A 56165-nucleotide genomic window follows, 5' to 3' on the forward strand; every position below is an offset into this window, starting at 1 on the left:
CGACCGCTGCGGCCAGGCCCGCCTGCAGCACCGCATGCGCGGTGCCGACGCTGGGGTGGCCCGCGAACGGTACTTCCTTCTGCGGGCTGAACATGCGCAATCGATAGCTGGCGCCCGGCACCTGCGGCGGGAACACGAAGGTGGTTTCGGGCAGGCGCGTCCAGCGCGCGATGGCCTGCATGCTGGCGTCGTCCAGGCCCTCGGCATCGAGTACCACGGCCAGCGGATTGCCAGCGCCGGCGCGCGGGGAGAACACGTCCAGCTGCAGGAAACGGCGGGTGGTCATAGGGGGCAAACTCCGTAAAACGAGAGGGGATACGGTAGCGCCGGGCCATGCCCGGCGACCGTGCGCGGCATTCGCCGTGCGTGGCCCGGTGCTACCAATGGATGCTGCCGTCGATCACGCACTGCACCTGGCCGCCGATCCACACCGTGCCCTGCGCATCAACCTCGACCTGTACGCGACCATCGCGGCCGACTTCGCGGCCCTGGCTGGCGACGTAGCGGCCCTCGCGGCCGGGCAGGGCATTGCGCTGGCGCAGCCAGGCACCGATCAGCGCATTGGCGCTGCCTGTCACTGGATCCTCGGGCACGGCGGCTGCATCAGCGGGGCAGAAGGCGCGCACCACCCGGGTGTGGTCGTCGCCGGCCTCGTCGGCGAACACGGCCACACCGGTCGCGTCGGTGGCGAGGCTCCAGTCGGCCAGCGTGGCCATGTCCGGCACCAGGTTGCGTACGGCGGCGGCGTCGCGCAGCGGCAACAGCCACCAGCGTGCGCCGTTGTCCCATAGTTCGGGCACGTGCCCGCTGTCGGCCAGCGCCAGCAGCGCTTCGGGCGCTCCGTCGGCCGCTGTGTCCAGTTGCCGCGCCGGTGGGCTGGCCAGCTGGATCTGCAGTGCCTCGGCCGGGCCGCTCACCCGTACCGGCAGCAACCCCGCCGCGCATTGCTGCAGCAGGGAACCGTCGTGCGGTTGCGCCAGGCCGCAGGTCACCGCCGCCCAGGCGGCGCCGACGCTGGGGTGGCCGGCGAAGGCCAGCTCGCGGGTCGGGGTGAAGATGCGGATGTGGTAGTCGGCGCCCGGCGTGCTGGGGCGCAGGAAGAACACCGTCTCGGACAGGTTCAGCCAGGCGGCCAGGGCCTGCATCTGGCTGCTGGAGAGCCCGTCGGCGTCCAGGATGACGCCCAACGGGTTGCCGGTGCCGGGGCGGGGGGCGAAGACATCGAGCTGCAGGTAACGGAGGACGGCCATCTACGGGAATATTGCGCTTAGAATCAAAGGTTCCGCCCCCGAGGGCGGCTTCCCCACATTCTACATAGCCAATCCATGTCAGCTTCCCCCCTTGTCGATCGTTGGATCGTACTGAAGTTCGGCGGCACCTCGGTGTCGCGTCGTCACCGCTGGGACACGATCGGGAAGCTGGCGAAAAAACGCGCGGAAGAGACCGGCTCGCGCGTGCTGGTGGTGGTGTCGGCGCTGTCCGGGGTCACCAACGAACTGACCGCGATCGCCGATGGCGCGCCCGACAGCCGGGACCGCGTGGCGGCGCTGGTCGAACGCCACGAGGCCTTCCTGGTTGAACTCGGCCTGGGCCGCGAGGTGCTGGCCGATCGCCTCGCCGCGCTGCAGGGCCTGCTCGACGACACGCGTGCAGCCACCCGTCCGCTCGACTGGCAGGCCGAAGTGCTGGGCCAGGGCGAGCTGCTGTCCTCCACCCTGGGTGCGGCCTACCTGCGCGCGTCGGGCCTGGACATGGGCTGGATGGATGCCCGCCAGTGGCTGGACGCGATGCCGCCGCAGCCGAACCAGAGCGACTGGTCGCAGCGCCTGTCGGTGAACTGCCAGTGGCGCGCCGACGCGGAATGGGTGCAGCGCTTCCGCGCGCAGCCGACCCGCCTGCTGATCACCCAGGGCTTCATCTCGCGGCACGCCGATGGCGGTACCGCCATCCTCGGCCGCGGTGGCTCGGATACCTCGGCGGCGTACTTCGGTGCGCTGCTCGGTGCCAGCCGCGTGGAGATCTGGACCGATGTGCCGGGCATGTTCAGTGCCAACCCGAAGGATGTGCCGGACGCGCGCCTGCTGACCCGCCTGGACTATTACGAGGCGCAGGAAATCGCCACCACCGGCGCCAAGGTGCTGCACCCGCGCTCGATCAAGCCGTGCCGCGATGCCGGCGTACCGATGGCCATCCTCGATACCGAGCGCCCGGAACTGCCGGGCACCAGCATCGACGGCAGCGCCGCGCCGGTACCAGGGGTGAAGGCGATCAGCCGCCGCAACGGCATCGTGCTGGTGTCCATGGAAGGCATCGGCATGTGGCAGCAGGTCGGCTTCCTGGCCGATGTGTTCAATCTGTTCAAGAAGCACGGCCTGTCGGTGGACCTGATCGGTTCGGCCGAAACCAACGTCACCGTGTCGCTGGACCCGTCCGAGAATCTGGTCAACACCGATGTGCTGGCCGCGCTGTCGGCCGACCTGTCGCAGATCTGCAAGGTGAAGGTGATCGTGCCGTGTGCGGCGATCACCCTGGTGGGCCGTGGCATGCGTTCGCTGCTGCACAAGCTGTCGGACGTGTGGGCCACCTTCGGCCGCGAGCGCGTGCACATGATCTCGCAGTCGTCCAATGACCTGAACCTGACCTTCGTCATCGACGAGGCCGATGCCGATGGCCTGCTGCCGGTGCTGCACGCCGAGCTGATCGACAGCGGCGCGATGCCGGTGGAAGAGACCGAAGTGTTCGGCCCGCGCTGGCGCGAGATCGCCGGCACCGTGCGCCCGCGTGGCACGCCGTGGTGGCGCGGCCAGCGTGCGCACCTGCTGCAGCTGGCCGATGCCGGTACGCCGCGCTACGTCTACCACCTGCCGACCGTGCGCGCCCGCGCCCGCGCGCTGGCCGCGATCAAGCCGATCGACCAGCGCTACTACGCGATCAAGGCCAACAGCCACCCGGCCATCCTGCAGCTGCTGGAAGCCGAAGGCTTCGGCCTGGAATGCGTGTCGCATGGCGAGCTGAAGCACGTGTTCCAGCACCTGCCGGAACTGTCGCCCAAGCGCGTGCTGTTCACTCCCAGCTTCTGCCCGCGCAGCGAGTACGAAGCCGCATTCGCGCTGGGCGTGACCGTGACGGTCGACAACGTCGAGGCACTGCAGCGCTGGCCGGACCTGTTCCGCAACCGCGAGCTGTGGCTGCGCGTCGACCTGGGCCGTGGCGAAGGCCACCACGCCAAGGTCCGTACCGGTGGCAAGGAGTCCAAGTTCGGCCTGCCGATCGCCCGTGTCGATGAGTTCGTGCGCGCGGCCACTGATCTGGGCAGCCGCGTGGTCGGTCTGCACGCGCACCTGGGCAGCGGTGTGGAGACCGCGCAGCACTGGCGCCTGATGTGCGATGAGCTGGCCGGTTTCGCCCGCCGCATCGGCAGCGTGCAGACCATCGACATCGGCGGCGGCCTGCCGATTCCGTATTCCGCCGAGGACGAGCCGTTCGACCTGGATGCCTGGGCCGAGGGCCTGGCCGAGGTCAAGGCGCTGCATCCGGCGTTCCGCCTGGCGATCGAGCCGGGCCGCTACCTGGTGGCCGAATCCGGCGTGCTGCTGACCCACGCCACCCAGGTGGTGGAAAAGGACGGCGTGCGCCGCGTCGGCCTGGATGCCGGCATGAATGCATTGATGCGCCCGGCCCTGTACGACGCCTGGCACGACATCGAGAACCTCAGCCGCCAGGGCGGCTACGCTGAGGCCGCATTCGATGTGGTCGGCCCGATCTGCGAGTCCAGCGACGTGTTCGGCAAGCGCCGCAAGCTGCCGGTGTCGACCGCGCCGGACGACGTGATGCTGATCGCCGATGCCGGCGCCTACGGCTATTCGATGGCCAACACCTACAACCAGCGGATGCTGCCGCGCGAAGACGTGATCGAATGATTGCCACGCGCGCCCCGCACCCGCCCACCGACACGCCCCGCGCCATCGCGCGGGCCCGTGCCTGACCGGATACACCATGACCGCTTTCGATAAACACCAGGTTTCCCGCTTCCGCTTCGTCCGCTGCGAATTCGCCGCGGAGACCGGCGTGGCCAGGCTGGTCTATGCCTTTGATGACGGCCCGGAGATGGTGGAAACCATCACCGTGCCGGGCGCCCCTTTCATGCTGGACGAGGCGCGTGCCGCCGCCGTGCAGCGTGCGCTGCAGCTGCTGCACCTGATCGCCGGTGTCAGCTACTACAAGGCGGGCGTGCCGGAGACGGTCAGCATCGACAGCTACAGCATCGATGCCGATACCGCCGCACTGGTGGAGACCATTTACCTCAACGGCCTGGGCGAATTCGCCTACCGCAATGGCCTGAACCTGCGCGGCCGCTTCCGGTTGCCGGTGCAGGGCGAGACCGTGCAGGCGCCGTCGCTGGGCCTGCAGCCGCACGCGCTGGTGGCCATCGGCGGCGGCAAGGATTCGCTGGTCAGCATCGAAGCGCTGCGCCGTGCCGGCGTGGACGAGACCGTGACCTGGATCGGTGGCTCGCAGCTGATCCGTGCGTGCGCCGAGCGCACCGGCCTGCCGACATTGAACCTGGGCCGCACGCTGGCACCTGAACTGTTCGAGTTGAATCGCCAGGGCGCATGGAACGGCCATATCCCGGTGACGGTGGTGAACTCGGCGATCATGGTGCTGGCAGCGTTGCTGCACGGCGTGGACCAGGTGGTGTTCTCCAACGAGCGCTCGGCCAGCTACGGCAGCCAGATTCCAGGCACCGGCGAAGTGAATCATCAGTGGTCCAAGGGCTGGGCCTGCGAGCAGGCGTTCGGCAGCCATGTGCAGAAGTACGTGGCGGCGGACCTGCAGTACTACTCGCTGCTGCGCCCGATGTCCGAGCTGGCGGTGGCCCGCCAGTTCGCCAAGAGTGACTTCTACGACGCGCATTTCTCCAGCTGCAACCGCAACTTCCACATCCTCGGCGAGCGCCCGGTGAACCGCTGGTGCGGCGTCTGCCCGAAGTGCCACTTCGTGTTCCTGGCGCTGGCCCCGTTCATGCCCAAGACGCGCCTGGTGCGCATCTTCGGCCGCAACCTGCTGGATGATGCCGAGCAGGCCGGTGGCTTCGATGCGCTGCTGGAATTCCAGGACCACAAGCCGTTCGAGTGCGTGGGCGAAGGCCGCGAATCGCGTGCGGCGATGGCGACCCTGGCGCAACGCCCGGAGTGGAAGGAAGACGTGCTGGTGAAGCGCTTCTGCAACGAGATCCAGCCGCAGCTGGATGCCGCCGAACTGGAACTGGCACCGCTGCTGCAGCTGCAGGGCGAGCACCGCGTTCCGGCTGCGCTGTGGGAACGGGTGCGTGAAGATTTCGAAGCTTGACGGAAAGCGCGTTGCGCTGTGGGGCTGGGGCCGTGAGGGCCGCGCCGCGTTTGCGGTACTGCGTGAGCGGCTGCCCACGCTGCCGCTGAGCCTGTTCTGCCCGGCGGCCGAAGTCGAGGCCGCACGTGCGGAAACGCAGGGCGCCCTGGACGTGCGTGGCGAGCCTTCCGCTGAAGCGCTGGCCGCGTTTGACGTGGTGATCAAGTCTCCCGGCATCAGCCCCTACCAGCCAATCGCGCTGGCGGCGGAAGGGCAGGGCACCCGCTTCATTGGTGGCACCGCGCTGTGGTTCGCCGAACACGCGGCCGACGATGGCATCGTGCACGACACCGTGTGCGTGACCGGTACCAAGGGCAAGAGCACCACCACCGCGCTGGTCGCGCACCTGCTGCGTGCCGCCGGCCACCGTACCGGCCTGGTCGGCAACATCGGCCTGCCGCTGCTGGAAGTGCTGGACCCGCAGCCCGCGCCCGAGTACTGGGCGGTGGAACTGTCCAGCTACCAGACCGGTGAGGTGGCACGCAGTGGCGCCCATCCGCAGGTGGCGGTGGTGCTGAACCTGTTCCCGGAACACCTGGACTGGCACGGCAGCGAACAGCGTTACATCGAGGACAAGCTGCGGCTGGTGACGGAAGCCGCACCGCGCATCGCCGTGCTCAATGCCGCCGATCCGCACCTGGCTGCGCTGTCGCTGCCCGAGAGTGAGGTGGTCTGGTTCAACCAGCCGCAGGGCTGGCACATGCGCGGCGACATCGTGCATCGCGGTGAGCAGGCCGTGTTTGATACCCGCAACACGCCGCTGCCGGGCCGCCACAACCGTGGCAACCTGTGCGCGGTGCTGGCCGCGCTGGAAGCGCTGGGGCTGGATGCCGCGGCGCTTGCGCCGGCGGTGCAGGACTTCCGTCCGCTGCCGAACCGTCTGCAGCGCATCGGCGTGGCCGATGGCCTGACCTACGTCAACGATTCGATCAGCACCACGCCGCATGCCAGCCTGGCCGCGCTGGAGTGCTTCGCCGGGCAGCGCATCGCGCTGCTGGTGGGCGGGCATGACCGTGGCCTGGACTGGACCGATTTCATGCAGCACATGGCGCACGACGTGCCGCCGGTGGAGATCGTGACCATGGGCAGCAACGGCCCGCGCATCCACGCCATGCTGCAGCCGCTGGCCGATGCCGGTCGCTTCGGTCTGCACGCTGCAGGTGATCTGCCCGAGGCGATGGCCTTGGCGCGCGCCGCGCTGGGGGTGCAGGGTGGGGTGGTGCTGCTGTCGCCGGGCGCGCCGAGCTTTGGTGCGTACCGCGATTACGTGGCGCGTGGCCGTCATTTCGCCGAGCTGGCCGGATTCGACCCGGACAACATCAGCGCGATTCCGGGGCTGGGCATCGCCTGAGGGGTCGGATCCCTTTCCGCAGGAAAGGGCTCTGACCCCAACGGGATTCTGGCCGGCAACCCTCCGGAGAAATTCATCCACGCATGGCGTGGATCTACTGCTCCTCGTCGATGAACGCGTAGCCGCCGTCGATCAATTGCTGCAGATACGCATCGAAGCTGGGGGCGATCACCGCATAGCTGTCCGGGTCGTGCAGGTAGCGCACCACCTGACCGACCGTGCCGCCCGGTGCGGGGTTGAAATCCAGGTAAAGCATCGACGTGCCGCCGTTGTTCATGCAGTGCGAGAAGCACAGGCGGCGGTTCATCGGCACATCGGCATCAATACCGTCGCCAAGAATCTCCGGCTCGTCATCCAGCCACTCTTCGTAGATGGAACGGATGCTGTCGTCCCATTGCTGCTGGTCCTCGAAGATCTGCGCGACCGAGCGCAGGTAGTACGGATAGCCGCCGTCTTCCACGTCCGACCCGAGCATCAGCACGCAGACCCCGCCGCCGGGGTACTCGCGGAAGTGGGTGCCATCGACGCGGGACAACAGTTCCACCAGGCTGTCAGGCACCTGCGGCCATTGCATGCGCAGGCGCTGCAGGTCTTCTGCGCTGGCGCCCTGGACGTGAGCCCATTGCGGGGCATCGTCGGCAGGCAGGCGTGGGATCAGGCCAGACAGAAAGCGATCAACAAGGTTCATGCGAAAAAGGGGACGGAGGGGATTAAGTCGTATCCAACCACACCTGCGTCACGTCGCCAATGCAGAATGCGACGCGGGAGGGGCGAATACGACTTAATCCCCTCCGTCCCCTTTTTCTTGCGGAGCAGGCGCATGAATCGTTGGCGATGCGGTGTGGCGGTGATGCTGGGGCTGGCGGCGATGCCGGCGTGGGCGGCGATGAAGACGCAGCCGGTGGAGTGGAAACACCAGGGCACGACCTTCAGTGGCGTGCTGGTCTATGACGATGGCGACAACGACAAGCGTCCGGGGCTGGTGATGGTGCCGAACTGGAAGGGTGTGAACGAGTCGGCCATCGAGAAGGCCAAGCAGCTGGCCGGCGATGATTACGTGGTGCTGGTGGCCGATGTGTACGGCAAGGGCGTGCGGCCGAAGACCGATGCCGAGGCCGGGCCGGTGGCCAGCAAGCTGCGCAACGACAGGCCACTGTTGCGCGCACGCGCGCTGGAAGCGGTGAACGTGCTCAAGGCGCAGGCCAGCAAGGTGCCGCTCGATGCCAGCCGGATCGGTGCGGTGGGCTTCTGCTTTGGCGGCACCACGGTGCTGGAGCTGGCCCGTGCAGGTGCGCCGTTGGCCGGTGTGGTCAGCCTGCACGGCGGGCTGGGTTCGCCGCTGCTGGCGCAGGCCGGTGGCAGTCACCCGTCGGTGCTGGTGCTCAATGGTGCCGACGACAGGAGCGTGACCGCCGAGGATATCGCCGGTTTCCAGAGGGAAATGAACGCCGCCAAGGTCGACTGGGAGTTCACCAACTACAGCGGGGCGGTGCACTGCTTTGCCGAGCGCGATGCCAACAGCCCGCCGGGGTGCCAGTACAACGAGCGGGCGGCCAAGCGCGCGTGGAAGGCGCTGGATGAGTTCTTCGAGGAGCGCTTCGAGAAACGTTGATCCGCGCAGCGGTAGTGCCGGCCGCTGGCCGGCAACCTCATGATGCTGCGGATGTCATCGGGAATGCCGGCCAGCGGCCGGCACTACCGGATGCGGTCAATGCGGGCGTTTCCGTGCCGACCAATGGTTGGCACCCTCCGGAACGCCGGTTTGGTGGATGCCGACCGTTGGTCGGCACACCTCAACCCATCAATGCGAACGCTGCACCGCGTAACGCGCCAGGCCACGCAGGGCCGCCACGGCATCGTTGTCGCCCAGGCCATCGAGCGCGCGCTCGGCGGCTTCGGCATATTCCTCGGCACGCGCGCGGCTGTACTCCAGGCCGCCGGTGGCGCGGATCGCGGCCAGCACTTCCGGCATCGCCGAGGCATCACCGTCCTGCACGATGGTGCGCAGGCGCTCGCGGGTGGCGTCGTCGGAGTGGGCCATCGCGTGGATCAGTGGCAGCGTGGCCTTGCCCTCGGCGAGGTCGTCGCCCAGGTTCTTGCCCAGTTCCTCGGCATTGGCCGAGTAGTCCAGCACGTCATCGGCGATCTGGAACGCGTAGCCCAGGTGCATGCCGTAGTCGAACAGGGCCTGCTGGGTGGCTTCGTCCACGCCGCTGGCCAGCGCGCCCAGGCGGGTCCCGGCGGCGAACAGCACCGCGGTTTTGCGCTCGATCACGCGCAGGTAGGCGGCTTCGTCGGTGTCCGGGTTGTGCACGTGCAGCAGCTGCAGCACTTCACCTTCGGCGATGCGGTTGGTGGCGTCGGCCAGGATCTGCATCACCGACATGCGCTCCAGCTCGACCATCAGCTGGAAGCTGCGCGAGTACAGGAAGTCGCCGACCAGCACGCTGGGCGCGTTGCCCCACAGTGCGTTGGCGGTGCTGCGGCCACGGCGCAGGCTGGATTCGTCCACCACGTCGTCGTGCAGCAGGGTGGAGGTGTGGATGAACTCGATGATCGCCGCCAGCTGGTGGTGATCCGGGCCGGCCTGGCCGACCGCATGGCCGGCCAGCATCACCAGCATCGGGCGCAGGCGCTTGCCGCCGGCGGAAATGATGTGATCGGCGATCTGGTTGATCAGCACGACGTCCGAGGACAGGCGGCGCCGGATCAGGGCGTCGACGGCGGCCATGTCGGCCGCGGCAAGCGACTGGATCTGGGGCAGGCCCAGGGCGGGACGGGTGTCTTCGGTGATGGTCATGCGATCAGGCTTTCAGGCTCATCGCTGATTATAGGCGCTGCCTGTGAATTCGGGCGCAAACCGGGTGGGCCGACGTCCGCGGCCCGGCCACGGCTGCCGCCTGCGTGAATACGTATGCAGGTTGCGCCATGCCCGCGAGGCCGCCGCTAAGCTTGCCGGAACAGGATTTCGGCCCGCTTCCGGCGGGTCCCGCATGCCCGGAGGGGGGCTGTCGATGTCGCACTATCCATGGTGGCGCGGAGCCGTCATCTACCAGATCTACCCGCGCAGCTACCTCGATGCCAACGGCGATGGCGTGGGCGACCTGCCGGGCATCATCCAGCGCCTGGACCACATCGCCGCGCTGGGCGTCGACGCGATCTGGATCTCGCCATTCTTCAAGTCGCCGATGGCCGACTTCGGCTATGACATTGCCGACTACCGCGATGTCGACCCGCTGTTTGGCAACCTGGATGACTTCGACCGCCTGCTGGCCAAGGCCCACGGGCTGGGCCTGAAGGTGATGATCGACCAGGTGCTCAGCCACACTTCGATCGAGCACGCCTGGTTCCGCGAGAGCCGCCAGGACCGCAGCAATCCGAAGGCCGACTGGTACGTCTGGGCCGACCCGCGCGAGGACGGCACCCCGCCCAACAACTGGCTGTCGCTGTTCGGCGGCGGCGCGTGGCAGTGGGAACCGCGCCGTGAGCAGTACTACCTGCACAACTTCCTGGTCGACCAGCCGGACCTGAACTTCCACAACCCGGACGTGCAGCGGGCCACCCTGGACAATGTGCGGTTCTGGCTGGACCGCGGCGTGGACGGCTTCCGCCTGGATGCGATCAACTTCTGCTTCCACGACGCGCAGCTGCGCGATAACCCGCCCAAGCCGGCGGACAAGCGGGTGGGCCGCGGCTTCAGTCCGGACAACCCGTACGCCTACCAGTACCACTTCTACAACAACACCCAACCGGAGAACCTGCCATTCCTGGAGCAGCTGCGCGCGCTGCTGGACGAGTATCCGGGCGCGGTGAGCCTGGGCGAGATCTCGTCGGAAGACTCGCTGGCCACCACCGCCGAGTACACCCAGGACGGCCGCCTGCACATGGGCTACAGCTTCGAGCTGCTGGTGGACGACTACAGCGCGGTGTACATCCGCGACACGGTCTCCCGGCTGGAAGCGGCGATGACCGAAGGCTGGCCGTGCTGGGCGGTTTCGAATCACGATGTGGAACGCGCGGTCAGCCGCTGGGGCGGCTATCCGGCCGATCCGCGTCTGGCGCGGATGCTGGTGGCGCTGCTGTGCTCGCTGCGCGGCTCGGTGTGCCTGTACCAGGGCGAGGAGCTGGGCCTGGCCGAGGCCGAGGTGCCGTTCGAGGCGCTGCAGGACCCGTACGGCATCACCTTCTGGCCGAACTTCAAGGGCCGCGATGGCTGCCGCACCCCGCTGCCGTGGACCGACGCTCCGCTGGCTGGCTTTACCTCAGGCACGCCCTGGCTGCCGATCCCGGCCGAGCACCGGGCGGCGGCGGTGGCCGTGCAGGAGCGCGACCCGCACTCGGTCCTGGCGGCGTTCCGCGCCTTCCTGGCCTGGCGGCGTAGCCAGCCGGCGCTCCTGCATGGCAGCATCCGGTTCATCGAAAGCGCCGAGCCAGTACTGCTGTTCGAGCGTATGCTTGCAGATGAAACCCTCCTGCTGGCCTTCAACCTGTCGGCCGAGGCGGTGAGCCATCCGCTGCCGCCGGGCAACTGGCAGCAGGTGGCGGTGCCGGGCCCGGATGCGGGCAGGGTGCAGGGCAATGAACTCCAGCTGCCGCCGCGCGCGGTGTATTGCGCCCGACGCAGCTGACCGTTTTCTCCGGTGGCGGTACTTGCGGGGATGGGGCCGAAGCGCCCCGTCCCTTTTTTGTGGGTGGGCCTGGCCGACCATCGGCCGGCATCCGCGCAAAAGAAAACCCGCTGCCTGCGCAGCGGGTTCCCGGTCCTGCTCCCTTTGGGTTGCCGGCTAGCGGCCGGCACTACGCGGCTGTGGTCAGAACTTGTAGTTCACGCCCAGCATGTAGGTGCGGCCCCACTCGATGTACTCCAGCGGGCGGTCCTTGCTGCCGGCGTAGGTGCGGTACGGCTCGTTGGTCAGGTTGCTGCCCTGCAGCAGCAGGGTCAGGCCTCGCAGGGCGCTGCTGTCGCTGAAGGTGTAGCTGAGCTGCGCATCGGTCACGTTCTCGCCCACCACGTAACGCAGTGTGCGGTTGCCGTTGAAGTTGCCGATCTCACCGATGAAGTCCGAGCGGCGACGCTGGCTCACGCGTGCTTCAAAGCCACTGCGCTCGTAGTAGGCGGTGAAGTTGTAGACACGCTTGGACAGGCCTGGAAGGCTGATCGGGTCACTGCCCACGCTGGAGGCGCTTTCCGGATCCAGGATGGTGATGTCGCTCTTGTTGAAGGTCGCGCTGGCCTGCACGCCGAAGCCGCGCAGGCTGTCGGTCAGCATCTCCAGCGGGAACGACCCGGTCAGCTCCAGCCCCTTCAACGTGCCGCCCTTGCCGTTCTGCGGCGTGGAGAAGGTGCCGGTGGTCAGCACCGGCGCGGTCATGCCCGGCGGCGGCACGTAGTTGCCCAGCAGGCCGCTGAAGTCGTAGTTGTCCACCGACTGCGTGTAGACGTAGCTCTTCAGGTCCTTGTAGAAGATGGCCGCAGCGACGTAGGCCTTCTCGCCGAAGTACTTCTCATAGGACAGGTCCAGCGCGGTTGCGCGCCACGGATCCAGCAGCGGATTGCCGCCGCTGCCACCGGGGCGGCCGTTGTTGGTATCCACACCGAATTCCAGGCCGGCACGCATCTGGTCCACGCGCGGGCGCGCGACCTGCTTGGCGGCGGCGAAGCGCAGCGTCTGCTGGTGCGGGAACATGAACACCAGGTTCAAGCTCGGCAGCCAATCCTTGTAGGTCTTGCCGGCAGAGAAGGGCTGGATGTTGCTGCCAGCCGGCTGCGAGCTGTCCCAGTAGCGTGAATCCGAGCTCTGGTCGGTGTGCTGCATCTGCACGCCGATGTTGCCGCGCACGCCGACCACGCCGATGTCGGTGTTGATGTTCAGGCGCGCCCACGCGGTGGTGATCTTTTCCTGCACCGTCCACGACTTGGGAATCAGGTAGTCCAGGTTGTCGACCGGGTTGAAGGTCATGTAGCGACCGACCGCGGCCGGCACGTTCCAGGCCGGGATGGTGCCGAGGCCGGCGAAGCTCAGGTCGACCGGGCGGTACTGCAGGTCCGAGGCGATGTTGGCATCGCCCTGTGCACCGAGCAGGATGTTGCCTTCGGACTGGGTCTTCACCTTGCGGCGGTCGGCATAGTTCACGCCGATGTCGAGATCTGGCGCCCACGAGGCAATGGCCTCGGGCAGCGCAATCGTCGCGGCCAGCTTGCCGCCCTTCAGGCGGTCTTCCACCTGCGGCACCTTGCCGTAGCCGGAACCGTAGATGGTGTTGGTCAGGAACAGCGCGTCGGGATTGGAGTAGTTCAGGCCCGGGCTGATCTGCGAGAAGCCGTTCTGGCGGATTGACACGCCGACCGTGTCCAGCTGCGGCATCGGGGTCAGCTGCAGGTTGTTTTCCAGGTTCAGCTCAGCGCGCGTGGCCTTGGAGTAGTTCAGGTCGGCGACCAGCTTGACGCCGCCGAAGTTGAACTCGTTGTTCCAGCCGAACGCATCGATCTTGTCCTTGCGCTTGTTGTACATGCCGCGCACCAGCGGATACACGCCGCTGGCGGTGCCGCCGGTGAACGAGCCGTTGGCGTTGATCTGCGGGTTGCTGACCAGCAGGCCCGGGGTGTAGTTGCCGTTGTAGTTGCTGAGGTTCAGCTCGAACTGGTTGGCGGTGTCGATCTGCTCGGCTTCGGTGTGGAACGCATCGAAGGTGCTGGTCCAGCTGTTGTTCGGCCGGAACTGGATCGTGGCCATCACGCCGTCGCGCTTGTTGTTGCCGGTGCGGCGCAGCGCCTTGATGCCATCGGAGAAGTAGGTGTCGGCGCCCACGCCCGGGCGCTCGCCCTTGTCGGTGTGTTCGGTGGTCCACGGTTCGTACAGGCCGACCTGGTTCTCCTGGATCGGCATGTCGCTGTGCGCGTAGCCGATGGCAATGCCCAGGGTCTTGTCCAGGAACTGGTCGATGTAGCTGGCGCTGAAGCGGTTGCCGTACGGATCGACGTTGGCGGCGCGGCCCAGCGAACTCTTCTGGTAGCGGCCGCTGACCGCGATCACGCGCTCGCCAAAGCTGAGCGGGCGTGCAGTCTGCATGTCGATGGTGCCCGACAGGCCCTGGCCGACCAGCGCCGCGTCCGGGGTCTTGTAGACGGTCACGCCGTTGACCAGCTCGGACGGGTACTGGTCGAACTCGACACCGCGGTTGTCGCCGGTGCTGACCACTTCACGGCCATTGAGCAGGGTGGTGGCGAAGTCCGGCGACAGGCCGCGCACGCTGATCACCTGCGCACGGCCCGCCACGCGCTGCGCGGCCAGGCCGGGCAGGCGCGAGATCGATTCGGCGATGCTGACGTCGGGCAGCTTGCCGATGTCTTCGGCGGAAATCGCCTCGACCACCGAAGTGGCGTCCTGCTTGACCGCGATCGCGCTCTCGATGCCGCGGCGGATGCCGGTAACCTGCACCGTATCCAGGTTGGTGGCGGCGGTGGCGGCCGGCGTGGCGGTGCTCTGCGTGGACTGTGCCGACGCCAGCGTCGGCGCCAGCACAACGGCCAGCGCGAGACTCAGCGCACTGCGCTTGTGGTTCAACATTTTCCCCTCCCAGGCAATGTTGCAGATCGATTTGTGAGCGTTCCGGCGGTGCCGTGAACGTGCGACGCGGTGGCCGCTGTCGTCGCCGCTATGGTAGGCAGCGCATTCTTCGCGGGAATCACCCTGCATACGTATTCAATGGCGTTTGCAGGGGTGTAATCGCTTTCAGATCCTGCTTGCGGTGGTGCCGGCCAGCGGCCGGCAATCACGTTCGCCGGCTTGCCGGCCAGCGGCCGGCACTACCGGGGCATTCACAGCGGCGTGAAGCGAATGGCCTGCCCACCGCCCGGTGCCAGCACCAGCGTCAGTGCATCGGCACTGGTCACCTCGCGGGTTTCGCGTGCGAACGCGAACGGGTTGCTGCGGAAATCAGCGCCTTCACCATCACGGTAGATCTCGGCGCGATAGCGCACGCCCGGCTCCAGGAAGCCCAGCGATACCGGCAGCACGCGGCCGTGTTCGTCGGTGATGCTGCCGAGGAACCAGTCACGGCTGTTGCGGTCGCGGCGCACGATCGTCACGTAGTCGCCCACTTCGCCATCGAGCACGCGGCTCTGCTCCCAGTCCACCGCCACGTCCTCGATGAAGCGGAATGCCTCGCGGTGCTGCAGGTAGTGCTCGGGCAGGTCGGCGGCCATCTGGATCGGGCTGTACAGCACCACGTACAGCGCCAGCTGGCGGGCCAGCGTGCTGGGGATGGCCTGGCCGTGGCGGCCCTTCAGGCTGAGGATGCCGGGGGTGTAATCCATCGGCCCGGCCAGCATGCGGGTGAACACCAGGTTGACCTCGTGCTCCGGCGGGTTCGGCGGCTGGCCCCAGGCGTTGTACTCCATGCCGCGCGCGCCTTCGCGCGAGATCCAGTTGGGGTAGGTGCGGCGCAGGCCGGTGTCCTTGATCGGCTCATGCGGGTTCACCGACAGGTGCCGGCGCGCAGCCTCCTGCACCACCTTCAGGTGATGGCGGGCCATGAACTGCCCGTCGTGCCACTCGCGCCACAGCGGGCCCCCCGTGGGATTGCGGCGGTCGACCTGGCCATCGTCGCAGACGTAGCCGGTCTTGAACTGGTCCACGCCCAGCCGTGCGTACAGGTCCAGCGCGGCGCCCAGCTGATCCTCGTAGTGCTCGATGGCGCAGCCGGTTTCATGGTGGCCGATCAGGTGCACACCCTTTTTCAGGCCATATGCCGACAGCGCTTCAATGTCGAAATCGGGCGTGGCCCGGGTGAAATCGAAGTCGTAGCCGTTGCCCACCCACATGCCGTCCCAGCCCGGGTTCCAGCCCTCCACCAGCACGCCGCGGAAGCCATGCGCGGCGGCGAAGTCGATCACCTTCTTCGTCTTGGCGGTGGTGGCCGCGTGCTTCGGCCCCGTGGCCCAGCTCTCGTTGTCCAGGTGCATCGACCACCACACGCCCACGTACTTGGCCGGCTTCACCCAGCTTACATCGCCCAGCGCATTGGGCTCGTTGAGGTTGAGGATCAGGTCCGATTCGACCAGGCCACCGGCGCGGTCTGCGATCTGCAGCGTGCGCCACGGCGTGGCGAAGGGCAGGGCACGACGCACCTTCCAGCCTTCGGCCGAGGGTGACAGCTGCGCGCGCAGGCGTTGCCCCTCGGTGCGCCGCAGCCACATGCCGGCGTAGTCCACCAGAGCGGCCTCGTGAATGGCCACATGCAGGCCATCGCGGCTGCGCACGGTCATCGGCGTATGCACCAGCGGCACCTCTCGCAGCGGCGTGCGCTGGTACAGATATTCGTAGTGGATCGGCTCGCCGGCGGGGATCCACCAGGCGGTGGATTCAGGCGCGATGGCGAACTCGGTCAGTTCGTCATCGATGATCGCCTCGTGCAGGTTCGGCTGTTCGGGGAATACATAGCGGAAGCCCAGGCCATCGTCGTAGGCGCGGAACACCACATCCAGCCGACGCTTGCTGCCGGTGGTTTCGGCCAGCTGCACGGTCAGCTCGTTGAAGTGGTTGCGGGTGAGCCGGCGCTCGCCCCACGGCTGCTCCCAGCTGTCGTCGACGCTGCGCCGCTGCTGGCCAAGCAGGGCGAAATCGCGGTCCAGGCGGCCGTCGCGCAGGGCGAAGCCGAGCTTCGAATCCTCCACCACGGGTTCGCCGAAACGCTCGACGCGGTAGCGGGCGGTGCCGCCGTCCAGCACGAGGCTGACCTTGAGCACCTTGCCGGGTGATTCGACGCTGGCGACCTGTGGCGCGGCCTGCGCCAGCGTGGCCACGCCCAACAGGGCCAGACCGAACATGTGCGCGAACAGCGCGCGTACAACCGTATGTGGCATCGGCATTTCCCCTCCCAAGGCGCCGTTGGCAGACCCGGACCATAAGCCAGCGCAGCAGGCGCGCTACCGCGTGGCGCCATGAATACGTATGCAGCTGGACGCAGCCGACAGCCCCGCGTCTACCATGGGGCCAAGGCACCTTGAGGGAGGGGCCGCGCCCGCCCGCCGGCAACGACGGTGCGGACCTACAACGCGTGCAGAGAGGGAGGGAGGCCGACGGGCGCAAGCCGGTCCGCCGCTTCGATGCTGAAGATCATTTGCCTGACCGCTGCCCTGGGGGCAGCGCTGGGATCGACCGCGCAGGCGGCCGACCTGCAATTCGACGGCCGCCATGCGCGCGCCGAAGCCGCTGCCAACGGCGGCTTTGTTCTGCATGCGCCGAAGGGCGCAGTGCAGATCGCAGCCGCACCGATGCGCAGCCAGACCGGCAGCGTGATGTTCGACGCGTTGTTCGCGCTGGCCCAGCAGGAGATGGACCAGGACCGCGTGGACGCGATTCGCGATCCCGCGTTCGACGAAGGCCGACCGGTGCCGTGCGAGTGCTTCCAGACCGGCGCGCGCTGGCCCTATGTGTGGACCCGCGATGTCAGCTTCGCCGCCGATCTGGCGCTGGCGCGGCTGGACCCGGAGCGCACCCGGCAGTCGCTGCAGTTCAAGCTGTCGGCGGCGCGCGACGGGCACACGCCCGGCCTGTTCGTGGCGCAGGACACCGGTTCCGGTGGCAGCTGGCCGATCAGCAGCGATCGCGTGGTGTGGTTCCTGGCGGCACGTCATCTGCTGGAGGATCGCGCGTTTGCCGACCAGGTCTGGCAGGCGCTGAAGGGCACGCTGGCGCAGGACCGCGCGATGGTGTTCGACGCGCAGGTGGGCCTGTACCGTGGCGAGACCTCGTTCCTGGACTGGCGCGAGCAGACCTATCCGGACTGGACCCGCGAGGACGTGCGCTTCATCGGTGATTCCTACGCACTGTCCACCAACGTGCTGCACTACCAGGCACTGCGCCTGGCCGAACGCCTGGCCGGCCAGCACGGCGACGCCCGCGCGGCCGACTACAAGGCGTGGGCCGATGCGTTGGCGCAGCAGATCGATGCGCGCTTCTGGCGCGAGGATATCGGCCAGTACATGAGCTACATCGGCGAAGCCGCGCACCCGGTGCCGTACGCCAAGGTCGATCTGCTTGGCCTGTCGCTGGGCATCGTCGCCGGGGTGCTGCCGCCCGAGCGCGCGCGCCGTGCACTGGCTGCTTACCCGATGGGGCCAGCCGGCAGCCCCGTGGTCTGGCCGCAGGAAGCGCAGCAGCCGATCTACCACAACCGTGCGATCTGGCCGTTTGTCAGCGCCTACTCGCTGCGTGCGGCGCGGCAGCTGGACGATGCGCCGCGCATCGCCGCCGAGATCCGTTCGCTGATGCGGGGCGCCGCGCTGGCCGGTTCCAACATGGAGAACTACGAGCTGGTCAGCCAGGCCGTGCATGTCGAGGAAGGCGCGCTGAGCGGCCCGGTGGTCAACTCCGAACGCCAGCTGTGGTCGGTGGCCGGGTATCTGTCGATGGTGGTCGAAGGCGTGTTCGGCGTGCAGGACGATGGCCGCGTGCAGCCCAAGCTGCCGGCCGCGCTGGTGCCGGAACTGTTCGGCACGCAGCGCAGCATCAGCCTGGAAGTCACTGGCAAGCGCTATGTGCTGGAGCGTCCGCAGAGCGTGGGCGATGGCCTGCTGGTGGCCGGCAGAACCACCACGCGTGGCAGCACCACGACGGTGCAGCTGGTCGCCGCCCCGGCAGCAACCGGTTTCGCTGCCACGACTGCGGATGCCAACGTGCGTGCGCCGGCCGCGCCGGTTGCGCCGCAGGCCCTGCGCAAGGGCGCGGGCTGGAACGTTGCGGTGGCAGCCGATCAGGTGCTGTGGAAGGACGGCAAGGCGGTGACCGACAGCAACGGCGTGGCGCGCGTCAACGACGATGGCCTGCAGCATTGCCTCAGCCTGACCCGACGCGAAGGCACGTTGGAATCGCTGCACAGCCCGATGCTCTGCGTCGGTCCGCAGCAGGTGCTGAAGGGCGAGGAACGCTGGCAGTTCACCTCGGCCAAGGCCGGGCAGGTGCGCCTGCGCCTGCAGTACCGCAACCCGAACGGGCCGATCAACACCGGCGTCACGGCTGCGGTCAAGCAGCTGGTGCTGCAGTGCCCGGGCCCGCCGTTGCAGCGGCATACGGTCACGCTGCCGCACAGCGTGGCCGTGCAGGACTCGACCTCGGCAACATTCACGGTGCCAAAGGGGCAATGCACGGTTGCGCTTGAAGAGGGCTTCAACATGAGCGCGCTTGAACATTTCGCGCACTACACCGGTGGCAAGGGCGGCCGCGAGGGCGTGCTCAACCAGGCTCAGGTGCAGGCGCTGACGGTGGCGCCGGTGGCGATGGAAGAGGGTGCACGATGAATCGTCCCGCCAAACCGCAGCTGTCGTTCTGGCAGATCTGGAACATGTGTTTCGGCTTCCTCGGCATCCAGTTCGGGTTCGCCCTGCAGAACGCCAACGCCAGCCGCATCTTCGAGACGCTGGGTGCGGACATCGACGCGGTACCCGGGCTGTGGATTGCCGCGCCGCTGACCGGCCTGCTGGTGCAACCGGTGATCGGTTACCTGTCCGACCGCACCTGGACCCGCTGGGGTCGTCGTCGTCCGTACTTCATGATCGGTGCGGTGTTGACCACGCTGGCGCTGCTGGTGATGCCGAACTCGCCGACGCTGTGGATCGCGGCCGGGACGCTGTGGGTGCTGGATGCCTCGATCAACGTATCGATGGAGCCGTTCCGTGCCTTTGTCGGCGACCAGCTGGCGCCACGCCAGCGTCCGGCCGGCTACGCGATGCAGAGCTTCTTCATCGGCGTGGGCGCCATCGTCGCCAGCTTCCTGCCATTCATCCTGGCCCACTTCGGCGTTGCCAACACCGCGGCCGCCGGGGAAGTGCCCGACACTGTGCGCTATGCGTTCTACTTCGGCGCGGTGGTGCTGCTCGCGGCGATCACCTGGACGGTGGTCAGCACCCGCGAATATTCACCGGCGGAGCTGGCCGGGTTCGATGATGCCGAGCCACCGGAACATCACGCGGCGGCCGCGATCAACGGCCCGGCTTCATGGACGCGGGTGACCCTGTGGCTTGGGTTGGGTGTGTTGCTGGCGCTGCTGATCACCTGGCGGCAAGGCGACAGGATGCTGTACGTGCTGGCCGGCCTGTGCGCCGGCTACGGCCTGCTGCTGGCGGCGGCGCGCGCGCTGCCGGCCACGCATATGCTGGCCGCCATCGTCGGCGACCTGCGCGCGATGCCGGTCACCATGCGCCGCCTGGCGTGGGTGCAGTTCTTCTCGTGGTTCGCGCTGTTCGCCATGTGGATCTACACCACCGCTGCGGTGGCCGGTACCCACTTCGGTTCGACCGATCCACAGTCGGCCGCCTACAACGAAGGTGCCAACTGGGTGGGCGTGCTGTTTGGCGCCTACAACGGCTTCGCTGCGCTGGCGGCGGTGCTGATTCCGCCGATGGTGCGTGCGATCGGCCTGCGCTGGAGCCACCTGGTCAACCTGTGGCTGGGCGGCGCCGGCCTGGTCTCGCTGATGTTCATCCGCGACCCGCACTGGCTGCTGCTGTCGATGGTAGGTGTGGGCTTTGCCTGGGCCTCGATCCTGTCGTTGCCGTATGCACTGCTGTCCGACAGCGTGCCGGCGTCGAAGATGGGTGTGTACATGGGCATCTTCAATTTCTTCATCGTGATCCCGCAGCTGGTGGCGGCCAGCGCGCTTGGCTTTGCCCTGCGCGCATGGCTGGGTGGCCAGCCGATGCATGTGCTGGTGCTGGGCGGCTGCAGCCTGTTCCTGGCCGGCTTGTGCGTGCTGCGGGTTCCGTCCCGTCCGGAGGTGGTGTGATGCGTGGTGTCCTGGCTGTTGCTGTTTCCCTTGCCCTGTTCGCCGGCCAGGCCGCGGCCGCGCCGCGCCCGGACTACGTCGGCACCACCGAGCCGTTCGCCAGCGATGCGGTGTACTTCGTGGTCACCGACCGCTTTGTCAACGGTGACCCGTCCAACGACCATCGTGACCAGGGTGGCGCGCACCGCACCTTCGATATCCCGGTGCCATGCCCGGACAAGGTGGACGGCAACATCGGCTACCTCGGCGGCGACTTCCGTGGCGTGCTCGACAATGCGCAGTACATCCGCAACCTGGGCTTCGGTGCGGTGTGGATCACGCCCATCGTCGACAACCCGGACGAGGCCTTTACCGGCAGCAAGCCGATCAGCTGTACCAGCACGCTGACCGATCGTGGCAAGACCGGTTACCACGGCTACTGGGGCATCAATTTCTACAAGCTCGACGAGCACCTGCCGAGCAGGGACCTGGACTTCGCCGGGCTGACCAAGGGCCTGCACGGTGCTGGCTTGAAGGTGGTGCTGGATATCGTGGGCAACCACGGTTCGCCGGCCTGGACCATGCCGACGCGGCAGCCGCAGTTCGGGCAGATCTTCGACAAGGACGGAACGCTGATTGCCGACCACCAGAACCTGCCGCCGCAGAAACTGGATCCAAAGCACAACCCGCTGCACGCGTTCTACAACAATATCGGTCCGGTCGACAGCAAGGACGGTTCGATCTTCGACGGCAACCTGGCCGAGCTGTCGGACTTCAACCAGGACAATCCGGCGGTGATGGACTACCTGGTCGGCGCCTACCTGCAGTGGACCGCGCAGGGCGTGGACGCGTTGCGCATCGACACCATCGGCTGGCTGCCGCACCCGTGGTGGCATGCCTTCGTCAAGCGCATCCGCGCCGAGCATCCGGGCATGTTCATGTTTGGCGAAGCCTTCGACTACAACGCGGCGACCATTGCCGAGCACACTTGGCCGGCCAACGCCAATGTCAGTGTGCTCGACTTCCCGCTGCGCGGTGCACTGGAGCAGACCTTCGGCACCGCCGGCAAGGGCTTCGAGACCTTGGCCGAGCCGCTGCACCTGAGCGACGGACCGTACGCCAATCCGTACGAGCTGATGAGCTTCTACGACAACCACGACATGCCGCGCCTGCAGGCCAGCGACAGCGGTTTCATCGATGCGCACAACTGGCTGTTCACCGCGCGTGGCATTCCGGTGGTCTATTACGGCTCGGAGACCGGTTTCATGCGTGGCCGCGCAGAGCACGCCGGCAACCGCGCCTACTTCGGCCAGCCGCGTGTGGATGCGGCGCCGAAGAGCCCGATCTTCGCGCCGCTGCAGCGTATCGCGCGACTGCGCGAAGTCACCCCGGCGCTGCAGCGCGGCCTGCAGGTGAATGAGCGCCTGCAGGGTGATGAGGCAGTGTTCTTCCGCGTGCTGCAGCATGGCGAGGTGGCGCAGACCGCGCTGGTGCTGCTGAACAAGGGTGACCAGACGAAGACCTTCAGCGTGACGCGCTTCGTTCAGGCCGGCCGCTGGCGTGATGCGCTGGACGGCGGTTCGTTGCAGGTGAACGGTCCGCTGAAGGCCGACGTGCCCGCGCACGGCGTGAAGGTCTACGTGCTGGATGCCGCCGTTCAGCAGCCGGCACTGCAAGCCGAGCTGGACAAGGCGATGGCCGACCAGAAGGCGCGGGACCAGCGTCTGGGGCGGTAGTGCCGGCCGCTGGCCGGCAGCCCCGGATTCCGGGTACCTGCAGATGCCGGCCAGCGGCCGGCACTACCGGGTTTGGCCGCATCCGGCACAATAGGCACCCCTCACGCCCCGCCGTATCGCCATGACCGACCTCGCCCCGCAGACCCCGATCGAAACCCTGCTGAAGGCGGCGATGGACGGGGCGGTGCCGATCCGCGCCTTCATGGAGGCCTTCGTCGCTTCCGAGGTAGTGCTGCTGACCGGCAGCCTGGTCACCCCGGACGGCAGCGGCTTCGACCCGCTGCTGTTCGACAAGCAGGGCACCCTGCATGTGGCGGTGTTCACCGAGCCGTCGCGGGTGGGCGTCTACAGCCAGCAGGCGCAACACCAGATCCGCTGGCTGATGCTGGACGTGCTGCGCCGCGTGCCGGGTGGCTACGGCGTGGTGATCAACCCGGGTACTTCGCTGGGCTTTGAGATCTCGCCCAGCGGCGTTGGCGAGATCCTGAAGGACTTCGCCCAAGGCTGAGTTGCCGTCGGGCCATTTGTAGCGTCGAGCCATGCTCGACTGCCTTTCGCGCATGGCCTGATGTGTCGAGCATGGCTCGACTTTACAGAAGGCTTCCCTTCGGGCGCCGTCCATGATCCCCTTGGGTGACATCGGGATCGAGGCATTGCCATGGAATTCAGGGGACTACCCGCCGACGCACCGGAACGGCAGCAATTGGCCCAGTGGTACCACGCGGAATGGGGCCAGGACGCCGGCCTGACACTGGAACAGGAGCTGCAGCGGCTCAATCCGCCACAGGACGCCGAAGGTTTCCCGCACCTGATCGCCGTATTCGATGACGGTCAGGTGCTTGGCGCAGTCCAGCTCAAGCGGCGGGAAATGCAGGCGTTCCCACAGTACGAACATTGGCTGGGCAGCGTGTTCGTGGCCGACAGCCATCGCGGGCGTGGGCTGGCTGGCGCGCTGGTGGAGCAAGCAGCGGCGCAGGCGGTGCGGATGGGGGTTTCCGATCTCTACCTGCAGACCGAGGCCCTGGACGGTGGGCTGTATGCGCGGCTGGGCTGGAAGCCGCTGCAGGAAGCCGACAACCGCAGCTATCGCGTGCTGGTGATGGTGCGCAGGTTGGCCGCATGAGCGCATCCACATCGCGCCATCCCCGCTCGGCCCTGATCTTCCTGATCGCGGCGATCGTTGCCGCGCTGGTGTCCATGCCCCTGCTGCGCGCGGTGGGCATGGTGCTGTGGCCGGTGTTCGTCATTGCCTGGCTGATCAACCTGGGCGCGGCCTGGCATCTGGCCCAGTGGGCGCGCCAGCAGCGCCGTTCGGCGTGGGCATTCGGGTTGCCGGCGGCGCTCGGCACCATCGCCTCGATCGTGGTCTATGTGCTGCTGGCATTGCTGGGGCCGAAGGCCCCGGTGCGCTGAACCTTCGCGACTGTCGTGGACAATGTGCCGAGCATGGCTCGGCACTACAGTAGGGCGAGCCAAGCCAAGCCAAGCCCGCACGTGTTGCGTGGAGCGCCGGCGCATAGGCCGGCGCTCCGTTACCTCACATCGTCACCTTGCGCCGGTTGTCATCGCTCACCCGGTCGATCAGCTTGTTGTAGGGATCGAAGCCTGCTTCGTCCGGCTTTTCATCCACCGTCACCGTGATCTTCGGATCGGTGCTGGTGATGTGATGACGCTGCAGGTACAGCACTCTCTGGTCGCGTTCCTTGCCTGAAGGCCCATTGGCGAACACGCCGACCTCGACCCAGTCATCCATCTTTCCGTCGCTCTCCTTGCCCTTGCCGTCGGCGTACTGCTTGGCGGCGTGCAGGTCCAGGGTCACGTCGTAGCGGCCGTCATCGCGCTTGCGGGCGCTGGCGGCCATCACGCGGTTGTCGTAGAAGCTGATCTTCTCGAACAGGTCGGTGACCAGCTGCTGGCGGTCGGCCGGGGTCTCGGCGCGGATGTAGTCCAGCAGCTCGCGTGAGGTGGTGTACGGCGGTTGCTGGTACCCCTTGTCCTGCAGGAAGCGCTTCAATGCGCGGTTAAGCGCCTGCTCGCCAATCTCCTCGCGCAGCCGGTAGAACACCAGCGAACCCTTCTGGTAGTGGATGTACTGCTGGTTCTCCACACGTTCCAGCGGCTGTTCCTCGATGGCCTCGCCGCCGCGGCCGGACAGGTAGCCGTCCAGTTCGCGCTTGAGGAACTGGCGCATGTGCTGGCGGCCGTACTCCTGCTCCATCACCATCAGTGCCGAATACTGCGACAGCGATTCGGACAGCACCGTCGCGCCCTGCACATTGGCACCGATCACCTGGTGCGCCCACCACTGGTGCGCGATCTCGTGCGCGGTTACGTAGAACACGTAGTCCACCTTGTCCGGGTCACGCAGGTCGGCGATGAAACCGATGGCCTCGGAGTAGGGGATGGTGTTGGCGAACGACTGCGCGAAGCGGGCATAACCCGGGAACTCGATGATGCGCACCTGGCGATGCTGGTACGGGGTGAAGTTCGCCTCGTAGTAGGCCAGCGATTTCTGCACCGCTTCGATCATCCGGTCCACGTTGTAGCCGTGCGCCGGGTCGAAGTAGACCTCGATCGGTATGTCCTTGTACTTTGCCTTGCGCACCTCCCAGCGCGCCGACAGATAGGCGTAGAAGTTCAGCATCGGTCGATCCATGGCATAGCTGAAGCAGCGTCGGCCGTTGACCGTGGTCTCGTGCTGCAGGTAGCCCGGGGCCAGCGCCACCTGGTCCGGTGCCGTGCAGACCGTGGTGCGGAAGTCGAGCCAGTCGGCATCGTTGGCTATGTACGTGTTGGCACGCGCGGCTTCGTCTTCCAGCTTGGGCATGCGCCGCGGCTCACCCAGGTCGCGCTTGCGCCGCTCGTTGCGATCGGTGATCTCGGCGCCTTCGTTGTAGCCGAACGACGGCAGTACGCGGCTGTTGAAGAAGGTGCCGTTGTCGACGATGTTGCTTGGTGCCTGGCCCGCGGTGATGCCGTTGGGCTTCTGCACCACCCGGAAATGCACGCTGCGGGTCTCACCCGGTTGCAGCGGTTTCTGCAGGCGGTAGATGCGGTAGCCGAGATCGGCGTCATGCATCGATAGTGTCTGCCCACCCAGGTCGACCGCGACCAGCTGCTTGTCATCGCCCATCGAGACGTGCACGTCCTGGATCGGCGTGGCGTGGGTATTGCGCACCGTCCAGTTCGCATCGATCACCATCGACTGCGATTCGGGGAACACGTCCACGCGGTTGTCCACCGCCACGATGCGGGGCTGCGGCAGGTTGCGGTACTTCGACAGCTCGCGCTCGTAGCGGGCCTGCAGGTCCAGCTGTTGATCCGGGGAAAGGAACTCGTTGCGGATGTTGGTGCTCCAGTACAGCCAGCCGCCCACGGCGACAAAGGCCAGGGCGGCCACTGCGGCGAAGGCACCGGTCGGGCCGCGCAGGCGACGGCCGGCCAGGGCCAGGCGCTGGCGCAGGCTCTGGCTGACACCTCGTACCCAGAAGGCCGACGCCAGGCACATCAAGGTCAGCAGGAACAGCGCCCAGTAGCCCTGGAACGCCAGCTGCCCGGTCAGGAAGTGGCCGTAGCCGTTCATGTCCGAATAGGGCGCGTTGGGCCAGCTGCCGAAGTTGTACAGGTTCTGCGTGTAGTCGAGCAGGCCGAGCACGCCCTGACCGATCATCACCACGATCAGCAATGCGTAACCGACGAACTTGTTGTTGGTGAGCACCTGCAGCACCAGCGCCAGGCCCCCCATCAGGATGTAGACCACCGAATCCAGCGCCAGGCTGCGCAGGTACAGCAACGGCTCCAGATGCGTGTAGCCCTTGGCTAGCTGCACGCCCATCGCGGCCAGCGCGCCGGCGGCCTGGAAGCAGACGATCACGGCCAGCAGTGCGGTGAACTTGGCCAGCAGCGGCACCCAGTTCGGCACTGGCATGGCATCGGTCACTTCATTGATGCGCGCACTGCGTTCCTTCCAGACCAGCTCACCGGCGAAGAACAGCACGATGATCACCAGCAGCCAGCTGAAGGCCCCCTGCAGGCCCATGATCATCTGCGAGGTGACCGGCCAGATCGAGGTGCCGTACAGGGTCTGCCGGAACAGCGCGCTGGGCAGGAAATTGGCCAGGCCCAATACCAGCAGCACGATGAACGGCACGCTGCGCAGGACGCCGCGTGTATCGAAGCGGACCTGGCGCAGGAACTGCTGCCACGCCGTGCTGGCAGTGAACGCCGGTATCACGCGCGGCAGTGTCGCGCGGGTGGGGCGGACCACGCTGGCATCGGCAGCCGGTTGCGCCTGCCTGCGGCCCCAGCGTGGACGGCCACTGCCGCTGCGTTCGGTGCGGAACAGCGCGAAGGTGGCGGCGAACAGCGCGGCAGCCACGCCCAACCACAGGGCGCGGTTGGCCAGCAGGTAACCGGCCAGCTCGGGAATCCCGTTGTTGCGTTCGGCAGTGGACCAGTAGCGGATGGTACGGCCGAGTGCGCGCATGCCCAGCGGTTCGCTCAGCACCGCGATCCACGTATTGTCGATGTCGCGCAGCAGGGCCGCGCTGGCGCCGTACAGGACCAGGTAGGCCACCAGGCCGATGTAGACCCACAGGATCGAGCGGGTCAGCGCTGCCAGCAGCGACAGCAGTGCGGTGGTGAACAACAGGTTCGGAATGACGATGACCGCGAACGTCCAGGCATAGCCCTGCCAGCTGATCGGGCCCATGCGCTCGGGATCGACCCATGGCATGAACGGCGCCAGCCACAGGCCGAACGCGATCAGGATGTAGACCAGCAGCCCGGCCGCCAGGGCGGCAGCGATGCGCCCGGCCAGGTAATCGCGGCGCTTCACCGGGCTGGCGAAGATCAGTTCGGCAGTGCCGAGTTCGAAGTCACGCAACAGCGCGTTGCTGACGAACAGCGCGGTGACCAGCATGCCGAGCAGGGTGAAGATGCCCAGCATCTGCGCGATCACGGTGGGCGCGTTGCTGTGCACGTTGCCGGTGCCGCCACCGATCTGCACGGCGTCGCTGGACGCGGCGGCAAAGGCAAGCAGGGCGAACAGCCCGGCCAGCAGCCACAGCAGCGGGGATCGCAGCTGCTCGCGCAGCTCGAAGCGGAAGAAGTTGAGGATCATGGCGTGCTCCGCTCAGGTTGCCGCGCGGGCACGGGCCTGCAGGCGCAGGCGCTGGAAGTACACGTCCTCGAGGTCGGGAGCCACGGCCGCGAAGCCGTCGCCGGGGTCGTTGGCGCTGTGCACGTGGATCACCGGGCGGCCACCGACCAGGCGGGTCGACAGCACCACATAGCGCGCTTCGTGGTCGGCCAGTTCCGAAGGATCAACCTGCTTGCGCCAGACCTGCTGCTGCAGGGCGTCGATGGCATCGGCCGGGCGCCCGGTCAGCAGCACCTGGCCCTTGTTCATGATCGCCATCGTCGGGCACAGATCGGTCACGTCCTCGACGATGTGGGTGGAGAGGATTACCGCCACGTTCTCGCCGATCGCCGCCAACAGGTTGAGGAAGCGGTTGCGTTCTTCCGGGTCGAGGCCGGCGGTGGGTTCATCGACGATCACCAGCCGCGGGTCACCCAGCAGCGCCTGGGCAATGCCGAAGCGCTGGCGCATGCCGCCGGAGTAGGTGCCCAGCTTGCGCTTGCGCGCGTCCCACAGGTTCACCTGCTGCAGCAGCCCATCGACCACCTCGCGGCGCCGCGCGCGCTGGGTCAGGCCCTTGAGCACTGCGAAATGCTCCAGCAGGTCCAGCGCGCTGACTTTCGGGTACACGCCGAAATCCTGCGGCAGGTAGCCCAGGCGGCGGCGCACCGCGTCCTTGTCGCGCAGCACGTCGATCGGCGCCTCGCCTGGAATGCTGAGCGTCGCCGTTCCGCTGTCGGCCTCCTGCAGGGTGGACAGCGTGCGCATCAGCGACGACTTGCCGGCGCCGTTGGGGCCGAGCAGGCCGAACATGCCGCGCGGGATGTCCAGGTTGACGTTGTTGAGCGCATGCACGCCGTTGGCGTACGTCTTCGACAGCGAATCGATCTTCAGCATGTGACGTACACCTTTCCATGGGCGATGTCTGCGCGTTATCCGCGCATCAGCGTCCGTGCGCATCCGCCGTTGGTCATGGGGGGGGAGAATCCGGCCGTCCTGCGTTGGTAGGGGCGCCGGCCCTGCGGTGCCTACCCGCGCAGCGACGATTCCCGCACCACCAGCTTCACCGGGATGCTCTGGCTGTCCACCGGCTGTCGCCCGATCAGGGCCAATAGGCGTTCCACCAGCAGCTGCCCAGCCTGCTTGGTGTCCTGCTGCACCGTGGTCAGCGCCGGGGATACCGAGGCCGCCAGCGGGATGTCGTCGAAGCCGGTCACCGCCACGTCCTGTGGCACCCGCAGGCCGGCCTCGCGCAGGGCCCGCATCGCGCCGATGGCGATCAGGTCGCTGGCGGCGCAGATCGCATCGATCGGTTCACCGCGTGCCAGCAGCGCCTGGCAGGCTTCCTGGCCGGACGCCTCGGTGGTGATCGCATCGTGCTGCAGTGCCGGTTCGGCGGCCAGGCCGTGGTCCTGCAGGGCCGCGACATGGCCGCGGTAGCGCTCCTGGAATTCGGGGTAATGGCTGGAGGCATGGCCGAGGAAGGCGATGCGGCGGCAGCCCTGCTGTAACAGGTGGGTGGTGATGTCATGCCCGCCCTGGAAGTTGTCGCTGCCGATCGACACGCCCGGCTGGCCGGGCAGCGCGGCGCCCCAGCGCACGAAGTGCGTGCCCTGTTCGACAAGCCGCTGCAGGCGATCGCGCGATTCGTGGTAGTCGCCGTAGCCGAGCAGGATGATGCCGTCGGCTTTGTTGCTGTCCTCGTAATCGGCCTGCCAGTCGGTGGACAGCTGCTGGAACGAGACCAGCAGGTCCTGCCCGTGCAGGGCGCAGGCGCGGGTGATCGAGCCGAGCATCGAATGGAAGAACGGGTTGATCAGCGAGTCGTCGTTGGTCGGGTCCTCGAAGAACAGCAGGGCCAGAGTGCCGGCATTGCGCAGGCGCAGGCTGGAGGCGTTCTTGTCGACCTTGTAGTTCAGCTCGCGGGCGATGCGCAGGATGCGCTCGCGGGTCTCGGCGTTGACCATCGGGCTGCCACGCAGGGCCCGCGACACGGTCGGCTGGGAGACCCCGGCCAGGTGGGCGATGTCCAGGGAGGTGGCTTTGCCTTTGATCGTCATGGGAACGCGGGAGGGGGCAGGGGGAGGAGCTTGGGCATGATGCCATGGGCAGACGCCAATCCCCCTCCGGATGTCCACCGAAGCGAGGGTAAGTCATTGCCGGACAAGGAAATCAGTTCAATCCTCCTGCGCGGCCGGGGTCTTCTGACCGGGCGGATGGCGGCGGCAATGCTAAGATGCATCGTTCTCGCATTCCCCCAAATTTCAACAGGGGCGGCCTCGCCTACTGCACCCCCGCCCGGGGCTGTGCTATCACTGGCGGTCTGCCCCTGGACAACGGACGAAGGTACCTATGGCGCGCGGCATCAACAAAGTCATCCTGGTCGGCAATCTCGGCAACGACCCGGACGTGAAGTACACCCAGGGCGGCATGGCGATCACCCGCATCAGCCTGGCCACCACCAGCGTCCGCAAGGACAAGGATGGCAACCAGCAGGAGCGCACCGAATGGCACCGCGTGGTGTTCTTCGGCAAGCTCGGCGAGATCGCCGGCGAGTACCTGCGCAAGGGCAGCTCGGTCTACGTCGAAGGCAGCCTGCGCTACGACAAGTACACCGGCCAGGACGGCGTGGAGAAGTACTCCACCGACATCATTGCCGATGAAATGCAGATGCTGGGCGGCCGCGGTGAAGGCGGCGGCGGCGGCGGTGGTGGCAACTACGGCGGCGATCGTCCGCAGCGCCAGCAGGCCCCGCGCCAGGAGTACGGCGGTGGCGGCGGCCAGCGTGGCGGCCAGGGTGGTGGTTATGGCAATCAGGGCGGCAACCAGGGTGGTGGCTACGGCAACCAGGGTGGCAACCAGCGCCCGCAGCCGCAGCAGGCGCCGCCGATGGACGACTTCGCTGACGACGATATTCCGTTCTGATCGAACGCTCGTTCGCAGCAGAAAAGAAAGCCCCGCTCATGCGGGGCTTTTCTTTTTGCGCGATGCCATCTGCGTTGTGCCTCGCACCATCAGTTTTTCGTGCACCGCGACTTGCAAACAGACAATTTCCTCCCCTATGGTGCAATCGATTGCATTGCTGTGAATCGTTGCGTTTGATACCGGTTGGGAGGCCGGAAGGTGGATGTCCATCCATTCGATCAGACCGGCTCCTTCGAGGGGGCTCACGCGGCGCGATGCGCTGCGCATCGCAGTTGCCGGCAGCATTGGCCTGGGGGCCGCGACAACCGCGGGCGCATTGCCCGCATTCGCCGCCACGGCGCCACTCAAGGGCAACCTGAAGCATTCCGTCGCACGCTGGACCTTCCCGCAGCTGTCCGTTGCCCAGCTCTGCACGACGGTGAAGGACATCGGCTTTGCCGCGATCGACCTGGTCGGCCCGGAAGACTGGCCCACGCTGCAGGCGAATGGCGTGTACAGCTCGATGTGCAACGGCGCGGAACTGGGCCTGACCAAGGGCTTTGCCGGCCGCGAGTTCCACGACCAGCTGGTGGAACGCTACACGCGGCACATCGATCTGGTCGCCGATGCCGGCTATCGAAACCTCATCTGCTTTTCCGGCAACCGCAACGGTATGGACCCGCAGGACGGCATGGCCAATGCCGAGGCTGGGCTCAAGCGCATCCTCGGACATGCCGAGAAGCGCGGCGTGGTGCTGGTGATGGAGCTGCTCAACTCCAAGGTCGATCATCGCGACTACCTGTGCGACCACTCTGCGTGGGGTGTAGAGCTGTGCCAGCGGCTCGGCTCGGACAATTTCGGCCTGCTCTACGACATCTACCACATGCAGATCATGGAGGGCGACATCATCGCCACCATCGGCAAGCATCACGCCTGCTTCAAGCACTACCACACCGCAGGCGTGCCCGGCCGGAACGAGATCGGAGACCAGCAGGAGCTCCACTATCCAGCCATCTGTCGCGCGATCCGCGACACCGGTTTCAAGGGGTATCTGGCGCAGGAATTCACGCCTGCAGCGCCCGATCCCGTTGCCTCATTGCGCGAGGCGATCCGCCTCTGCGACGTCTGAAACGATATCCACCCAGGTGAGAAACCCATGGCAGATAATCACTACGACGCCATTGTTGTTGGCTCGGGAATCAGTGGCGGTTGGGCGGCGAAGGAGCTGACCGAGAAGGGCCTGAAGGTCCTGATGCTGGAACGCGGGCGCAACATCGAGCACGTCAAGGACTACGTCAACGCGATGAAGGAGGCGTGGGATTTCCCGCACCGCAACCGGCCAACGCAGGCGATGAAGGCCGCCTTCCCGGTGCTGATGCGCGACTACGGCCTGGCCGAGAACCTGGAAGGAATGTGGGCCAACGAACAGGAATCGCCCTACATCGAGACCAAGCGCTTCGACTGGTTCCGTGGCTACCACGTCGGTGGTCGTTCCTTGATGTGGGGGCGGCAGAGCTATCGCTTCTCCGATCTGGATTTCGAGGCCAACCTCAAGGACGGCATCGCCACCGACTGGCCGATCCGCTACGCCGACATCGCGCCGTGGTACGACCACGTGGAGAAGTTCGCCGGCATCGCCGGCACGCGCGAAGGACTGGACGTGCTGCCGGACGGCGAGTTCCTGCCGCCGATTCCCCTGAACATCGTCGAGAAGGATGTGGCCGCGCGCATCAAGAAGGCCTTCGGCGGAACGCGGCACATGATCCACTCGCGCACTGCCAACATCACCCAGCCGATGCCCGAGCAGGGGCGCGTGAACTGCCAGTACCGCAACAAGTGCATCCTGGGCTGTCCCTTCGGTGCCTATTTCTCGACCCAGGCGGCGACGCTGCCAGCGGCGATGAAGACCGGCAATCTGACCTTGCGGCCGTTCTCGATCGTCAAGGAAGTGCTCTACGACAAGGACCGCAAGCGCGCGCGCGGCGTGGAGGTCATCGATGCCGAGACCGGGCAGACCTACCAGTACACGGCCAAGGCCATTTTCCTCAATGCATCGTCGTTCAACTCGACGTGGCTGCTGATGAATTCGGCCACCGACGTCTGGGACGGCGGGCTGGGCTCTTCGTCCGGCGAGTTGGGGCACAACGTGATGGACCATCATTTCGGGGCCGGTGCCTCGGGCCGGGTCGAGGGTTACGAAGACAAGTACTACTTCGGCCGCCGTCCCTGCGGCTTCTACATTCCGCGGTTCCGCAACGTCGCGGCCGACAAGCGTGGCTACCTGCGCGGGTTCGGCTACCAGGGCGGTGCCAGCCGCACCGGATGGTCGCGCGAGATCGCCGAGCTCAACATCGGTGCCGATCTGAAGGAGGCACTGACCGTGCCGGGTGACTGGCGCATCGGCATGACCGGGTTCGGTGAAATGCTGCCGCACCACGACAACACGATCCGCCTGGACCACGACCGCAAGGACAAATGGGGACTGCCGGTGCTGGCGATGGACGTGTCCATGCGCGCCAATGAACTGGCGATGCGCAAGGACATGGCCGCCGATGCCGCCGAGATGCTGGAGGCGGCCGGGGTCAAGGACGTGAAGATGCACGACAACGACTATGCCCCGGGCAAGGGCATCCACGAGATGGGGACCGCACGCATGGGACGTGACCGGAAGAGCTCGGTATTGAACCAGCACAACCAGGTCTGGGATGCACCCAATGTCTATGTGACCGACGGTGCCTGCATGACCTCCAGCGCCTGCGTGAATCCCTCGCTGACCTATATGGCGCTGACCGCGCGCGCGGCCGACCATGCGGTACGCGAACTGAAAGCGGGGAACCTCTGATGGATCGCCGCGAACTGTTGAAGATGATCGTTGCCGCTACCGGTGCGGCCATGGTTGGCCTGCCTGCGCTGGTGCATGGCAAGGTGCCGGCTGCCGGGGCGATGCCCGCGTTCTCCGATGCCGACATCGGCATGCTGGACGAGATCGCCGAAACCATCCTGCCGCGGACAAGGACGCCCGGGGCCAAGGACGCGGGTGCCGGTGCGTTCATGGCGACGTTCGTCAGCGACTGTTACACCGCCCGGCAGCAGGCGACGTTCCGCGCCGGCCTGGCCGACATCGACACGCGCGCCGGTGGCCGTTTCGTATCGCTCACGCCGGAAGCCCGCACCGGGTTGCTGCGAACGCTGGACGCCGAAGCCAAGGCACGCAATGCCGACGTGACCGAGACCGGCACTCCCGAGGAAGGCGAGGCCATGCCGCATTACTTCACGATGATCAAGCAGCTGGCCATCTTCGGCTTCTTCACTTCAAAGGTCGGGGCGACCGGTGTGCTGCAGTACGTCGCCGTGCCGGGCCGCTACGACGGTGACCTGGCCTATGTCCCCGGTACGCCCGCGTGGGGGACCAGCTGATGGACGCCACCCTGATGCTCCGCCCTGCGTTGATCACGGCCGGCCTGCTGGCCGCTGCATCCGCATTCGCTCACGACGGCGCCGACGCTGCGCGTGACCCGAAGAAGACCGAAGTGTGGACGCCCGTGCCCGCAGTCGTGGCCACGCCGCCAGGCAAGGCCCCCTCCGATGCCATCGTGCTGTTCGATGGCAAGGATGTCTCGGCGTGGGAGGCAGAGCAGGGCGGGCGCGTGCCCTGGACGGTTGCCGATGGCGCCATGACCGTCGTTCCGGGCAGCAAGGGCATCCGCACCCGGCAACGCTTCTGCGATGTCCAGCTGCATGTCGAATGGCGTACCCCCACCGAGACGAAGGGCTTCGACGGCCAGAACCGGGGCAACAGCGGCATCTTCCTGCAGGAACTGTACGAGCTGCAGGTGCTCGACAGTTACAACAACCCGACGTATGCCAACGGCCAGGCGGGTTCGATCTACAAGCAGGCCATGCCACGGGTGAACGCCTCGCGCGCACCGGGCCAGTGGCAGGTCTACGACATCATCTGGAAGGCGCCGCGCTTCTCGCAGGGCGGCGGCCTGACGTCCCCCGCGCGCATCACCGTGCTGCACAACGGCGTACTCGTGCAGGACGACACCGTGCTGGCAGGCAGGACCGAGTACATCGGTGCGCCTTCGTACGCACCCCATGCGTGCGCGCCGCTCTATCTGCAGGAGCATGACTCCAGGGTCAGCTACCGCAACATCTGGGTGCGCGAACTGTAGCGGCACGCGGCCGGCGTGGTCGCCGGCCGCCTACTTCGCCAGATAGCTGGCGAGGTCGTCGATCTCCTGCTGCGACAGCTGGGCAAAGGGCGGCATCAATCCTCCGCCCTTCCTGATCTTGTCCTTGACCTGGGCGGGCTGAAGCCGCTTGCCGACGTCGGTGAGCGCCGGGAAGGTCGGCGGTACGCCGGCGCGTTCAGCACCGTGGCAGGCAGTGCAGTGCTGGGCATAGAGTTTCGCGCCGGCGGCAGGATCGTCCTTGGCCCGGGCTGCCGTTGAAGTGCTCATGCCGCCCAGAGCCAGGGCCAGGGCCAGGATCATCTTCATGTGGGGCTCCTTGATGCGTCAGCGCCGTGCACGGGTGGGCACGTTGGCGGGCAGGTGTTCACGCAGGTAGTCCGCGCCGGTCTGGATGACCTTGGCCGGGTCGCGTGGCTGGTCGTGTTCGACGATGTACCACTGCACCTTGGCCGCCGCAGCGGCGGGCAGGATCGCGTTCCAGTCCAGCACGCCCTGGCCCACCGCGGCGAATCCGCCTTCATCCTGGGCCTGGCCCTTCGGCGCATTGTCCTTGGCGTGCACCGCAAACACGCGTCCACGGAATTTTCCCAGCATCACCGCCGGGTCCAGGCCCGCGCGTGCAACCCAGGCCAGGTCCAGCTCGGTCTGCAGGTCGGGCCCGGCCGCTGCGAACAGCAGCTCCAGCCCGGTCTGACCGTCGAAGTCGGCCAGCTCGAAATCGTGGTTGTGATAGGCCAGGCGCATGCCCTTGCCGCGCACCTGCTTGGCGATGCGGCCCAGCTCCTTGCCCAATGCGGTCCAACCCGCGGCATCGGTTGGGCGGTCCTTCTGGTCCAGGTAAGGCACCACCAGCGTGCTGTTGCCGATCGACCGGTTGAACGTCACCACACCATCCAGGTTGCCCCGCAGCTCGGCCAGTGGCACGTGCGACGAAACCGCCTTGATCGAATACCGGTCCAGCAGCTGCTTGAGTTCGGTGGCGCTGGTGTTCTGCGTACCGACCGTTTCCACCGCACGGACGCCCGCGTCGTGGACGATCTTCAACTGCTGATCGAGCGAGCCTGCATTGCGCAGGGTGTACATCTGCACCGCGATCGGCTTCTGCGTGGTGGCGGCTTCGCTCGCGAAGACGGGCAGGGCAGCGAGCAGCAGGATGAGACTTGCACTTCTACGGAAAAGAGCTTTCATCAACAGATCCTCCCGGAATTCAACCGATGGTGGTCCAGGCACGTGACCTGGCTGATGCAATGACGCGATCGACGATCCGTGCCGAGCGCAGGCCGTCTTCGAAGGTGGGCAGGCCCTGCGGCCGCTCGCCTTCAATGGCGCGATAGGTGTCGGCGACAAACGCCTCGAAACACTGAGCGTAGCCCTGTGCATGCCCGGCCGGTAGCACGGAAAGGCGGCGTTGTTCGGCGCTGCCGGCACCGGGGCCGCGCATGAAGGTTTCCTCGCGCTGATCGGGCAGGCCGATCCAGAGTCGTTCGGCATCCTCCTGGTTGAAGGCCACGCTGGCCTTGGCACCATCGATCTCGAACCAGAGGCGGTTGTGGCGTCCGGCCGAGACCTGGCTGACCGTCAATGACGCCAGCGTGCCGGCGCCGGTCCTGAACATCGCTGCGGCCACGTCTTCGCTGGTGACAGCCTGCATCGCGCTGGCGGCCGTTGGCGTGCTGAAGCTCTGCCCGCTGACGGCGCCACGCTCGGCGATTACCGTGGAGAACGCCGCGTTCACTTCGGCGAAGCCCTCGCCACTGACCCATTCGACCAGGTCGCACCAGTGCGAACCGATGTCGGCGAACACGCGCGACGTGCCTCCCAGCGCGGGGTCCACGCGCCAGTTGTTGCTGGCCGGATCCAGCAGCCAGTCCTGCAGGTAGCTGCCGTGGATCAGGTGCAACGGCCCCAGATCGCCCTGGGCGATGCGTGCGCGCGCCTCCCGGACCACTGGGTGGTAGCGGTAGACGAAGGGCACCGTGGCAACCAATCCGGTCGATGCGGCCAGCGCCGCCAGCGCCTGTGCATCATCCAGCGTCGTCGCCAGCGGTTTCTCGCAGATCACGTGCTTGCCGGCTTCCAGCGCAGCCTGTGCCATGGCGCGGTGCAGATGGTTGGGCGTGCACACGTGCACGACCTGTACCTGCGGATCGGCGATCACCTCCTCGATATCCCGGTAGGCGCGCGGGACATTCCAGGACTGCGCGGCCTCATGCGCGCGCTGCGCTGACGAGGCGGCTACGCCGCGCACCTCGGCACCGGCCAGTAGTGCCGCACGACGATGCACTGCACCGATCATGCCGGCGCCGACGATGGCGATTCCAAGCTTGGGCATCGACGGGGATCCTCAGGGTGTGGAGGGCGCGGCCGTGACCGTCGGCCGGTCGCGGAACCGCAGCAGGAAGGCGATCAACACCACCAGTGCAACGCCGGCCGGGAACAGCCAGATCTGCTGCCAGTCGGGGCCGGCCTCGGTGGTGAAGTGCTCCACCACCGCGCCGGACAGGAAGGTGCCGATCAGCATTCCCACGCCGTAGGTAGCCAGGGTGATGAAGCCCTGTGCGCTGCTGCGCGCGGCGGGGCCGGCATGCGCATCGGTGTAGATCTGGCCGGTGACGAAGAAGAAGTCGTAGCAGATGCCGTGCAGCACGATGCCGATCACCAGCAGCGAGAAGCCGCTGCCCGCATCGCCGAAGGCGAACATGGCGTAGCGCACCACCCAGGCGGCCATGCCGACCGCCAGCATGGTCTTCACCCCCAGCCGCACGAACAGGAACGGCATGGCCAGCATGAGCAGCACTTCGGAGACCTGGCCCAGCGACTGCAGGCCTGCTGCGCCGCGCACGCCCAGGTCGTTGAGATACGGATTGGTGAAGTTGTAGTAGAACGACAGCGGAATGCAGATGGCGATGGACGCCAGGAAAAACACCAGGTAGGCGCGCGACTTCAGCAGTCGCAACGAATCCAGCCCCAGGATCTGCCCCAGTCCGGCATCGCGCTGCTGCGCCAGCGGTGGCGTGTGCGGCAGGGTGAATGCATACAGGCCCAGCACCAGCGATGCCAGCGCGGCCATGCGGAAGGTCAGTTCAAGCCGATGGGCCTGTTCCCAGCCCAGCCAGCCGATCAGCACACCGGCGATGATCCAGCCGATGCTGCCGGCCACGCGTACCAGCGGGAACTGTTTCTCGGGCGACTGCATGTGCCGCATCGCCACGCTGTTGGCCAGTGCCAATGTCGGCATGAACAGCAGCATGTAGCCCATCACGCAGGCCGAGAACACGCTGAAGCTGGTGGCGGTGGACGCCAGCCACATCAGCACCGCGCCGGCCAGGTGCAGCACCGCAAGGATGCGCTGCGCCGCGAAGTAGCGGTCGGCGATCAGGCCGACCAGGAACGGCGCCACGATGGCGCCGATGGACTGGCTGAGGAAGGCGGTGGCCACCTGGCTCGCGCTGGCCTGCAGCGGGCCCTGCACCAGGTAGGTTCCGAGGGTGACGAACCACGCCCCCCAGATGAAGAACTGCAGAAACATCATCGCGCCCAGGCGCGACATGGCGTGCGTCATGGCTTGCCCTCCCGGGGCGGTCTTGGCTCAGATTCCCAGCATGCGGTGCAGTGATGCGGCGTCCGTGCCACTGTCGGCAAAGTCGTCGAAGGCGCGTTCGGTCACGCGGATGATGTGGTCGCGGATGAAGGCGGCACCCTCGCGTGCGCCGTCCTCGGGGTGCTTCAGGCAGCATTCCCATTCCAGTACCGCCCAGCCGGGGAAGTCGTACTGGGCGAACTTCGAGAAGATCGCCTTGAAGTCGATCTGGCCATCACCGAGCGAACGGAAGCGGCCCGGACGCTCGATCCAGTCCTGGTAGCCGCCATACACGCCGCTGCTTGCGCTGGGGCGATACTCCGCGTCCTTGACGTGGAAGATGCCGATGCGCGCGTGGTAGCGGTCGATGAAACCCAGGTAGTCCATCTGCTGCAGCAGCAGGTGGCTGGGGTCGTACAGGATCTTGGCGCGGGGGTGATGATCCACCACATCGAGGAAGCGTTCGAAGGTCGCGCCATCGTGCAGGTCCTCACCCGGGTGGATCTCGAAGCAGAGATCCACGCCGCAGGCATCGAAGGCATCGAGGATCGGGCGCCAGCGGCGGCCGAGTTCGGCGAAGGCTTCTTCCACCAGTCCCGGTGGGCGCTGCGGCCAGGGATAGAAATAGGGCCAGGCCAATGCGCCGGAGAACGTGGCATGCGCGGTCAGCCCCAGCCGCTGGCTGGCTTTGGCGGCCAACAGAAGCTGCTCCACCGCCCAGGCCTGGCGGGCGGCGGGATCGCCACGCTTGTCCGCGGGTGCGAATCCGTCGAACAAGCTGTCGTAGGCCGGATGGACCGCGACCAGCTGCCCCTGCAGATGGGTGGACAGCTCGGTGATCTGCACGCCATGACCGGCCAGCATGCCGGCGAGGTCGTCGCAGTACGCCTGGCTGCGCGCGGCCTCGGCCAGATCGAACAGGTGGGGCGCCGTGGTGGGGACTTGTACGCCAGAATAGCCCAGACCCGCAGCCCATCCGGCCAGCGTGTCCAGCCGATCAAAAGGAGCCGTGTCGCCGATGAACTGCGCCAGGAACAGCGCTGGACCCTTGAGCGTCTTCAACGTGATTCGCCCTCGATGCAATCGATTGCATTATCCTAGCAGGGGCTTACGCAGGACCTGTTGTGCAGTGCACAGCGGGCGGGAGAACTAACGCCATGGCCACCATCTACGACATCGCAAAGCACGTCGGCGTCTCCGCCGGCACCGTGTCGCGTGCACTTTCGCGGCCGGACAAAGTGCTGCCGGCCACGCGCGCGCGCATCGAGCAGGCCGCCGCGGCGTTGGGCTACGTGCCCAACACGGTTGCCCGAACGCTCAAGACCCAGCGCAGCGGCAAGATCCTGGTCACGGTGCCGGATATCGCCAACCCGTTCTTCGCGCAGATCCTGCAGGGCGCGGAAGACGCCGCGCAGGCTGTCGGCTATGCGGTGCTGCTGGGCGATACGCAGGACCAACCCGACCGCGAGGAGCGCTACGCGCAGATGCTCCGGCGCAACGAGGCCGACGGCATGATCGTGCTTGGCCATCGCCTGCCACCGACGGCGTGCGAGATTGTCCAGCAGAGGGGGGCTGCCGCGCCGGTGGTCAACGGCTGCGAGTTCGATCCCGCGCTGGGCCTGCCCAGTGTTCACATCGATAATGCCGCCGCCGCACGCGCCGTCATGGAGCACTTGTACGCACTGGGCCATGAACGGATCGCCGTGGTCGGTGGGCCGCCGGACAATCCCCTGCACCAGCAGCGCCTGGAAGGGGTGCGGGCGGCCGGCAAGGCGCGTGGCCGCCTGCGCCAGCTGAGCATCGTGCCCGGGGATTTTTCAGTGGAATCCGGCCATGCGGCTGCCATGGCGCTGCTGGACGGCACGTCCGCACCAACGGCGATCTTCTGCTTCAGCGACCAGATGGCGCTGGGCACCCTGGCGGCCTGCCGGGAGCTGGGCATCCGCGTGCCGGAAGACCTGTCCATCGTCGGCTTTGATGATCTGGCGTCTTCCCGCTACCTCACGCCGCCGCTGACGACCATCCGGCAGCCGATGCGGGAAATCGGCGCGCGCGCGGTCAACCTGCTGCTCGCCATCATCGAACAGGTGGATGTTCCGCTTCAACAGACGCTGGATTTCAGCCTGATGGTGCGGGGATCGACGGCTGCGCCCCGACGCAGGTGACCACGGGGTGGGGCCGCGGGAGGGTGGCAGCCGGCCCGCGCGATATCGTGCAACCTTGATCCCGAATTGACGCAAAGCTGTCAGACTCATCGCAGGCAGCCCGGCAAGGGCCGTAGCAGCAGGTGCGATCGCGCAAGGGGGGCGGCAATGCCATTCTTCACCGATTCGGCGGAAGGCGCGGTCGAAGGCATTGGCGCGGCACGTCGCATCGGCTGGATGCGTTTCGTCGGCAATGGACTGGGAGCGATCCCCATCGCCTCGATCATGCTTGAACGCCAGGATGGCGGGCTGGCGTGGGTCCTGCTGCTGCTCAACGCGCTGGCGTGGCCGGCACTGGCATTGCTGCTGACCCAGCGCTCCCGCCAGCCGGCGGTCGTCCAGTTCCGTTGCATGGTGGCCGACTCCTTCTTCGGCGGTGGCTGGATCGCCTTCATGGCGTTGAGCGCGGTGCCCAGCGCACTGTTCGCCGCGCTGCTGGTGGCCGACAAGATCGCTGCCGGTGGCGTGCGCCTGGCGATGCGCGCCACGCTGGCCCTGCTGCTGGGCTTCGCACTCACCTGGTGGTTGCTCGGCTTCCCTTACCAGCCGGTCACCTCGCAGCGCACGATCGTGCTGAGTGTCCCGTTCCTGTTCGTGTATGGCATCGGCCTCAGCATTCTCAGCTGGCAGCTGGCGCGCCGGGTCAAATCGCAGAACCGTCAGCTGCAGCGGCTCAGCCGGATGGACCCGCTGGTCGAGCTGGCCAACCGTGGCTTCCTTATCCTGCGTGCGCAGCAGGCGCTGGACCGGGCCCAGGGCCAGGGCGGCTTTGCCTGCCTGCTGATGCTCGATGTGGATGATTTCAAGCGCATCAATGACTCGCATGGCCACCGCGCCGGTGACGAGGTGCTGCGGCATATCGCGGCGACATTGCGCACCTTTGCCCGGCCCGGTGATACGCCCGCGCGGCTGGGGGGCGATGAGTTCGTGGTGCTGCTGCGCGACTGCGCGCCCGTCGATGCGATGCACGTGGCCGAGCGGGTGCGCCTGCACCTGCTGGAGGCCGCGCGGCAGGCTACGCCGGGCGTGGAGTTCAGCGTGAGTATCGGCATTGCCGCGACGCCGCGTGGCGGTAGTGTCGAGGACTGGTTGGCACTGGCCGACCGCGCGCTCTACCACGCCAAGCGGCAGGGCAAGAACACAGCCAGCTACGGCGAGTGAGTGCGGCACGGCTGCCGCCGAACGAGGCCGAAACGCCCGTTCATCCTGCACGCGGAATCGGCACGCCAATCCTCTACCATGGGCCACCCCGCCCGGACGCGCCGCCCATGCAAGACGCCCTCGTTGCCCAGCCCAAGCCCCCCGTTGCGAGGATCGCGGCTTGGCTGATGATGCTGTTGGGCATGTGGCTGGCGCTGAAGCTCGGCCTGGTGGTGACGCTGCTGTCGGGCCTGCTGGTGTTCCAGCTGACCCATGTGCTGGCGTCCACTGTGGAAGGCAGGCTGCCGCCGGGACGGGCGCGGGCGATCGCGGTGATCGTGCTGTCGGCGATCATCATCAGCGCGCTGGTGCTGGCCGGGATCGGTGTGGCGTCGTTCTTCCGCAACGAGACCGGTGGGCCGGACGCGCTGCTGGCACGGCTGATGGATATCCTCAATTCGTCGCGCCACCAGGTTCCAGCGCTGCTGCAGCCGTATATCCCCGAGGACATGCCGGCGCTGCGTGCGGCGCTGAATGACTGGGCCGCCGAGCACCAGCGCCAGCTGGGCGTGGCCGGTACCTCGGTGGTTCAGGTGGGTGTACGCGTACTGATCGGCATGGTGCTGGGCGCGATGATCGCGCTGTACGACGAACTGCCGCTGCCGACGATGGGGCCGCTGGCGCAGGAGCTGATCGGGCGCACCAGCCGCCTGGCCACCGCGTTCCGCCAGGTGGTGTTCGCGCAGGTGAAGATCTCCCTGCTCAACACCCTTTTCACCGCCATCTTCCTGCTGGGCGTGCTGCCGTTGTTCGGCGTGCACCTGCCCCTTTCCAAGACGCTGGTGCTGATCACCTTCATCGCCGGCCTGCTGCCGGTGGTGGGCAACATCATCTCCAACACCATCATCAGCATCGTCGCGTTGTCGGTCTCGTTCTATGTGGCCGTGGCCGCGCTGTTGTACCTGATCGTGATCCACAAGCTGGAGTACTTCCTCAATGCGCGCATCGTCGGTGGCGAGATCCAGGCGCGTGCCTGGGAGCTGCTGCTGGCCATGCTGGTGATGGAGGCGGCGTTCGGCCTGCCGGGCCTGGTCGCCGCGCCGGTGTTCTATGCCTACGTGAAGCGCGAACTGGTCGACCAGCGCTGGATCTGACGCGGCTGGGCATGACGTATTTGTCCCGGTTCGAATGTCCGCGCGGCCTTGTCGGTGCGTTCGCGGTCGGCAGGGTATACCCACCGCCACGGTTGGCCCGCGAGTGGCTTGGCGCCTGTGTAGCCGGCCGTTACAGTGTTCGGCACTACAGGGGAAATGTGCATGGCCCGCAAGGCGTCGCCCATCGGATTGCGGACCTGGGTCTGGATCCTGGCTGGGCTGTTCGTAGTCTGTACGCTGCCGCTGATGGCCATCGCACTGGTGCAGGGCACGCTGCGCTTCACGGCCGCCGAGGACAACCTGGCCAGCCTGCGCCAGCTGCGGCAGACCTTCGACCTGGCCAACCTGGTGTCGGCCGAACGCGGCCCCGCCAACAGCCTGCTGGGCGCCGACCCGGCCGATGCGGCCGAGCAGGCACCGCTGGCCGCGCAGCTGGCGGCCGCGCGCAAGCGGGTCGACGCTGCCCTGCTGCAGCTGGACACCGTGTTCAAGGCTGATCCGGGAGTGGTCGACGAGCATGGGCTGCTGGCCGACGCGCAACGTCGCCTGCAATCGGCGCGGGCTGCGGTCGACCGGGTCGTGGCGCAGCCCCATGACGCACGCCGCGTGGAGGAGGTGGAGCGTGCGATCAGTGGCATGTTCGCCGTGGTCGATCGCCTGCACCTGCTGACCTCGGCACAGATCAACGTGCTGGTCAGCGCCGACCGTGAAGCAGCGATTCCGGCGATGCAGGGCCAGGTGCTGATCGATCTTCGCGAGCATGGTGGCCGCCTGGCCTCGAATGTGATGGCGCCGGTGGCGGTGCCAGGGGCATGGCGGGAGGAACAGGTACGCGCTGCACTGCAGACCGAGGGTCGCCTGTTGGAGCTGTGGCGGTTGGCGGGCAGCCACGAGTCGGTGTTCCGCAGTGACCCTGAATTGTCATGGCACTGGGACATGGCGCGTCGGCAGTTCTTCGGCGAATCGCTGCCGATGATCGAGCAGTTGATCGAAGATGGCCGCCGAGGCCTGCCGCCGCAATGGACCGCCGCCGAATTCACCACGCGCTACGTGCCGACCCTGCAGTCGCTTGAGGCGCTGCGTGATGGCTACCTGAGCGTGTCCATCGCCCGCTTTGAACGCACCCGCAATCGCGAGGTCATGCGCCTGGCCGTGCTGGTGGCGACCGCGCTGGGCACACTGGTGGTGCTGGGCGTGGCATTGCGCATTGCCCACCGGCAGATCCTGCAGCCGTTGCTGCAGGCGCAGGCGCAGGTGATCCAGCTTGCGTCGGATGCACCCGGTCCGGAGCAGCATGTCACCCACCCGCTGGCCGAGATGCAGCGCTTGTTCGACGCCATCGAAGTACTGCGTGAGAAATCGCGCGAGCGCTCGGCACTGACCAGCGAGCTGCGCCAGCTCGCTGGCACCGACGAGCTGACCGGATTGTTGAACCGGCGCGCGCTGGATGAGGTGGTGCAGCAGAGACACGCGGGGGGCGATGCAAGCGCCGTGGTGATCCTGCTGGACGTGGATCGCTTCAAGGCGATCAACGATGGCCATGGTCATGATGCCGGCGACGAAGTGCTGGTGCGGGTGGCGCAGTTGTTGCGGCACCACCTGCGCCGCAGCGACAGCATCGCCCGTTATGGCGGCGAGGAATTCCTGGTGCTGCTGGCCGACGGTGATCTGGCCGGTGGCCGGCAGCTGGCCGAGTCATTGCGATTGGCCCTGCAGCAGATGGACATCGCGCTGGCCGGCGGCACCGTGCTGCGGGTGACCGCCAGTTTCGGCGTGGCCGAGGGCGGCACCGACGCGCTGGGCTGGCGCACCCTGCTGCGTGCCGCCGATGCGGCCATGTACCGGGCCAAGGCGCAGGGGCGTGATCGGGTACGGGTGGCGGGCGGCGGTCGCATCACGCGCTGAGGGCAAGCCTCAGCTGATGCGTGCATGCACCCGCCGCAGCGTCCGCGCGATCATCCGGCGCGCGATCGGACGTGGTACCGACAAGCCACGCCAGCGCAGCGCACCCACCCGGAAGGTGGCGGTGGCGGTGGCCAGTACGTTGCCTGCCGGGTCAGTCAGCCAGCCACGCGTGAAGGCGATGCTCCCCTTGCTGTGCTCGACTTCGCCCCAACCGATGATGCGCCCTGGTCGTGCCGGACTGACGAAACTGGTCTTGGATTCCACCGTGACCGCGATGCGGTTGGCGGGCAGTGTGGCGTAGATCGCCGGCCCCATGCAGTCATCCAGCATCGCTGACAGGAAACCGCCCTGCACGTTGCCCATCGGGTTGGTCAGCATCGGCCCGGCGTCGAACTCGACATGGATGCGGCGCAGTGCGTCGTCGTAGTCGACGAATCGCCAGCCGAGCAGGGTGCCCGCCTGGGAGGGCGGCAGATCACCGTCGACCACGCTGTAGAAGATCGATTCGGGATTCATGGGAGCCTCGATGGAGGGATAGGAGGGAGCACGCATCAGGACAGTGCCAACAGGGCCAGCACGAATCCGATGACCGATAGCAGCACCACCGCGGCGCCGGCGGGCACCGGTGTACGCGCACCGGTGCGTCGCCGCACGCCGGAAGCGACCAGTAGCGGCGGTACGGTGGCGAACAGGCAGAACAGCTGGAAGGCCAGCAGTTGCGGCAGCGCGAAGTGTCCGCCGAAGAAGATCAGCCAGGCCAACATCACGCCGGCGCCGGCCAGTGCGATCCAACCGGCGCCGACCACGCGGATGAGTGCCATCAGCAGCAACTGCATGCGCGGTTCGACCTCCTTCCATGGCAGGCCCACGGCCTGGCCGTGGTAGGGCATGAAGTCCGAGCGTTTCAGGTAGGCCGCAGCAAACAGCGAGACAATGAAGAACGCCAACAGGTAGCAGCCGAACGCGAGCCAGGCGAACAGGTCCATGTGGGGGCCATGCGGTTGCGGAGGGGAGCCCCGGTGATGCCGGCGGCCATGCCGGATGCATCGCGAGGTTGCGCGATTCTCGGGCAATGCCCTGTTAGAGGCGTGTCGCGGCGTGGAGGACCGTTCCTCCATCCGCTGTTAACGCGGGTGTGGTGGTGAGGAATGCGTCACGCACGTGCCATGCGCCCTATCTCGTTTTCTGTGAAGAGGTCGCAACTGCCCATCCACGCTTCGGTCACCGCCCTGCGCAGACGCTGGGACTCCATCCGACGAGGGAAGACGACATGACCCAGCTCACCCTGCCTGAACTGTCCAGGAAAATGGCCGGCATCGATTTCACGATGCTGCAGACCCACGCCGGCGGAGAGATTGCCGGTCGTCCGATGAGCAACAACGGCGACGTGGACTATGACGGTGACAGCTGGTTCTTCACCACCGAAGACACCGACATGGTGTGCGAGATTGAAGCTGACCCCGCCGTCGCGTTGGGTTTTTCCGGCAGCAAGTCGCTGCTGGGCAAGCCACCGTTGTTCGTCCACGTGCAGGGCAGGGCAGCGCTGGTGCGCGACCGGGCCACGATGAGCCAGCACTGGGTGAAGGACCTGGAGCGATGGTTCGAACAGGGCGTGGATACACCGGGACTGGTGCTGATTCACGTGCGCGCCAGCCGCATCCACTACTGGGATGGCGAGGACGAGGGCGAAATCGTGATCTGAGCGGAACCGTGCAGCGCCCGGCGCATCGCGTTCCAGGGTCAGCAGTGCGCAGGGTGCGCTGCCGGATCCCCAAGATTGGCCAGCTCCGGTGCCAAGGCGTGTTCCACCGCACGCCGCAGCAGTGCCGGCGCGACATAGTGCCGGTGCCCGGCGTCGATCAGTGCCATGTACATGCCGCCGAACGCATTGAGGGTCTGCACGCGAGAGCCCAGGCTGATCTCGACATGTCCATCGCTACGCCGCTGCACGCGCACGCTGCTGCGGAAACGCAGGTGCTGATCGTCGGCGCCGAGCAGGACTTCGGCGTCGTTGTCCTGCGTATCGATGTGCGAATCCAGCACAGGAAATCGACCAGCGAACAACCGGCTGCGATCGGTGGACAGCAGTGACGACACCGGGCATCCCAGCGGCGACGTGCGCAACCGCAACGGCGCCACCAGTCGGTTTCGCAGCGCCATCAGATGGCCTACGCCACTGGGCGGATTGCGCAGGAAGCCGTCCAGTACATCGGCCAGCAGTGCCGACGCGGAACGGTGGACCACCTGCGAGGGTTCCAGGCACAGGGTGGTCAGGTCCTGGTAGTGGCTGTGCGGCAGCGCTGTGGGCAGCAGGCCATCGGTGGCGGCGGGCCGCGAACGGATGGGATAGGCCGGTGTGGCACGTTCGACGAACCCGCGCAGCGGCCGCATGGAGATGCGGCGCAGCGGGCCGAGCAGGGCACGGGTACGCGCGCAGAGGTGTGCGCACAGGCTGGGAGGCGCCGCCTGCAGCGACAGTTGCAACAGCGGGGCCGCCGCAAGCGAAGTGCCCGAAGGCCAGTGCGATTCCGGAAGCACCTCGGTCAGGCTGGGGATATCGGCGGCATTGCGTTGCACCTGTGCACGCGCCTGCTCGCTCATCGCGCCGGCCAGTTCATTGCTGTGGCAGGACAACGCGAACAGCGCTGGATGTGCAGGATGGTTCGACGCGAACTGGTGCCAGGTGCCGCCGCCGAAGCGCACGGTAAACAGGCAGTCCGGTGGGATGCGGATGCGCCGAAGCGTGCGCGCGAAGGCACCGGGATCTGTCGCCAGCTGCGTGTCGGAGGCGGTGGCGAAACGCAGCTCGGCTCCCGCGCTGCCGGCGATGGCGGTGAACATGCGCGGGCCTGCATGGCGATGAAACGGGTGGCCACCGGCACCGACGGTGAAGCTGTACAGCGAGGAGGCATCCCCGTGCTGCAGGTGCATGCCACCCAGTCGCGCCGAAGGTTCATCCAACGCATCGATGAATGCCGGGTGGTGGCGCTGACGCTGGCCGGCGTCACTCACCAGCGCGTCACCGGCACCGATGCCGAGCTGCGCGATCAGGGTGACTTCGGTCGGACTGCCGCCGTCCTGTGCCGGAAGCTGCACTGCTGGAAACGAACGGCGATCGCGGGTCGAACCAGGCATCGTCATGCTCCTTGGCGGGGCGGATCAGCGGGCGGGAGACTTGCGGCGGGCGCGGGCTTCACGCTTGAGCGGGCCGCCGACCGGGCAGACTTCGGCCGCCCACGAGAACAACGTGTTGGCCAAACGGTCGGGTACCTGCCTGAAGTACACGAACTGGCCGCGTTTTTCGCGTTCGATCAGTCCGGCTTCCTCGAGGATGCGCAGGTGGCTGGACAACGCCGGCTTGCTGAAGTCGAAGCGCTCGGCCAGCTCGCCCGCGCTGAGTTCGCCGGCACTGAGATAAGCCAGGATCTGCCGGCGGGCGGTGGAGGCAAGGGCTTCGAAGATGCGGTCCATGGCGAGCTAATTAACTAATTCGTTAACTAATACTCCTCCCGCCGGTGGCGGCTGTCAAGCCATGACCCATTGCGCGGCACGCTCGGGCTTTGCCATCCTCCCTGCTGTTTTCCGTAGCGTGGAATCCCGATGCGTCCTGCGTTCTGGCTGGCTTTGTCCCTGCTGCCCACCCTGGCGGCGGCGCAACCCGCGCGCACGCCCAAGGCCAAGGCTCCGGCGCAGGATCCCTTCAGCGAGTTGTTCGATACCGCCTGCATGCAGCACATCGGGGCCCCGGCGCGGTTGCAGTCGCTGATGGAATCCAATGAGCTGTCGCCGCTGCAGCCCGCCGAAGCCGCCACGCTGTTGCAGGGGCAATCGGGTGTGGCCTGGATGGTGCCCCTGGCCAGTGGCCGTTATGCGGTGAGCTGGGCTGACGATGGCACGTGCACGGTCTACGCCGAGAAGGCCGACGCGGCGGTCGTGCAGAAGGGATTCGCCCGGTTGGTGCAGGCCGCGCCGATGCCGTTGCAGGTGCGCTCGCTGCCGGGACGTGGGCCGCTGTCGGCCGATCAGGTGGCGATCCAGTACGGCTGGGCCACCCCGGGGCAGGGCAAGCTGCAGGTGCGCTTCCGCCTGGTCACGCAACAGGCCGCCGATGCCGGCGTGCAGGCGATGGCCTCTGCGACGCCGGGTGAGGCGATGCTGGAGCGGGGCGCGCCCGGGCCCTGACAGGAGCCACGCCTGCGGTTCAGCCTTTCACGCAGCGTGTGATATATCGTTTATCGATAAATCCATCCTGGGGCGGCGCGTCCACCCCAACACCGGAGGCCGCTTGACCGCTCGTCCCGCCCGCGCCAGACCCGCGCGAGGCCTGTTTGCCCTGGCCCAGGCCGCCGTACAGGCCGTCCGGGCGATGTGCTGGCTGGGCATCCTGGCCGCACTGCTGGCGGTGCCGCTGGTCGCCCACGACCGCCGCTGGCTGCTCGACAGCGTGCATGACGCCGAGGCCGCTGCCGCGCACGGCAATGATCTGTTCCTGCACTTCTGCCTGGGCCTGGGCGCGATCATCGCGCTGCTGGTGCTGTGCCTGCTGTTCCTGCGCCATCTGCTGAGGCTGCTGAAGTCGGCGGCGCGCGAGCGGCCGTTCACCCACGCCAATGCACGGCGCCTGCAGCGCATGGCCTGGCTGATGCTGGCAATGGAACTGCTGTCGATCCTGATCGGTGCCTATTCGGCCTGGATGGGCCCGGATTTCACCTGGATGGAGGTCGGCGGTGGCATGTCGATCACTGGCCTGGTGGCCGTGCTGATGCTGTTCGTGCTGGCGCGCGTCTTCGCCGTGGGCGCAGCGATGCGCGACGACCTCGACGGTGTCATCTGATGGCGATCGTCATCACCCTGGACCGCATGCTGCAGGCACGGGGCATGACCCTGTCCGAGCTGGCCGGGCGCATCGACATCACCCTGGCCAATCTGTCGATCCTGAAGACCGGCAAGGCGCGCGCCATCCGCTTTTCCACCCTTGATGCGATCTGCCGCGAGCTGCAGTGCACGCCCGGCGACCTGCTCGGGCACGACCCGGCGCAGGCACAGGACGCTGACTGAGCGGTCGCTCTTTTCCCTTACCTACTGACGAAACGGACCTGAAATGGAATGGTTGGCTGACCCCTCGATCTGGATGGGCCTTGCAACCCTGGTCGTGCTGGAGATCGTTCTCGGCATCGACAACCTGGTGTTCATCGCGATCCTTGCCGACAAGCTACCGCCGCACCAGCGTGACCGCGCGCGGGTAATCGGCCTGGCGCTGGCCTTGCTGATGCGGCTGGTGCTGCTGGCGGCGTTGGCGTGGATCATGAAACTGACCGAGCCGCTGCTGACGCTGTTCGACCACAGCTTCTCCGGGCGTGACCTGATCCTGTTGGGCGGTGGCCTGTTCCTGCTGTTCAAGGGCACCATGGAGCTGCACGAACGGCTGGAAGGCCGCGAACACCAAGAGGATGGCAAGAAGGTCTACGCCAGCTTCGCAATGGTGGTGGCACAGATCGTGGTGCTCGACGCGGTGTTCTCGCTGGACTCGGTGATCACCGCGGTGGGCATGGTCGACAACCTGGGCGTGATGTATGCCGCCGTGACCATCGCGATGGCGCTGATGCTGTTGGCCAGCAGGCCGCTGACGCGCTTCGTCAACAAGCATCCTACGGTGGTGGTGCTGTGCCTGGGCTTCCTGCTGATGATCGGTTTCAGCCTGGTGGCCGAGGGCCTGGGCTACAAGATTCCGAAGGGTTACCTGTACGCGGCGATTGCCTTCTCGATCCTGGTCGAGGCGTTCAACCAGTGGGTGCGTTTCAACCGTGAGCGCAACGAACGCCGCCAGCCGTTCCGCCAGCGCACCGCCGACGCCGTGCTGCGCATGCTGGGCGCGCGCCCGGCCAATGGCCACGACGACGAAAACGCGGACGAACACGTCGATGCCGAAGAGCGCCTGCAGCCGGCGGAGCACGAGATGATCCGCAGCGTGCTGGGGCTGGCCGATCGCCCGGTGTCGAGCGTGATGACGGTGCGTGCCGACGTGCAGTGGATCGACCTGGCCCGTGGGCAGGAGGATGTGGTGGCACGCCTGGTGGCGTCGCCACACACCCGCCTGCTGGTGGGTGATGGCGACCTGGACAGCCTGCGTGGCGTGGTGCAGAGCCGCGACCTGCTGGCCGACCTGCTGCAGGGCAGGCCGCTGCAGCTGGAGGGCAACCTGCGCGAGCCGCAGTACGTGCTGTCCAGTGCCAGCGCGCTGCAGGCGCTGGAACTGATCCGCCAGCACCCGGTGCCGTTGGCGGTGGCGGTGGACGAGTACGGCAGCGTGGAAGGCCTGGTGACCGCCAACGACCTGCTGGCGGCCATTGCCGGTGACCTGGTCGATACCCAGGACGCGCGCTATGGCGTGGTCGCGCAGGGCGAGGACCAATGGGAGGCCGACGGTGCCCTGACCCTGGACGACCTGCAGCGGCTGGCCGGCGTATCGCTGCCGCGCAGTGCCGACTACATGACCATCTCCGGCCTGGTGCTGGAGCGTCTGGGGCGCCTGCCGGACATCGGTGACGCGGTGGAGATTGCGGATGTTCGCATCACCGTACTGGCGATGGAGAAGCGTCGCATCGCCCGCCTGCGGGTGGAGCGCCTGGGGCATCCGTAGCGTCGAGCCATGCGCGATCGGGGTTCTGTAGCGTCGAGGCATGCTCGACGGCTTCCTGGGCAGCCGAGCATGGGCCCGGCTCTACACAACACGACCCGCAGCCGTCACCATGGCGGGCCCGATTTCTGTCATGGATGGTTGCAGTGCTGAGTACGATCGGTTTGTTGATGGGCCTGTATGTGGCCTGGCGCCTGTTCTGGCCACTGCGCATGCCTATCTGGATGAAGGTCGTGCTGTCGTTGCTGCTGGTGGGCGTGGCCGTGCAGCTGCGCATCGTCGCCACCTTCTGGGGCACGATGGCCTCGCCAGAGATCCCGAAGCTGGCCATCGCCGTTCTGGCCACCGGCTCCACGGCGGTACTGCTGCTCGCCTTGATGATGCTGGTACTGGATGCCGGCCTGCTGCTTTCGCACCTGCTGCGTTGGCCGCGCATCGTATCGGTCCTGCGCGCCTCGAAGCTGCGGCCGTTGGCCGGCCTGCTGGCGCTGCTTGTGAGTGGCTATGGCATCAGCCAGGGCATGGCCGTGCCCCAGCCTCGGCAGATCGACGTGGCGATCAAGGATCTGCCTGCTGCGTTCGACGGCTATCGCGTGCTGCAGCTGACCGACATCCACGCCAGCCGCTTGCTGACCGGCGACTGGGTGCGCAAGGTTGTGGACAAGAGCAACGCACTGACACCGGACCTGATCGTGATCACTGGCGATCTGATCGACGGCAGTGTCGAGGCCCGCCGTGACGACGCGCGCCCGCTCGCGGACCTGCGGGCGCCGGACGGCGTCGTCGCCATCACCGGCAACCACGAGTACTACGCGCAGTACCAGGCGTGGATGCAGGCGTTCCGCGCGCTGCACATGCAGGTGCTGGAGAACAGCCATCTGCAGGTACGCCGTGATGACGCGGCGCTGACCATCGCCGGCGTCACCGATCCGGTGGCGGCACGCTATGGCCTGCCGCTGCCGGATCTGGAAACCGCGCTGGCCGGCGCCGATCCCTCTGCACCGGTGATCCTGCTCGATCACCGCCCGCGCAATGCGCGCCAGGCGGCCGCGCGCGGTGTGAAGCTGCAATTGTCCGGGCATACCCACGGCGGGCAGATCTTTGGTATGGACCAGTTGGTGAAACGAGCCAACGGCGGCTATGTCTCCGGCCGCTACGACGTGGACGGGATGACACTGTACGTGAGCAACGGTGCGGGCCTCTGGGCAGGTTTCCCGGCGCGCATCGGTGTGCCGTCGGAGATCACCCTGATCACGCTGCGCCGCGCGCCTTGACCTTAGGGGGTCAGATCCCTTTCCCTGCGGCAAAGGCATCTGACCCCGGCCCCTCAGGCCGCCCGCAGCGGCGGCCGCACATGCGCACTTCGGCGCAGCGCCTGCGCCCGCTTGGCAATCCAGCGCACCACGAAGGCGGTGAACAGCAGCGCCGACGGCACCGCATACCAGAAGTTGCCCGGAACGCGCTTGAAGTACGAGTAGGTAAACACCGCCGCGATGATCCACATGCCGGTGACGTGCAGGCGACGCCAGGCGGTGGGTCCCATGCGCCGGGCGAGCCCCCGGTGCGAGGTGATGGCCAGCGCCAGGATGGTAATGTAGCCCACCGTGCCCGGGAGGTTGGCCAGCGCGGATCGTGCTGGCCAGAACGCCGGGTTGAGGATGCCGAAACTGGTGATCGCGACTGCATGCAACAGGTGCGAGAACGCGAAGGACAGGCCGATGATGCGCCGTTCGCGCAGCAGGAAGCGGGTGAACGGGCCGGGCAGAAGGCTGGCGAACGACGATGCCGTGAACGCTGCCAGGAACAGCAGGAACGATGTGCGCGCAGTGACCCGGATCGCGGCTCGGCTGCCTTCGGCTGCATCGGGATACAGGGCGAAGGCCGCCAGCGCGAAGGCGATCAGGACCACCGCTACGGCCACGAACAGGCGCCAGCCATGCAGGAAGGACGTGTTGGAAGGAGCCATGATGAGACCTCGAAGTAGGGGGACGGTAGTGCCGGCCGCTGGCCGTCCAAGGAACGGGTAGTGCCGGCCGCTGGCCGGCCAAGGAAGGGGTAGTGCCGGCCGCTGGCCGGCCGAGGAACGGGTAGTGCCGGCCGCTGGCCGGCAACCTCAGAAAGCAGGCAATGCAACCAGCACGCCCGCTGCGCACAGCTCGCCCAGAACAGGCACGCAGGCCATGCGCAATGCGTCCGCTGCCACGCCATGTGTTTCGGACAGCAGCTGCAGTGCTTCATCCACCGACGCGCTGTCGTCACCGAACACCGACAGCAGCGCGTAGGCCAGCGGTGACAGTTCCTCGGTCTGCAGGCTGAAATCGGCGAGGCGCTGGATCACCAGCAGCGTGGGAGCCGTGCTCAACACCGGCTCCAGCGCCCCGTCCTCATGTACTGGCCACTGGTAGCCAAGCACCCGCACCAACGGCGAAACCGCCAGCACATCATTGCCTACGGGAGCGCGCTGCAGCGGCCGCCCGCCGTCACGCGCTTCAATGTGCAGCGACTGCTGCGTGCTCTCGTAGTGCGCCAGTTCCGCTGCCCAGCCCGGCAGCGCCAGCGTGTCCTGCACCGCCAGCCAGGCCGCGAACTCGCCCGCGATCCGTGGGAACAACGGCGTGCGGCAGGCGTGCCTCGCGTAGTAGTGCTCGACGGTGTTGCGCCAGCAGGCATCGCCCAGCTGCGACTTCAGCCGCGGCAGGCTGCCGGCCAGCAGGCTGTCCAAGCTGTCGATGCACAGGCGGCGGTAGACCGCCATCCGCCGCGCCTCGATGCCACCGGGGGCGGTCTTTGCAGGGGCGCGCACATGATCGGCCCAGCGCCGTTGCAGGGTCGCCAGCGACTCAGCCATGGGCCACCTCGGGCCAACGTGCCTCGGCCTGCGCCTGGCGGATCTGCCCGACCTCGGCCAGCAATTCGGCAAGCGGGGGGAAGTTGAAGTCGCGTTCGAGCAGCGTGGGGCGCACGCCCACCCGCCCATAGGCCTCGCGCAACAGTGCCCAGACCACGCCTTTCACCGGCGCACCATGGGTATCGATCTTGAAGCCATCGTCTTCATCGAAGTGGCCCGCTACGTGCAGCGAGGCGACGCGGTGGGCCGGCACGCGGGCCAGGAATTCGAAGGCGTCATAACCGTTGTTGCAGGCGTTGACGAAAACGTTGTTGACGTCCAGCAGCAGGTCGCAGTCGGCTTCGGCGAGCACGGCGTTGATGAAGTCGATCTCGCTCATGTCCGCGCCGGCGACGGCGTAGTAGGAAATGTTCTCCACGGCGATGCGTCGGCCCAGCATGTCCTGCACCTGGGCGATACGGCCGGCGACATGGTGAACGGCCTCGGCGGTGAACGGCAGTGGCAGCAGGTCGTAGACATGGCCACCGGCGGCGCAGTAGCTCAGGTGTTCGCTGTACAGCTGCACCTGGTGCAGGTCGAGGAAGGCACGGGTCTGTGCCAGCAGGGTGCGGTCCAGCGGATCAGGACCGCCCAGCGACAGCGACAGGCCGTGGCAGGTCAAGGGGTGGCGGTCGCTGAGTTGGCGCAGCGCGGCGCCGTGTGCACCGCCGACGCCGATCCAGTTGTCAGGGGAGACTTCAAGGAAGTCGATGGCACCGGCCGGCATTGCCAGCAGTTCGTCGATCAGCCCACGGCGCAGGCCAAGGCCGGCGGCATTGAAGGGCAGGGGCAGGGACATGGCGGATGCTCCAGAGAAAGGGCGCCGCCTTGAAGGCGGCGCCGGTTGGACGTCGATCAATCGGCAACGCGGGAGAACAGGCCCTTCGGCATCGGCTTGCCGTTGGCGGTGTAGACGCTGCGCAGGTAGTCGTGCGCTTCCTGCTCGCTGATGTAACCGTCGTGGTCGGTGTCGATGCGGTCGAACTCGGCGGCGCGCTTGGCGGCCACAGCGTTGAACTCGGCACGCGAGACCTTGCCGTCGTGGTCGCGGTCAGTGCGGGCAAACGAGGCGTCGCCGCACTTGCCTTCGCCACACTGGCCCTCGGCCACCTTGGCCTTGTCGGCGGGCTTGCCGGTGGTGGCCTTGTTGGCCCCGCACTTGCCTTCACCGCACTTGCCTTCGGCGGCGGCGCTCATGGCCACCGCGCTGATCGCCAGCGGTTGGATCGCCGCGGTCTGGCCGGCCAGCAGCAGGCCACCGGCCAGGGCAATGCCGATGGCACCGATGCGCGGCAGGCGGGAGGAGGGGGTGTTCCTGGTCGAGATGGACATGGTGATGACTCCTTGGGAAAGCACGCGGGGCGTGCGGGATGGACGCCGCCGAGGAGGCGACGGAAAGCGAAAGGCGCGGGAACAGGGGATTCAGCTCAGGCGGCGTGGCGACGGCGCAGCAGATGGCCCAGCAGCAGCACGCCGCCGAGCAGGGCACCGCCGAAGCCGATGCCGGGCAGCAGCGCGGCAACCGGCAGCAGCAGGGCGATCAGGCTGACGCCCCAGCCCAGGCCGTCATTGCCGACAGGGGCATGCTGTGAGCCGGCCAACAGCCGGTCCACGCTGAGCGCGCCACCGCCGTTGAGGATCAGCGGCAGCAACATGGCCAGGAACAGTAGCGGCAGCTTGAAGTTGCCGTAGCCCTGGTCGGTGATCGCGTAGCCCTGCCAGAGTTCACCCAGGCCGTTCCATTGGTCGGGCCAGTGCACGGCGGCGATGGCAACGATGGTGAGGACCCAGAAGACGTAGGCCACCGAGCGCGTGGCCAGGCCGAGCAGCAGCATCACCGCGCCCACCAGTTCCAGCCAGGTCGCCAGCCGCCAGTTCAGCGACGCGGGCAGGGCGGAGAACGGGAACGGGAAGCGGCCTTCCAGGTCGGCGAACCAGTTCTGGCCGCCCAGCTTCTCGCGGCCGGATTCAAAGAACTCCCAGGCCAGCAGGGTGCGCAACGCCAATGGCGAGAGCCAGCGGCCGACGGCGTCCAGGCGGGGGGTATACACGGAAGAGGCGGTGCTGATCATGGTGGTGTCCTGCGGGCCAGTGGTCGATGGAGGCCATTCCAGGCGGCGCAGGTATCGGCAACGTGTGCCGTTGCCCGGGGTTTTGTCAGCGACTGTGGTCGCGGCCG

The 56165-nt window shown here is 67.0% G+C and carries 49 protein-coding genes (1 of these 49 running past the window's edge); 26 read left to right on the top strand and 23 right to left on the bottom strand.

The window, feature by feature from the left end; genetic code table 11:
* On the bottom strand, positions 1–286 hold the beginning of the coding sequence (locus tag AC5P99_RS11170) for a PhzF family phenazine biosynthesis protein (RefSeq protein ID WP_164221491.1). It extends 593 nt beyond the left edge of the window; 286 of the gene's 879 nt are visible here — the first part of the coding sequence; its start codon is at positions 284–286; the stop codon falls past the left edge of the window.
* A 91-nt stretch (positions 287–377) separates the two neighbouring features.
* A complete protein-coding gene (locus AC5P99_RS11175; protein ID WP_123958291.1) occupies positions 378–1250 on the bottom strand; it encodes a PhzF family phenazine biosynthesis protein in 873 nt (290 codons plus the stop codon).
* 75 nt (positions 1251–1325) lie between these two features.
* Between AC5P99_RS11175 and AC5P99_RS11180 the strand changes: the two genes are divergently transcribed.
* From AC5P99_RS11180 to murD, 3 genes are all read left to right on the top strand, one after another.
* Positions 1326–3920 carry a bifunctional aspartate kinase/diaminopimelate decarboxylase gene (locus AC5P99_RS11180; protein WP_495213160.1) on the top strand — a complete coding sequence of 865 codons (2595 nt, stop codon included), beginning with the start codon at positions 1326–1328 and terminating at the stop codon, positions 3918–3920.
* A 76-nt stretch (positions 3921–3996) separates the two neighbouring features.
* Positions 3997–5349, top strand: a complete 1353-nt coding sequence (gene murL, locus AC5P99_RS11185; RefSeq protein WP_123958293.1) for a UDP-N-acetyl-alpha-D-muramoyl-L-alanyl-L-glutamate epimerase — start codon at positions 3997–3999, stop codon at positions 5347–5349.
* Positions 5330–6739 carry a UDP-N-acetylmuramoyl-L-alanine--D-glutamate ligase gene (gene murD, locus AC5P99_RS11190; RefSeq protein WP_149500776.1) on the top strand — a complete coding sequence of 470 codons (1410 nt, stop codon included), beginning with the start codon at positions 5330–5332 and terminating at the stop codon, positions 6737–6739. The genes murL and murD overlap by 20 nt, the downstream gene beginning before the upstream one ends.
* A 94-nt stretch (positions 6740–6833) precedes the next feature.
* Here the strand turns inward: murD and AC5P99_RS11195 are convergent, their stop codons facing one another.
* Positions 6834–7427, bottom strand: a complete 594-nt coding sequence (locus tag AC5P99_RS11195; protein WP_149500777.1) for an SMI1/KNR4 family protein — start codon at positions 7425–7427, stop codon at positions 6834–6836.
* Between the two features lie 132 nt (positions 7428–7559).
* Here AC5P99_RS11195 and AC5P99_RS11200 point away from each other — a divergent pair, with 132 nt between their 5' ends.
* A complete protein-coding gene (locus AC5P99_RS11200) occupies positions 7560–8351 on the top strand; it encodes a dienelactone hydrolase family protein (protein WP_149500778.1) in 792 nt (263 codons plus the stop codon).
* 189 nt (positions 8352–8540) lie between these two features.
* Here AC5P99_RS11200 and AC5P99_RS11205 read toward each other — a convergent pair whose 3' ends face one another.
* On the bottom strand, positions 8541–9539 hold the full coding sequence (locus AC5P99_RS11205) for a polyprenyl synthetase family protein (protein ID WP_004147673.1): 999 nt from the start codon (positions 9537–9539) through the stop codon (positions 8541–8543).
* 214 nt (positions 9540–9753) lie between these two features.
* Here AC5P99_RS11205 and AC5P99_RS11210 point away from each other — a divergent pair, with 214 nt between their 5' ends.
* Positions 9754–11367 carry an alpha-glucosidase gene (locus AC5P99_RS11210; RefSeq protein WP_057499793.1) on the top strand — a complete coding sequence of 538 codons (1614 nt, stop codon included), beginning with the start codon at positions 9754–9756 and terminating at the stop codon, positions 11365–11367.
* Positions 11368–11550: 183 nt separating this feature from the next.
* Here AC5P99_RS11210 and AC5P99_RS11215 read toward each other — a convergent pair whose 3' ends face one another.
* Positions 11551–14307 (bottom strand): TonB-dependent receptor, encoded by a 2757-nt coding sequence (locus tag AC5P99_RS11215; protein WP_495213161.1) that lies wholly within the window; start codon positions 14305–14307, stop codon positions 11551–11553.
* 251 nt (positions 14308–14558) lie between these two features.
* Positions 14559–16610, bottom strand: coding sequence for a glycoside hydrolase family 97 protein (locus AC5P99_RS11220; protein ID WP_495213162.1), 2052 nt, complete (start codon positions 16608–16610; stop codon positions 14559–14561).
* Between the two features lie 237 nt (positions 16611–16847).
* Between AC5P99_RS11220 and AC5P99_RS11225 the strand changes: the two genes are divergently transcribed.
* The 6 genes from AC5P99_RS11225 to AC5P99_RS11250 all read left to right on the top strand — a co-directional run bounded on the left by AC5P99_RS11225 (position 16848) and on the right by AC5P99_RS11250 (position 23652).
* Positions 16848–19040, top strand: coding sequence for a glucosidase family protein (locus AC5P99_RS11225; protein ID WP_495213163.1), 2193 nt, complete (start codon positions 16848–16850; stop codon positions 19038–19040).
* On the top strand, positions 19037–20524 hold the full coding sequence (locus AC5P99_RS11230; protein WP_012479383.1) for an MFS transporter: 1488 nt from the start codon (positions 19037–19039) through the stop codon (positions 20522–20524). The genes AC5P99_RS11225 and AC5P99_RS11230 overlap by 4 nt, the downstream gene beginning before the upstream one ends.
* A complete protein-coding gene (locus tag AC5P99_RS11235) occupies positions 20524–22239 on the top strand; it encodes an alpha-amylase family glycosyl hydrolase (RefSeq protein WP_049448645.1) in 1716 nt (571 codons plus the stop codon). The genes AC5P99_RS11230 and AC5P99_RS11235 overlap by 1 nt, the downstream gene beginning before the upstream one ends.
* 121 nt (positions 22240–22360) lie before the next feature.
* Positions 22361–22747 (top strand): SseB family protein, encoded by a 387-nt coding sequence (locus AC5P99_RS11240; protein ID WP_005412550.1) that lies wholly within the window; start codon positions 22361–22363, stop codon positions 22745–22747.
* A gap of 150 nt (positions 22748–22897) precedes the next feature.
* Positions 22898–23362 (top strand): GNAT family N-acetyltransferase, encoded by a 465-nt coding sequence (locus AC5P99_RS11245; protein ID WP_049448646.1) that lies wholly within the window; start codon positions 22898–22900, stop codon positions 23360–23362.
* Positions 23359–23652, top strand: a complete 294-nt coding sequence (locus AC5P99_RS11250) for a hypothetical protein (protein ID WP_049448648.1) — start codon at positions 23359–23361, stop codon at positions 23650–23652. The genes AC5P99_RS11245 and AC5P99_RS11250 overlap by 4 nt, the downstream gene beginning before the upstream one ends.
* Positions 23653–23776: 124 nt before the next feature.
* On the opposite strand, the gene AC5P99_RS11255 is transcribed toward AC5P99_RS11250, so the two are convergent.
* The 3 genes from AC5P99_RS11255 to AC5P99_RS11265 all read right to left on the bottom strand — a co-directional run bounded on the left by AC5P99_RS11255 (position 23777) and on the right by AC5P99_RS11265 (position 29439).
* On the bottom strand, positions 23777–27361 hold the full coding sequence (locus tag AC5P99_RS11255; RefSeq protein WP_446832410.1) for an ABC transporter permease/M1 family aminopeptidase: 3585 nt from the start codon (positions 27359–27361) through the stop codon (positions 23777–23779).
* A 12-nt stretch (positions 27362–27373) separates the two neighbouring features.
* Positions 27374–28276 carry an ABC transporter ATP-binding protein gene (locus tag AC5P99_RS11260; protein ID WP_049448652.1) on the bottom strand — a complete coding sequence of 301 codons (903 nt, stop codon included), beginning with the start codon at positions 28274–28276 and terminating at the stop codon, positions 27374–27376.
* Positions 28277–28407: 131 nt separating this feature from the next.
* A complete protein-coding gene (locus tag AC5P99_RS11265; RefSeq protein ID WP_014646297.1) occupies positions 28408–29439 on the bottom strand; it encodes a LacI family DNA-binding transcriptional regulator in 1032 nt (343 codons plus the stop codon).
* Positions 29440–29731: 292 nt separating this feature from the next.
* On the opposite strand from AC5P99_RS11265, the gene AC5P99_RS11270 reads away from it, so the two are divergent.
* The 5 genes from AC5P99_RS11270 to AC5P99_RS11290 all read left to right on the top strand — a co-directional run bounded on the left by AC5P99_RS11270 (position 29732) and on the right by AC5P99_RS11290 (position 34458).
* Positions 29732–30304 carry a single-stranded DNA-binding protein gene (locus tag AC5P99_RS11270; protein WP_005408464.1) on the top strand — a complete coding sequence of 191 codons (573 nt, stop codon included), beginning with the start codon at positions 29732–29734 and terminating at the stop codon, positions 30302–30304.
* A 202-nt stretch (positions 30305–30506) separates the two neighbouring features.
* Positions 30507–31412, top strand: a complete 906-nt coding sequence (locus tag AC5P99_RS11275; RefSeq protein ID WP_088436898.1) for a hydroxypyruvate isomerase family protein — start codon at positions 30507–30509, stop codon at positions 31410–31412.
* 27 nt (positions 31413–31439) lie between these two features.
* Positions 31440–33125 carry a GMC oxidoreductase gene (locus tag AC5P99_RS11280; protein WP_495213164.1) on the top strand — a complete coding sequence of 562 codons (1686 nt, stop codon included), beginning with the start codon at positions 31440–31442 and terminating at the stop codon, positions 33123–33125.
* Positions 33125–33700 carry a gluconate 2-dehydrogenase subunit 3 family protein gene (locus AC5P99_RS11285; RefSeq protein WP_005412559.1) on the top strand — a complete coding sequence of 192 codons (576 nt, stop codon included), beginning with the start codon at positions 33125–33127 and terminating at the stop codon, positions 33698–33700. The genes AC5P99_RS11280 and AC5P99_RS11285 overlap by 1 nt, the downstream gene beginning before the upstream one ends.
* Complete coding sequence (locus tag AC5P99_RS11290; RefSeq protein WP_049448744.1) at positions 33700–34458, top strand: 3-keto-disaccharide hydrolase; 759 nt, start codon at positions 33700–33702, stop codon at positions 34456–34458. Before AC5P99_RS11285 ends, AC5P99_RS11290 begins: the two co-directional genes overlap by 1 nt.
* A 30-nt stretch (positions 34459–34488) precedes the next feature.
* On the opposite strand, the gene AC5P99_RS11295 is transcribed toward AC5P99_RS11290, so the two are convergent.
* The 5 genes from AC5P99_RS11295 to AC5P99_RS11315 are packed head-to-tail and all read right to left on the bottom strand — an operon-like array spanning position 34489 to position 39121.
* Positions 34489–34785: a c-type cytochrome gene (locus tag AC5P99_RS11295; protein WP_012479397.1), complete on the bottom strand. Its 297-nt coding sequence runs from the start codon at positions 34783–34785 to the stop codon at positions 34489–34491.
* Between the two features lie 18 nt (positions 34786–34803).
* On the bottom strand, positions 34804–35667 hold the full coding sequence (locus AC5P99_RS11300; protein ID WP_108270290.1) for a sugar phosphate isomerase/epimerase family protein: 864 nt from the start codon (positions 35665–35667) through the stop codon (positions 34804–34806).
* Positions 35668–35686: 19 nt separating this feature from the next.
* A complete protein-coding gene (locus AC5P99_RS11305) occupies positions 35687–36811 on the bottom strand; it encodes a Gfo/Idh/MocA family protein (protein WP_049448660.1) in 1125 nt (374 codons plus the stop codon).
* A 12-nt stretch (positions 36812–36823) separates the two neighbouring features.
* Positions 36824–38041, bottom strand: coding sequence for a nucleoside permease (locus tag AC5P99_RS11310; protein WP_495213165.1), 1218 nt, complete (start codon positions 38039–38041; stop codon positions 36824–36826).
* A gap of 27 nt (positions 38042–38068) precedes the next feature.
* Positions 38069–39121 carry a sugar phosphate isomerase/epimerase family protein gene (locus tag AC5P99_RS11315; protein WP_032966485.1) on the bottom strand — a complete coding sequence of 351 codons (1053 nt, stop codon included), beginning with the start codon at positions 39119–39121 and terminating at the stop codon, positions 38069–38071.
* Between the two features lie 95 nt (positions 39122–39216).
* On the opposite strand from AC5P99_RS11315, the gene AC5P99_RS11320 reads away from it, so the two are divergent.
* From AC5P99_RS11320 to AC5P99_RS11335, 4 genes are all read left to right on the top strand, one after another.
* Positions 39217–40224, top strand: a complete 1008-nt coding sequence (locus tag AC5P99_RS11320; RefSeq protein WP_099605569.1) for a LacI family DNA-binding transcriptional regulator — start codon at positions 39217–39219, stop codon at positions 40222–40224.
* 147 nt (positions 40225–40371) lie between these two features.
* On the top strand, positions 40372–41424 hold the full coding sequence (locus AC5P99_RS11325; RefSeq protein WP_005408484.1) for a sensor domain-containing diguanylate cyclase: 1053 nt from the start codon (positions 40372–40374) through the stop codon (positions 41422–41424).
* A 107-nt stretch (positions 41425–41531) separates the two neighbouring features.
* Positions 41532–42557 (top strand): AI-2E family transporter, encoded by a 1026-nt coding sequence (locus AC5P99_RS11330; protein ID WP_032966486.1) that lies wholly within the window; start codon positions 41532–41534, stop codon positions 42555–42557.
* Between the two features lie 162 nt (positions 42558–42719).
* Positions 42720–44462 (top strand): GGDEF domain-containing protein, encoded by a 1743-nt coding sequence (locus tag AC5P99_RS11335; RefSeq protein ID WP_049448668.1) that lies wholly within the window; start codon positions 42720–42722, stop codon positions 44460–44462.
* 9 nt (positions 44463–44471) lie between these two features.
* On the opposite strand, the gene AC5P99_RS11340 is transcribed toward AC5P99_RS11335, so the two are convergent.
* Both AC5P99_RS11340 and AC5P99_RS11345 read right to left on the bottom strand, forming a co-directional pair.
* Complete coding sequence (locus AC5P99_RS11340) at positions 44472–44978, bottom strand: PaaI family thioesterase (protein ID WP_049448670.1); 507 nt, start codon at positions 44976–44978, stop codon at positions 44472–44474.
* Between the two features lie 35 nt (positions 44979–45013).
* Positions 45014–45448: a hypothetical protein gene (locus AC5P99_RS11345; RefSeq protein ID WP_049448672.1), complete on the bottom strand. Its 435-nt coding sequence runs from the start codon at positions 45446–45448 to the stop codon at positions 45014–45016.
* A gap of 284 nt (positions 45449–45732) precedes the next feature.
* Here AC5P99_RS11345 and AC5P99_RS11350 point away from each other — a divergent pair, with 284 nt between their 5' ends.
* On the top strand, positions 45733–46164 hold the full coding sequence (locus AC5P99_RS11350; protein ID WP_495213166.1) for a pyridoxamine 5'-phosphate oxidase family protein: 432 nt from the start codon (positions 45733–45735) through the stop codon (positions 46162–46164).
* A 38-nt stretch (positions 46165–46202) separates the two neighbouring features.
* On the opposite strand, the gene AC5P99_RS11355 is transcribed toward AC5P99_RS11350, so the two are convergent.
* Both AC5P99_RS11355 and AC5P99_RS11360 read right to left on the bottom strand, forming a co-directional pair.
* Positions 46203–47597 carry a DUF2867 domain-containing protein gene (locus AC5P99_RS11355; protein WP_495213167.1) on the bottom strand — a complete coding sequence of 465 codons (1395 nt, stop codon included), beginning with the start codon at positions 47595–47597 and terminating at the stop codon, positions 46203–46205.
* 24 nt (positions 47598–47621) lie between these two features.
* Positions 47622–47933 (bottom strand): metalloregulator ArsR/SmtB family transcription factor, encoded by a 312-nt coding sequence (locus AC5P99_RS11360; protein WP_004147836.1) that lies wholly within the window; start codon positions 47931–47933, stop codon positions 47622–47624.
* Between the two features lie 129 nt (positions 47934–48062).
* On the opposite strand from AC5P99_RS11360, the gene AC5P99_RS11365 reads away from it, so the two are divergent.
* From AC5P99_RS11365 to AC5P99_RS11385, 5 genes are all read left to right on the top strand, one after another.
* Positions 48063–48644, top strand: a complete 582-nt coding sequence (locus AC5P99_RS11365; RefSeq protein ID WP_088436903.1) for an NMCC_0638 family (lipo)protein — start codon at positions 48063–48065, stop codon at positions 48642–48644.
* Positions 48645–48828: 184 nt separating this feature from the next.
* Positions 48829–49296: a DUF2975 domain-containing protein gene (locus tag AC5P99_RS11370; protein ID WP_005412578.1), complete on the top strand. Its 468-nt coding sequence runs from the start codon at positions 48829–48831 to the stop codon at positions 49294–49296.
* On the top strand, positions 49296–49520 hold the full coding sequence (locus tag AC5P99_RS11375; RefSeq protein ID WP_012479411.1) for a helix-turn-helix domain-containing protein: 225 nt from the start codon (positions 49296–49298) through the stop codon (positions 49518–49520). Before AC5P99_RS11370 ends, AC5P99_RS11375 begins: the two co-directional genes overlap by 1 nt.
* Positions 49521–49563: 43 nt before the next feature.
* Positions 49564–51102, top strand: a complete 1539-nt coding sequence (locus AC5P99_RS11380; protein WP_088436904.1) for a TerC family protein — start codon at positions 49564–49566, stop codon at positions 51100–51102.
* A 134-nt stretch (positions 51103–51236) separates the two neighbouring features.
* Positions 51237–52373 carry a metallophosphoesterase gene (locus AC5P99_RS11385; RefSeq protein WP_495213168.1) on the top strand — a complete coding sequence of 379 codons (1137 nt, stop codon included), beginning with the start codon at positions 51237–51239 and terminating at the stop codon, positions 52371–52373.
* Between the two features lie 53 nt (positions 52374–52426).
* Here the strand turns inward: AC5P99_RS11385 and AC5P99_RS11390 are convergent, their stop codons facing one another.
* The 5 genes from AC5P99_RS11390 to AC5P99_RS11410 form a co-directional block, all read right to left on the bottom strand.
* Positions 52427–53065 (bottom strand): ferric reductase-like transmembrane domain-containing protein, encoded by a 639-nt coding sequence (locus tag AC5P99_RS11390; protein WP_495213169.1) that lies wholly within the window; start codon positions 53063–53065, stop codon positions 52427–52429.
* A 147-nt stretch (positions 53066–53212) separates the two neighbouring features.
* On the bottom strand, positions 53213–53947 hold the full coding sequence (locus tag AC5P99_RS11395; RefSeq protein WP_495213170.1) for an HvfC family RiPP maturation protein: 735 nt from the start codon (positions 53945–53947) through the stop codon (positions 53213–53215).
* Positions 53940–54785 (bottom strand): HvfB family MNIO-type RiPP peptide maturase, encoded by an 846-nt coding sequence (locus AC5P99_RS11400; RefSeq protein WP_495213171.1) that lies wholly within the window; start codon positions 54783–54785, stop codon positions 53940–53942. Before AC5P99_RS11400 ends, AC5P99_RS11395 begins: the two co-directional genes overlap by 8 nt.
* 56 nt (positions 54786–54841) lie before the next feature.
* The gene (locus AC5P99_RS11405) at positions 54842–55318 is read right to left on the bottom strand and encodes an HvfA family oxazolone/thioamide-modified RiPP metallophore (protein ID WP_495213172.1); all 477 of its coding nucleotides are present in this window, start codon (positions 55316–55318) and stop codon (positions 54842–54844) included.
* A gap of 95 nt (positions 55319–55413) precedes the next feature.
* On the bottom strand, positions 55414–56058 hold the full coding sequence (locus AC5P99_RS11410; RefSeq protein WP_495213173.1) for an HvfX family Cu-binding RiPP maturation protein: 645 nt from the start codon (positions 56056–56058) through the stop codon (positions 55414–55416).
* Positions 56059–56165 lie beyond the last annotated feature (107 nt).

Source organism: Stenotrophomonas sp. YJH_SMC_80 (genome assembly GCF_059372495.1).

Coding starts and splice junctions, on each gene's coding strand:
- AC5P99_RS11175 (WP_123958291.1), bottom strand. CDS start 1,250: ATGGCCGTCCTCCGTTACCTGCAGCTCGATGTCTTCGCCCCCCGCCCC.
- AC5P99_RS11180 (WP_495213160.1), top strand. CDS start 1,326: ATGTCAGCTTCCCCCCTTGTCGATCGTTGGATCGTACTGAAGTTCGGC.
- murL (WP_123958293.1), top strand. CDS start 3,997: ATGACCGCTTTCGATAAACACCAGGTTTCCCGCTTCCGCTTCGTCCGC.
- AC5P99_RS11195 (WP_149500777.1), bottom strand. CDS start 7,427: ATGAACCTTGTTGATCGCTTTCTGTCTGGCCTGATCCCACGCCTGCCT.
- AC5P99_RS11200 (WP_149500778.1), top strand. CDS start 7,560: ATGAATCGTTGGCGATGCGGTGTGGCGGTGATGCTGGGGCTGGCGGCG.
- AC5P99_RS11205 (WP_004147673.1), bottom strand. CDS start 9,539: ATGACCATCACCGAAGACACCCGTCCCGCCCTGGGCCTGCCCCAGATC.
- AC5P99_RS11210 (WP_057499793.1), top strand. CDS start 9,754: ATGTCGCACTATCCATGGTGGCGCGGAGCCGTCATCTACCAGATCTAC.
- AC5P99_RS11215 (WP_495213161.1), bottom strand. CDS start 14,307: ATGTTGAACCACAAGCGCAGTGCGCTGAGTCTCGCGCTGGCCGTTGTG.
- AC5P99_RS11220 (WP_495213162.1), bottom strand. CDS start 16,610: ATGCCGATGCCACATACGGTTGTACGCGCGCTGTTCGCGCACATGTTC.
- AC5P99_RS11225 (WP_495213163.1), top strand. CDS start 16,848: ATGCTGAAGATCATTTGCCTGACCGCTGCCCTGGGGGCAGCGCTGGGA.
- AC5P99_RS11230 (WP_012479383.1), top strand. CDS start 19,037: ATGAATCGTCCCGCCAAACCGCAGCTGTCGTTCTGGCAGATCTGGAAC.
- AC5P99_RS11235 (WP_049448645.1), top strand. CDS start 20,524: ATGCGTGGTGTCCTGGCTGTTGCTGTTTCCCTTGCCCTGTTCGCCGGC.
- AC5P99_RS11240 (WP_005412550.1), top strand. CDS start 22,361: ATGACCGACCTCGCCCCGCAGACCCCGATCGAAACCCTGCTGAAGGCG.
- AC5P99_RS11245 (WP_049448646.1), top strand. CDS start 22,898: ATGGAATTCAGGGGACTACCCGCCGACGCACCGGAACGGCAGCAATTG.
- AC5P99_RS11250 (WP_049448648.1), top strand. CDS start 23,359: ATGAGCGCATCCACATCGCGCCATCCCCGCTCGGCCCTGATCTTCCTG.
- AC5P99_RS11255 (WP_446832410.1), bottom strand. CDS start 27,361: ATGATCCTCAACTTCTTCCGCTTCGAGCTGCGCGAGCAGCTGCGATCC.
- AC5P99_RS11260 (WP_049448652.1), bottom strand. CDS start 28,276: ATGCTGAAGATCGATTCGCTGTCGAAGACGTACGCCAACGGCGTGCAT.
- AC5P99_RS11265 (WP_014646297.1), bottom strand. CDS start 29,439: ATGACGATCAAAGGCAAAGCCACCTCCCTGGACATCGCCCACCTGGCC.
- AC5P99_RS11270 (WP_005408464.1), top strand. CDS start 29,732: ATGGCGCGCGGCATCAACAAAGTCATCCTGGTCGGCAATCTCGGCAAC.
- AC5P99_RS11275 (WP_088436898.1), top strand. CDS start 30,507: ATGTCCATCCATTCGATCAGACCGGCTCCTTCGAGGGGGCTCACGCGG.
- AC5P99_RS11280 (WP_495213164.1), top strand. CDS start 31,440: ATGGCAGATAATCACTACGACGCCATTGTTGTTGGCTCGGGAATCAGT.
- AC5P99_RS11285 (WP_005412559.1), top strand. CDS start 33,125: ATGGATCGCCGCGAACTGTTGAAGATGATCGTTGCCGCTACCGGTGCG.
- AC5P99_RS11290 (WP_049448744.1), top strand. CDS start 33,700: ATGGACGCCACCCTGATGCTCCGCCCTGCGTTGATCACGGCCGGCCTG.
- AC5P99_RS11295 (WP_012479397.1), bottom strand. CDS start 34,785: ATGAAGATGATCCTGGCCCTGGCCCTGGCTCTGGGCGGCATGAGCACT.
- AC5P99_RS11300 (WP_108270290.1), bottom strand. CDS start 35,667: ATGAAAGCTCTTTTCCGTAGAAGTGCAAGTCTCATCCTGCTGCTCGCT.
- AC5P99_RS11305 (WP_049448660.1), bottom strand. CDS start 36,811: ATGCCCAAGCTTGGAATCGCCATCGTCGGCGCCGGCATGATCGGTGCA.
- AC5P99_RS11310 (WP_495213165.1), bottom strand. CDS start 38,041: ATGACGCACGCCATGTCGCGCCTGGGCGCGATGATGTTTCTGCAGTTC.
- AC5P99_RS11320 (WP_099605569.1), top strand. CDS start 39,217: ATGGCCACCATCTACGACATCGCAAAGCACGTCGGCGTCTCCGCCGGC.
- AC5P99_RS11325 (WP_005408484.1), top strand. CDS start 40,372: ATGCCATTCTTCACCGATTCGGCGGAAGGCGCGGTCGAAGGCATTGGC.
- AC5P99_RS11330 (WP_032966486.1), top strand. CDS start 41,532: ATGCAAGACGCCCTCGTTGCCCAGCCCAAGCCCCCCGTTGCGAGGATC.
- AC5P99_RS11335 (WP_049448668.1), top strand. CDS start 42,720: ATGGCCCGCAAGGCGTCGCCCATCGGATTGCGGACCTGGGTCTGGATC.
- AC5P99_RS11340 (WP_049448670.1), bottom strand. CDS start 44,978: ATGAATCCCGAATCGATCTTCTACAGCGTGGTCGACGGTGATCTGCCG.
- AC5P99_RS11345 (WP_049448672.1), bottom strand. CDS start 45,448: ATGGACCTGTTCGCCTGGCTCGCGTTCGGCTGCTACCTGTTGGCGTTC.
- AC5P99_RS11350 (WP_495213166.1), top strand. CDS start 45,733: ATGACCCAGCTCACCCTGCCTGAACTGTCCAGGAAAATGGCCGGCATC.
- AC5P99_RS11355 (WP_495213167.1), bottom strand. CDS start 47,597: ATGCCTGGTTCGACCCGCGATCGCCGTTCGTTTCCAGCAGTGCAGCTT.
- AC5P99_RS11360 (WP_004147836.1), bottom strand. CDS start 47,933: ATGGACCGCATCTTCGAAGCCCTTGCCTCCACCGCCCGCCGGCAGATC.
- AC5P99_RS11365 (WP_088436903.1), top strand. CDS start 48,063: ATGCGTCCTGCGTTCTGGCTGGCTTTGTCCCTGCTGCCCACCCTGGCG.
- AC5P99_RS11370 (WP_005412578.1), top strand. CDS start 48,829: ATGTGCTGGCTGGGCATCCTGGCCGCACTGCTGGCGGTGCCGCTGGTC.
- AC5P99_RS11375 (WP_012479411.1), top strand. CDS start 49,296: ATGGCGATCGTCATCACCCTGGACCGCATGCTGCAGGCACGGGGCATG.
- AC5P99_RS11380 (WP_088436904.1), top strand. CDS start 49,564: ATGGAATGGTTGGCTGACCCCTCGATCTGGATGGGCCTTGCAACCCTG.
- AC5P99_RS11385 (WP_495213168.1), top strand. CDS start 51,237: ATGGTTGCAGTGCTGAGTACGATCGGTTTGTTGATGGGCCTGTATGTG.
- AC5P99_RS11390 (WP_495213169.1), bottom strand. CDS start 53,065: ATGGCTCCTTCCAACACGTCCTTCCTGCATGGCTGGCGCCTGTTCGTG.
- AC5P99_RS11395 (WP_495213170.1), bottom strand. CDS start 53,947: ATGGCTGAGTCGCTGGCGACCCTGCAACGGCGCTGGGCCGATCATGTG.
- AC5P99_RS11400 (WP_495213171.1), bottom strand. CDS start 54,785: ATGTCCCTGCCCCTGCCCTTCAATGCCGCCGGCCTTGGCCTGCGCCGT.
- AC5P99_RS11405 (WP_495213172.1), bottom strand. CDS start 55,318: ATGTCCATCTCGACCAGGAACACCCCCTCCTCCCGCCTGCCGCGCATC.
- AC5P99_RS11410 (WP_495213173.1), bottom strand. CDS start 56,058: ATGATCAGCACCGCCTCTTCCGTGTATACCCCCCGCCTGGACGCCGTC.